48 protein-coding genes and 1 pseudogene (2 of these 49 only partly in view) are annotated in these 57,671 nt (G+C 38.9%); 31 read left to right on the top strand and 18 right to left on the bottom strand.

What is annotated here, in order from left to right:
- The 21 genes from FUA48_RS03175 to FUA48_RS03075 all read left to right on the top strand — a co-directional run.
- On the top strand, positions 1-1,127 hold the 3' portion of the coding sequence (locus FUA48_RS03175) for an ABC transporter permease (protein ID WP_168196934.1). Its footprint begins 157 nt before the window's first position; 1,127 of the gene's 1,284 nt are visible here — the last part of the coding sequence; its start codon lies off the left edge, out of view; its stop codon occupies positions 1,125-1,127.
- The gene (locus FUA48_RS03170) at positions 1,102-1,548 is read left to right on the top strand and encodes an acyl-CoA thioesterase (protein ID WP_147582089.1); all 447 of its coding nucleotides are present in this window, start codon (positions 1,102-1,104) and stop codon (positions 1,546-1,548) included. The genes FUA48_RS03175 and FUA48_RS03170 overlap by 26 nt, the downstream gene beginning before the upstream one ends.
- 2 nt (positions 1,549-1,550) lie before the next feature.
- Entirely contained in the window at positions 1,551-2,699 is a 1,149-nt protein-coding gene (locus FUA48_RS03165) for a beta-ketoacyl-[acyl-carrier-protein] synthase family protein (RefSeq protein ID WP_147582087.1), read from the top strand.
- On the top strand, positions 2,689-3,291 hold the full coding sequence (locus tag FUA48_RS03160) for a 3-oxoacyl-ACP synthase (RefSeq protein WP_147582085.1): 603 nt from the start codon (positions 2,689-2,691) through the stop codon (positions 3,289-3,291). Before FUA48_RS03165 ends, FUA48_RS03160 begins: the two co-directional genes overlap by 11 nt.
- 2 nt (positions 3,292-3,293) lie before the next feature.
- The gene (locus FUA48_RS03155; protein WP_129750412.1) at positions 3,294-3,551 is read left to right on the top strand and encodes a phosphopantetheine-binding protein; all 258 of its coding nucleotides are present in this window, start codon (positions 3,294-3,296) and stop codon (positions 3,549-3,551) included.
- 2 nt (positions 3,552-3,553) lie between these two features.
- Positions 3,554-4,750, top strand: coding sequence for a beta-ketoacyl-[acyl-carrier-protein] synthase family protein (locus FUA48_RS03150; RefSeq protein WP_147582083.1), 1,197 nt, complete (start codon positions 3,554-3,556; stop codon positions 4,748-4,750).
- A complete protein-coding gene (locus FUA48_RS03145) occupies positions 4,750-5,814 on the top strand; it encodes a beta-ketoacyl synthase N-terminal-like domain-containing protein (RefSeq protein WP_147582081.1) in 1,065 nt (354 codons plus the stop codon). Before FUA48_RS03150 ends, FUA48_RS03145 begins: the two co-directional genes overlap by 1 nt.
- Before the next feature lie 26 nt (positions 5,815-5,840).
- The gene (locus FUA48_RS03140) at positions 5,841-6,584 is read left to right on the top strand and encodes a polysaccharide deacetylase family protein (protein ID WP_240732536.1); all 744 of its coding nucleotides are present in this window, start codon (positions 5,841-5,843) and stop codon (positions 6,582-6,584) included.
- Positions 6,574-7,203, top strand: coding sequence for an outer membrane lipoprotein carrier protein LolA (locus FUA48_RS03135; protein ID WP_240732534.1), 630 nt, complete (start codon positions 6,574-6,576; stop codon positions 7,201-7,203). The genes FUA48_RS03140 and FUA48_RS03135 overlap by 11 nt, the downstream gene beginning before the upstream one ends.
- The gene (locus tag FUA48_RS03130; protein WP_147582078.1) at positions 7,169-7,798 is read left to right on the top strand and encodes a hypothetical protein; all 630 of its coding nucleotides are present in this window, start codon (positions 7,169-7,171) and stop codon (positions 7,796-7,798) included. Before FUA48_RS03135 ends, FUA48_RS03130 begins: the two co-directional genes overlap by 35 nt.
- 12 nt (positions 7,799-7,810) lie before the next feature.
- The gene (locus FUA48_RS03125) at positions 7,811-8,425 is read left to right on the top strand and encodes an outer membrane beta-barrel protein (RefSeq protein ID WP_129750407.1); all 615 of its coding nucleotides are present in this window, start codon (positions 7,811-7,813) and stop codon (positions 8,423-8,425) included.
- 8 nt (positions 8,426-8,433) lie between these two features.
- Complete coding sequence (locus FUA48_RS03120; RefSeq protein WP_147582076.1) at positions 8,434-9,033, top strand: outer membrane beta-barrel protein; 600 nt, start codon at positions 8,434-8,436, stop codon at positions 9,031-9,033.
- Positions 9,034-9,049: 16 nt separating this feature from the next.
- Entirely contained in the window at positions 9,050-9,697 is a 648-nt protein-coding gene (locus FUA48_RS03115) for an outer membrane beta-barrel protein (protein WP_168196933.1), read from the top strand.
- Between the two features lie 24 nt (positions 9,698-9,721).
- Positions 9,722-10,339, top strand: coding sequence for a porin family protein (locus FUA48_RS03110; protein WP_147582072.1), 618 nt, complete (start codon positions 9,722-9,724; stop codon positions 10,337-10,339).
- Between the two features lie 5 nt (positions 10,340-10,344).
- Positions 10,345-10,716, top strand: a complete 372-nt coding sequence (locus tag FUA48_RS03105; RefSeq protein ID WP_147582070.1) for a 3-hydroxyacyl-ACP dehydratase — start codon at positions 10,345-10,347, stop codon at positions 10,714-10,716.
- Between the two features lie 52 nt (positions 10,717-10,768).
- Entirely contained in the window at positions 10,769-11,248 is a 480-nt protein-coding gene (locus FUA48_RS03100; RefSeq protein ID WP_147582068.1) for a hypothetical protein, read from the top strand.
- Between the two features lie 96 nt (positions 11,249-11,344).
- Positions 11,345-12,526, top strand: coding sequence for a DUF2062 domain-containing protein (locus tag FUA48_RS03095; protein WP_147584949.1), 1,182 nt, complete (start codon positions 11,345-11,347; stop codon positions 12,524-12,526).
- Entirely contained in the window at positions 12,519-16,184 is a 3,666-nt protein-coding gene (locus FUA48_RS03090) for an MMPL family transporter (RefSeq protein ID WP_147582066.1), read from the top strand. Before FUA48_RS03095 ends, FUA48_RS03090 begins: the two co-directional genes overlap by 8 nt.
- A gap of 4 nt (positions 16,185-16,188) precedes the next feature.
- A complete protein-coding gene (locus FUA48_RS03085; RefSeq protein ID WP_147582064.1) occupies positions 16,189-17,712 on the top strand; it encodes a phytoene desaturase family protein in 1,524 nt (507 codons plus the stop codon).
- 3 nt (positions 17,713-17,715) lie between these two features.
- Positions 17,716-19,383, top strand: a complete 1,668-nt coding sequence (locus tag FUA48_RS03080) for a C45 family autoproteolytic acyltransferase/hydolase (protein WP_147582062.1) — start codon at positions 17,716-17,718, stop codon at positions 19,381-19,383.
- On the top strand, positions 19,383-20,678 hold the full coding sequence (locus tag FUA48_RS03075) for a phenylacetate--CoA ligase family protein (RefSeq protein ID WP_147582060.1): 1,296 nt from the start codon (positions 19,383-19,385) through the stop codon (positions 20,676-20,678). Before FUA48_RS03080 ends, FUA48_RS03075 begins: the two co-directional genes overlap by 1 nt.
- A gap of 136 nt (positions 20,679-20,814) precedes the next feature.
- Here FUA48_RS03075 and FUA48_RS03070 read toward each other — a convergent pair whose 3' ends face one another.
- From FUA48_RS03070 to FUA48_RS03055, 3 genes are all read right to left on the bottom strand, one after another.
- The gene (locus tag FUA48_RS03070; protein WP_168196932.1) at positions 20,815-27,159 is read right to left on the bottom strand and encodes a choice-of-anchor L domain-containing protein; all 6,345 of its coding nucleotides are present in this window, start codon (positions 27,157-27,159) and stop codon (positions 20,815-20,817) included.
- Between the two features lie 409 nt (positions 27,160-27,568).
- Positions 27,569-28,579, bottom strand: coding sequence for a glycosyltransferase family 9 protein (locus tag FUA48_RS03060; RefSeq protein WP_240732532.1), 1,011 nt, complete (start codon positions 28,577-28,579; stop codon positions 27,569-27,571).
- A 220-nt stretch (positions 28,580-28,799) separates the two neighbouring features.
- Positions 28,800-29,297: a DinB family protein gene (locus FUA48_RS03055; protein WP_147582057.1), complete on the bottom strand. Its 498-nt coding sequence runs from the start codon at positions 29,295-29,297 to the stop codon at positions 28,800-28,802.
- Between the two features lie 95 nt (positions 29,298-29,392).
- Between FUA48_RS03055 and FUA48_RS03050 the strand changes: the two genes are divergently transcribed.
- Positions 29,393-29,857 carry an OsmC family protein gene (locus FUA48_RS03050; protein ID WP_147582056.1) on the top strand — a complete coding sequence of 155 codons (465 nt, stop codon included), beginning with the start codon at positions 29,393-29,395 and terminating at the stop codon, positions 29,855-29,857.
- A gap of 83 nt (positions 29,858-29,940) precedes the next feature.
- On the opposite strand, the gene FUA48_RS03045 is transcribed toward FUA48_RS03050, so the two are convergent.
- The 6 genes from FUA48_RS03045 to FUA48_RS03020 all read right to left on the bottom strand — a co-directional run bounded on the left by FUA48_RS03045 (position 29,941) and on the right by FUA48_RS03020 (position 37,863).
- The gene (locus FUA48_RS03045; RefSeq protein WP_147582055.1) at positions 29,941-30,228 is read right to left on the bottom strand and encodes a hypothetical protein; all 288 of its coding nucleotides are present in this window, start codon (positions 30,226-30,228) and stop codon (positions 29,941-29,943) included.
- Between the two features lie 137 nt (positions 30,229-30,365).
- Positions 30,366-31,775 carry a dicarboxylate/amino acid:cation symporter gene (locus FUA48_RS03040; RefSeq protein WP_147582054.1) on the bottom strand — a complete coding sequence of 470 codons (1,410 nt, stop codon included), beginning with the start codon at positions 31,773-31,775 and terminating at the stop codon, positions 30,366-30,368.
- 347 nt (positions 31,776-32,122) lie between these two features.
- Positions 32,123-32,755, bottom strand: a complete 633-nt coding sequence (gene pdeM / locus FUA48_RS03035; protein ID WP_147582053.1) for a ligase-associated DNA damage response endonuclease PdeM — start codon at positions 32,753-32,755, stop codon at positions 32,123-32,125.
- A gap of 16 nt (positions 32,756-32,771) precedes the next feature.
- Positions 32,772-35,231, bottom strand: a complete 2,460-nt coding sequence (locus FUA48_RS03030; protein ID WP_147582052.1) for a ligase-associated DNA damage response DEXH box helicase — start codon at positions 35,229-35,231, stop codon at positions 32,772-32,774.
- Complete coding sequence (locus tag FUA48_RS03025; protein WP_147582051.1) at positions 35,231-36,835, bottom strand: ATP-dependent DNA ligase; 1,605 nt, start codon at positions 36,833-36,835, stop codon at positions 35,231-35,233. The genes FUA48_RS03030 and FUA48_RS03025 overlap by 1 nt, the downstream gene beginning before the upstream one ends.
- The gene (locus tag FUA48_RS03020; protein WP_147582050.1) at positions 36,832-37,863 is read right to left on the bottom strand and encodes a ligase-associated DNA damage response exonuclease; all 1,032 of its coding nucleotides are present in this window, start codon (positions 37,861-37,863) and stop codon (positions 36,832-36,834) included. The genes FUA48_RS03025 and FUA48_RS03020 overlap by 4 nt, the downstream gene beginning before the upstream one ends.
- Positions 37,864-38,032: 169 nt before the next feature.
- Here FUA48_RS03020 and FUA48_RS03015 point away from each other — a divergent pair, with 169 nt between their 5' ends.
- Positions 38,033-39,505 (top strand): tetratricopeptide repeat protein, encoded by a 1,473-nt coding sequence (locus FUA48_RS03015; RefSeq protein ID WP_168196931.1) that lies wholly within the window; start codon positions 38,033-38,035, stop codon positions 39,503-39,505.
- Between the two features lie 2 nt (positions 39,506-39,507).
- On the opposite strand, the gene FUA48_RS03010 is transcribed toward FUA48_RS03015, so the two are convergent.
- Positions 39,508-39,726: a hypothetical protein gene (locus FUA48_RS03010; RefSeq protein WP_147582048.1), complete on the bottom strand. Its 219-nt coding sequence runs from the start codon at positions 39,724-39,726 to the stop codon at positions 39,508-39,510.
- 177 nt (positions 39,727-39,903) lie between these two features.
- Between FUA48_RS03010 and FUA48_RS03005 the strand changes: the two genes are divergently transcribed.
- The 6 genes and pseudogenes from FUA48_RS03005 to FUA48_RS02980 all read left to right on the top strand — a co-directional run bounded on the left by FUA48_RS03005 (position 39,904) and on the right by FUA48_RS02980 (position 44,997).
- Positions 39,904-40,320 carry a hypothetical protein gene (locus tag FUA48_RS03005; protein ID WP_147582047.1) on the top strand — a complete coding sequence of 139 codons (417 nt, stop codon included), beginning with the start codon at positions 39,904-39,906 and terminating at the stop codon, positions 40,318-40,320.
- A 189-nt stretch (positions 40,321-40,509) separates the two neighbouring features.
- The gene (locus FUA48_RS03000) at positions 40,510-41,289 is read left to right on the top strand and encodes an HNH endonuclease (protein ID WP_147582046.1); all 780 of its coding nucleotides are present in this window, start codon (positions 40,510-40,512) and stop codon (positions 41,287-41,289) included.
- A complete protein-coding gene (locus tag FUA48_RS02995) occupies positions 41,286-41,582 on the top strand; it encodes a hypothetical protein (protein ID WP_147582045.1) in 297 nt (98 codons plus the stop codon). The genes FUA48_RS03000 and FUA48_RS02995 overlap by 4 nt, the downstream gene beginning before the upstream one ends.
- A gap of 185 nt (positions 41,583-41,767) precedes the next feature.
- Positions 41,768-43,117: an ammonium transporter gene (locus FUA48_RS02990; RefSeq protein WP_147582044.1), complete on the top strand. Its 1,350-nt coding sequence runs from the start codon at positions 41,768-41,770 to the stop codon at positions 43,115-43,117.
- Between the two features lie 44 nt (positions 43,118-43,161).
- A pseudogene (locus tag FUA48_RS02985) lies at positions 43,162-44,127 on the top strand (2-hydroxyacid dehydrogenase); the annotation flags it as partial.
- A 480-nt stretch (positions 44,128-44,607) separates the two neighbouring features.
- Positions 44,608-44,997, top strand: a complete 390-nt coding sequence (locus tag FUA48_RS02980) for a DUF805 domain-containing protein (RefSeq protein ID WP_147582043.1) — start codon at positions 44,608-44,610, stop codon at positions 44,995-44,997.
- 34 nt (positions 44,998-45,031) lie between these two features.
- Here FUA48_RS02980 and FUA48_RS02975 read toward each other — a convergent pair whose 3' ends face one another.
- Positions 45,032-46,843 carry a GNAT family N-acyltransferase gene (locus tag FUA48_RS02975; RefSeq protein ID WP_129750377.1) on the bottom strand — a complete coding sequence of 604 codons (1,812 nt, stop codon included), beginning with the start codon at positions 46,841-46,843 and terminating at the stop codon, positions 45,032-45,034.
- A gap of 193 nt (positions 46,844-47,036) precedes the next feature.
- Between FUA48_RS02975 and FUA48_RS02970 the strand changes: the two genes are divergently transcribed.
- Together FUA48_RS02970 and FUA48_RS02965 are read left to right on the top strand one after the other, a co-directional pair.
- Positions 47,037-47,798, top strand: coding sequence for an exodeoxyribonuclease III (locus FUA48_RS02970; RefSeq protein WP_147582042.1), 762 nt, complete (start codon positions 47,037-47,039; stop codon positions 47,796-47,798).
- A gap of 33 nt (positions 47,799-47,831) precedes the next feature.
- A complete protein-coding gene (locus FUA48_RS02965; RefSeq protein WP_147582041.1) occupies positions 47,832-48,791 on the top strand; it encodes an OmpA family protein in 960 nt (319 codons plus the stop codon).
- Positions 48,792-48,943: 152 nt separating this feature from the next.
- On the opposite strand, the gene FUA48_RS02960 is transcribed toward FUA48_RS02965, so the two are convergent.
- The 7 genes from FUA48_RS02960 to panD all read right to left on the bottom strand — a co-directional run.
- Positions 48,944-50,314, bottom strand: coding sequence for a PQQ-dependent sugar dehydrogenase (locus FUA48_RS02960; protein ID WP_147582040.1), 1,371 nt, complete (start codon positions 50,312-50,314; stop codon positions 48,944-48,946).
- 70 nt (positions 50,315-50,384) lie between these two features.
- Positions 50,385-52,022 carry a DUF4139 domain-containing protein gene (locus tag FUA48_RS02955; protein WP_147582039.1) on the bottom strand — a complete coding sequence of 546 codons (1,638 nt, stop codon included), beginning with the start codon at positions 52,020-52,022 and terminating at the stop codon, positions 50,385-50,387.
- A 68-nt stretch (positions 52,023-52,090) separates the two neighbouring features.
- Positions 52,091-54,082 (bottom strand): transglycosylase domain-containing protein, encoded by a 1,992-nt coding sequence (locus FUA48_RS02950; RefSeq protein ID WP_147582038.1) that lies wholly within the window; start codon positions 54,080-54,082, stop codon positions 52,091-52,093.
- Positions 54,083-54,092: 10 nt separating this feature from the next.
- Entirely contained in the window at positions 54,093-55,454 is a 1,362-nt protein-coding gene (gene radA, locus FUA48_RS02945) for a DNA repair protein RadA (RefSeq protein WP_147582037.1), read from the bottom strand.
- Positions 55,455-55,459: 5 nt separating this feature from the next.
- Positions 55,460-56,596: an alpha/beta hydrolase gene (locus tag FUA48_RS02940; protein ID WP_147582036.1), complete on the bottom strand. Its 1,137-nt coding sequence runs from the start codon at positions 56,594-56,596 to the stop codon at positions 55,460-55,462.
- 39 nt (positions 56,597-56,635) lie between these two features.
- Positions 56,636-57,595, bottom strand: a complete 960-nt coding sequence (locus tag FUA48_RS02935) for a lysylphosphatidylglycerol synthase transmembrane domain-containing protein (RefSeq protein WP_147582035.1) — start codon at positions 57,593-57,595, stop codon at positions 56,636-56,638.
- Positions 57,596-57,599: 4 nt separating this feature from the next.
- Positions 57,600-57,671 carry the 3' end of an aspartate 1-decarboxylase gene (gene panD, locus FUA48_RS02930; RefSeq protein ID WP_129750368.1) on the bottom strand. It continues 279 nt past the right edge of the window, so only the last 72 of its 351 coding nucleotides appear in the window; its start codon lies off the right edge, out of view; the stop codon is at positions 57,600-57,602.

Below are 57,671 nucleotides of genomic sequence, written 5' to 3'. Positions count from 1 at the left end.
CGATACTACTTGTAGACAACGATAAGGGAGAGGTGTCTGAACTGGTGAAGGAAAATCTTGGAGAAAGCAATTCGTTTGAGGTTATTACATCTCAGGATGGTAAAGCGATTGATGAGGCATTTGCAAAAGAGAAAGTGTTTGACGGCGACTATCAGTTAGCCATCATAATACCCGAGAAGCTGAGTGAAGGGCTTAAGGAAAAAGTAGAAGAGAACGTAACCAGTATAATGCAGGGCGTCATGGAAGAGGATACGGTTTCCGTAGAGCCTTCTGCAAAAAAGGAAGCCCCAAAAGAGGTAAGGTTGTATTTTGACCCGGCTTCGCAAACCGCATTTAAAACAGCAGTGAAAAGCACTATAGACAAAATGATTTCGCAAATAGAAACCAAAACAATCTATAATGCTTTTACAGAGCAGCTGGGTGAAGAAAGTGTTGCAGCTTTTAATCAGGAGAGCTATATAAGCTTTAAGGAGATCGTACCTATGTTTGATAACAAGGAAATGGTGCCAAACTCTACACAGCATAATGTACCTGCCTGGACGCTGTTTGCCATATTTTTTATTGTAGTGCCATTATCCATAAATATAGTTAAGGAAAAAAGCCAGGGAACCAATGTAAGGTTAAGAACAAACCCTGTAAGTTATGCAACCGTGATAGGAGGTAAAACTATTACTTACCTTATTATCTGCATGCTTCAGTTTTACCTAATGTTGGGAGTTGGGATGTATGTATTCCCAAAAATAGGGCTATCACCTTTAGAGTTGGACGGTACTTTTGCACTAATGAGTGTTGTTGCACTATTTAGTGGCCTTGCAGCTGTAGGCTTTGGGATATTACTGGGTACTGTGGCAAAAACTCAGGAACAATCGGCGCCGTTTGGAGCTACTTCTGTGGTTATACTTGCAGCTATAGGCGGAGTATGGGTACCTGTTTTTGCAATGCCGAAAATAATGCAGCATATCGCTAAAATATCTCCTATGAACTGGGGTCTTGAAGCGTTTTATGATGTGCTTTTAAGAAAATATACGATAATAGGAATTTTGCCCTATTTAGGGCTATTACTGCTGTTTTTCCTGATAATGACGGCAGTATCAATTTTTTATGATGAAAAGAAAAGAGCAGTATAAAGAAGCAGAGGCACTAACGGTTACTCAGGAAGTAAGGGTTCGTTTTAATGAAACAGATCCGCTGGGAATTGTATGGCACGGCTACTACATAACTTATTTTGAAGACGGGCGTGAGGCTTTTGGCAGGCAGCATGGTGTTAGCTATCTGGATATCCATAGCCACGGTTATACAACACCTATTGTCAAGTCAAGCTGTGAGCACAAGCTGCCATTAAAGTATGGCGATGTTTTCAGGATAGAGACTACTATTGTAGATACTCCTGCTGCCAAAATGATTTTCAGGTATAAGATATTTGATGCAGATAATAACATTGCCTGTACAGGAGAAACCATACAGGTGTTTTTAAATAGTGAAGGGATAATGCAGCTTAACTATCCTCCTTTTTTTGAGGAATGGAGAAGTAAAGTAGGACTGATATAATAATGGATTTAAGAAATGTTTATATAAGCCATACTAACTGCGTCACTCCGTTAGGATTTGATGTGGAAAGTAATGTGCATGCCCTTGAAAAAGGCATATCGGGTATAAGCAGGCAGGATAATCCGGCATTAATGGACGCGCCTTTCTATTCCGGAGTTATTGATGATGAAAAACTCAATGCTGCCTTTGCTGCAATAAGCAACGGAAACAGTTATACACGACTTGAGAAAATGATGCTGCTGGCATTGTATCCTGTTGTGCAAAAAGCAGGAATAGCGCTTACTGGTAAAACAGCATTTGTATTATCTACCACAAAGGGTAATATAACTGCTTTACAACATAATGAAGCTGTTCCTCAAGAAGCATATCTTCAGGGATTGGCACAAAACATAGCCGGTTTCTTTGGTTTTTCTTCCCAGCCTATAGTGGTGTCAAATGCCTGTGTGTCGGGTATACTGGCGATATCTGTGGCAAAGAGGATTATTCAGGCAGGGGCTTATGACCATGCTTTTATAGTAAGTGGCGATGAGGTCTCAAAGTTTGTTCTTGCCGGTTTCAATTCTTTTCAGGCAATGAGCGATGAGCCCTGCAGGCCTTATTCGGCAAACCGAAAAGGCGTTACTCTTGGCGAAGCTGCTGCTGCTGCATTGGTAACTGTGGACAGTAAGAATGCTAACGCAAAGATTATAGGAGACGGATCGATAAACGATGCCAACCATATATCGGGTCCTTCAAGAACGGGCGAAGGATTGGTAAGAAGTATAGAGAGTGCATTAAAGGAAGCTAAGATATCGGCAGATGCTATACAGTACATATCGGCACACGGTACAGCAACCTCCTTTAACGATGAGATGGAAGCAATAGCCTTTAACAGGACAGGACTTAATGAGATTCCTGTAAACAGTTTTAAAGGGTATTACGGGCATACCCTTGGTGCATCGGGACTTTTAGAAACGGTAATGGGATTAGAAACTATGAAGCATAACAGGGTCTATACCTCATTAGGGTATGATGAACCGGGTGTTTCGCAGCCTATAAATGTAATACGTGAAAATAAAGATACACAGGTAGATTATTTCCTTAAAACGGCTTCCGGATTTGGGGGCTGTAATACGGCTGTTGTATTTCAAAAAATAAAGAATGGCAGGTAAGCAGTATATATCGGGTTATTGCAGTATTGAAAACAATACGGTAAAGCTAAACGGGCAGGATTTTTTTAATGTCCCTGATGCTGCTTTTGCAGAATTTGCCAAACAGTTATACAGGCATCTGGAAACCGATTATCCTAAGTTTTTTAAGATGGATAATTTGAGCAAGCTGTCTTTTCTTGCAGCAGAATTATTGCTTAAGGATGGCGATAATGAAAATACGGCACTCTTGTTTGCCAATGCCTCATCCAGCCTTGATACTGATGTGAAGTTTAACGATTCCATCAGCGATAAGGATAATTATTTTCCCAGTCCGGCGGTATTTGTATATACGCTGCCTAATATATGCCTGGGAGAGATTAGTATAAAGCACAAGTTATATACAGAAAATAGTTTCTTTATATTTGACGCTTTCAATCCGGAATTTTTTGCTAATTATGCAGCAGTCTTGTTAAATACCGATAAAGCTGCAAAAGTATTATGTGGCTGGGTTGAATTTTTAAACGACGAATACAAGGCGTTTATGTATCTGGTTTCCGATAACGGAACTATTGAGCATACGCCCCAAAACATACAAACACTATATTTAAGTTAAACATGGAAGCATTAAAACAGGAACTGAAAGAGAAAATTATTACCATTTTAAATCTTGAGGATATACAGCCTGCAGATATTAACGATAATGATGCACTTTTTGGTGACGGATTAGGTCTTGACTCTATTGATGCATTAGAGCTTATCGTGATGTTAGATAAGGATTATGGTATTAAGCTTTCTGATCCTAAAGAGGGAAGGGCTATATTCCAGTCTATTGAGACTATGGCTGCATACATTACAGAAAACCGTACTAAGTAATTATGAGTGGTAGAGTTGCCATAACGGGTATGGGTATTATTTCTTCAATAGGAACTTCTGTTGAAGAGAGCTTTAATGCGCTTATACATAACAAACCGGGCATAACTGCCATAGAAAACATACAAACCATTCATGCAAATGCCATTAAGGTTGGTGAAATTAAAAAGACCAATGCTGAGCTGGAGCAGGAACTGGGCCTGGATGCGGATAATAACTACTCACGTACTGCAATGCTTGGTGCTTTGGCAGCAAAACAGGCGGTACAGAATGCAGGTATAAACGATATTAACGAGTACAACACTGGTATTATATCTGCAACAAGTGTAGGCGGAATGGATATGACCGAAAAGTTCTTCTACGATTATTTCGATAAGGAAGAAAGCAGGAAGTATATCGATTCTCATGATGCAGGCGACTCAACTCATAAAATAGCCCAACAGCTAGGTCTTAAAGGTGTGGTTACTACCATAAGCACGGCATGCTCTTCGGCAGCAAATGCCATTATGCTTGGTGCAAGGCTTATTAAGGCCGGAAAGCTGGACAGGGTTATTGTAGGTGGTACTGATGCACTTTCAAAATTTACCATAAACGGTTTTAAGACACTTATGATATTATCGGATACCTATAATACTCCTTTCGATAATAACAGGAAGGGACTTAACCTGGGTGAGGCTGCTGCTTTTCTGGTTTTAGAATCGGATGAGGTGGTGAAAAAGCAAAACAAAAAAGTACTAGCCTATCTTTCGGGCTATGGCAATGCCAATGATGCTTACCATCAAACCGCTTCTTCAGAAAACGGGGAAGGTGCTTACCTTGCAATGGAAAAGGCATTTAAGGTGTCGGGACTTAAACCACAGGATATAGATTATATTAATGCACATGGTACGGCAACCCCTAATAACGATCTTTCGGAAGGAAGGGCGCTTATAAGGACTTTTGGCACAAATGTACCCCACTTTAGCTCTACCAAACCTTTTACAGGGCATACACTGGCAGCCGCTGCCGCAATTGAGGCAGTATTCAGCGTGCTGGCATTACAGCATAATAAGGTGTTTCCTAACCTTAACTATAAAACCAAAATGGAAGAGTTTGATCTTGTTCCGCAAACGGTTTTAATGGAAAAAGAAATCAATCATGTGTTGTCAAACTCTTTTGGGTTTGGCGGTAACTGTTCAACCCTTTTGTTCTCAAAAAGCTAATGAAAAAGTGTTATATAAACGGTGTTGGTTGTGTTTCTGCACAAAAGACTTTTGGAGATGGTTTTCTTGATGAGATTATTGTTAATAAAGACAATAATATTCTTGAGATAAGCCAGCCTGATTATAAAGAATTTATTGCCCCTGCTGCCGGAAGAAGAATGGCTAAGGGGGTTAAGAACGGAATAGTGGCATCGGCAATGGCTTTAAAAGAAGCCGGTTTAGAACAACCTGATGCTATTATTACCGGGACTGGTATGGGCTGTGTAGTGGATTCTGAGAAATTCCTTAAAGCCATACTGGATAACAATGAGGAGTTCCTTACGCCAACTTCCTTTATTCAGTCTACCCATAATACCGTGGGAGGGCAAATTGCCCTTGGCCTGCAATGTAAGGCTTACAATTTTACCTATGTTAACGGAGCGGTTTCGTTTGAATCGGCGCTGATTGATGCACAGCTTCAAATTGAAGAGGGAGAAGCCAATGCAGTACTTACCGGAGGTGTCGAAGAGGCAGGTGAAGCAACAATGCATTTTCTGGAGATAAAAGGAAATATAAAAAGCAAAGGGCAGCCTGATTATGATGTACTGACTTCTACTTCAAAAGGATCGGTGTTTTCAGAAGGTGCTGTGTTTTTTGTACTTTCAGGAGACAAACAGCAAACTACCTATGCCGAACTAAAGGATGTGGCAATCTATAACATTCTTGAAAAAGAGGAGGTGGAAGGAAAACTGAAAGATTTCCTTAAACACAACAATCTCGATATAAGTGATATTGATGCTGTTGTACTGGGCTACAACGGCGATGTGGAGTTTGACGCTTACTATAACGAACTGGCAAAAAATAAATTAAGTAATATCCCGCAATTGTATTATAAACATTTAAGTGGGGAGTATAATACTGCATCTGCCTTTGGTTTATGGCTTGCTTCTCAGGTTGTAAAAAAACAGCATGTTCCATCAGAAGTACTTATTAATTCCATCGGAAAGAAAGAATATAGAAATATAGTGCTGTACAACCAGTACCAGGGTAAAGACCATAGTTTTACATTAGTATCAAAATGCTGAGCCACAAAGTAAATACTGCTTTTTTTTTGTTAGTAGTACTACTGTTAATTATCCTGTCCTTTTTTGTTGCTATAGCCTGGTGGATGTTTCTCTTACCGGTCTTGCTTTGGGTTATAATAACAGGCGTGGGTTCTGCCTTTATATTTACCGGTTACCATATTAAAACCTATTGTAAAAATACAGCTGTAAAGGATAGAAAAATAGCTATTACTTTTGATGACGGCCCAACGCCCGAAACTACTAAAGTACTTGATCTTTTAAAAAAGCATAATGCTAAGGCTACGTTTTTTTGTATTGGCTCGCAAATAGAAAAACACCCTGATATTTTTAAAGCAATATTGGATGATGGCCATACAGTTGGCAACCATACGTATAGCCATTCGCCAAAAGTGGGTTTTTTCCCCGCTCAAAAATTTAGGGAAGAACTTGAGATTACTAACGGTTTAATTGAAAAATATTCAGGAAAAAAATCTCTTTTTTTCAGGCCACCGTTTGGAGTAACTAATCCTAATATTGCCAAAGCTGTAAAAGCAACCGGTCACTATGTAATAGGCTGGAATATACGCTCTCTTGATACGGTAATTAAGGGTGAAAACCGCCTGCTTAACCGTATTAAAAAAAGGCTTACACCGGGGAGTATAATACTGCTGCATGACACATCCCAAAAAACCGTAAATGTTTTGGAACAATTATTGGTACTTTTGGAGCAAAACAAATATGAAGCCGTTACGGTAAACCAATTGCTAAATATTCCTGCTTATGAAGAATAGTATTATCTATATGTTTTTTTTGCTGACTGTATTTACAATAAATGCACAGGAGCAAAAAATGACTGCTGCCGAGATTACGGCCTTTAAAAACGGTGTTATAAATGTGTCTAAAAATACAAAGACCCTTACTGCCGATTTTACTCAGTTTAAGCATATGGATTTCCTGTCTAACGATATTGAGACTTCCGGGAAAATGAACTTTAAGTTTCCGGATATGCTGTTATGGCAATATACCAAGCCTTACAGTTACAGTGTAGCGTTTAAAAAAAACAAAGTATCTGTTAACGATGCCGGAAAAAAGAGCGAAATGGATTTGAGCAGCAGTAAAATGTTTGCCAAGCTTAACGGTCTTATTGTAGGTACAGTAAACGGTAATATGTTTGATGAAAATGAGTTTGCCATCAGTTACTTTAAAACAGCAGAATACAATATCAGCAAGCTTGTTCCTAAAGATGCTACGCTAAAAAAGTACATAAAGCAGGTTGAGCTTTATTTTGATAAAAGGGGAAGTATGGTGTCTCAGGTTAAAATGATAGAGCCATCGGGAGATTATACTATAATTGTATTTAAAAATAAAGTTGCCAATGCGTCAATTCCGGATTCAGTATTTTCTAATTAGTTTTCTGGCCATTGTTTTACTGCCTTCGTGTGCGGTTAAAACAGTAAGTGGTTTTAAGGAAATTAAAAAAGAAGGGGTGTATGAGGTTTCATACTTTTCAGACAAGGCAACAGACTATGTCTATAAAGCCCATATATCTATATACGGAAAAGATTTTGGAGGTATTTTTATAGCTAAGAAGATTAACGATTCTATTTACCGTACCGCTTTTACTACTGAGTTTGGCAATAAGCTTTTTGATTTTGAGATTTCAGACAATAGTTTTAAGGTGAATTATATACTGGAGGAAATGGACAAAAAAATTATTGTAAACACCCTTAAGCGCGATTTTATGTTGCTGCTAAAGCAGGAACATGCTTATAAAAACAAGTATGAGAGTTCCGGTTTTGAAGTTTATAAATCGGAAGATAAGAAAAGATATAATTATCTATTTTTGGATGCCGAAAGTAACAGGCTTGTAAAACTGGTTAATGCCACAAAAGGGAAAGAAAAAATAGAAATAACCTATGTGCCCGAAAGTAGTATTTTAGCCCGGAATATAGTAATAGACCATAAGAATATTAAATTAAAGATAGAATTAAACTTTATCCAATAAAACCAATCAATTATGAAAAAGAAATTACTATTTGCATTTTTTATGCTGGGCCTTTTTGCGGCATCTGCCCAGGTAACATTTAAGCCAGGATTTAGGGCGGGAGCTAATTTTTCCAGGCTTACCAATACAGATCTTGATACAAAAACCGATTTTTATGTAGGTGCTATAGGTGCGCTTAAACTTACCAGATTTTATACCCTGCAGCCTGAAATAGGTTATTCACGCCAGGGAGCTAAAGGTGATTTGTACTTTTACGATTCATATTATGGAGAAAGCTACACAGAGAATGTAGATATAAAACTGGAGTATGTAACATTAACCCTTATAAACAAGTTTACGTTTAATGATGCTATTAACTTTCAGGTAGGGCCAACATTTGATATAGGCACAAATGTGGATAACAGATATCAAAATGATGTAGATCTTGGCATTACTGCGGGTATTGGCTATACACTTCCCTTTGGTCTAAGTATAGAGGGACGTGTTAAGAAAGGTATTGCTGATGTACTCGACACCTATTATTATAGTGATGGTTCAAATTATTATTATGAAGATCACTCTAATACAAACCTTGTGTTCCAGGTAGGTATTTCTTATACTTTTGATGTAAAAGGAGCAAGTAATTAGGCACACTTATGAAAAAAGTATTTGTATTGATGCTGTTGTGTTTGTTCACATCAGTATTAAGTGCTCAGATTAGTGCTAAGCCCGGACTTAGGGTAGGAGCGAACTTTTCTAATTTTTCCCATACGGATTTTGATTACAGGACCGATTTTTATGTGGGCGGATTTGTAGCTTTGCAGCTTACTGATTTTTATGCCATACAACCCGAGATAAATTATTCAAGGCAGGGTGCTGTTGCCGATTTAAGGTATTATGATAACGGTACAATTACCAGTTTTGAGAAGGATATAGAAATAGAATATCTTTCAATGGTATTTATTAATCGTTTCAGTTTTTACAATGTAAATATGCACATGGGGCCTACATTTGATATTGAGTTAAACAGTAGTGTACCAACCAATATTGATTTTGATATGGGGGTTACCATGGGTATAGGGTATACGCTCCCTATGGGGCTTACTATTGAGGCCAGATGGAAACGTGGTTTGTTTGATGTGCTGGAAACCGATGATTATAACGGCACAATTAATACTGTAGGAGATAATAATGCCAATAATGTTTTCCAGTTGGGATTGGCTTATAGCTTTAAGGCTAAAGGAGCTTCGAAATAATTTTTTTAATATATATATGATTACCAGATTTTTTGCTAAGCGAGTATTAGCTTTTTTATTTTTTTCGTTCATTGTTTTACAGGCAAATGCACAAATTACGGTGAAACCGGGAGTTAGGGGAGGTGTAAACTTTAGTGTATTAACTGCCGATGTCTTTGATGTTAGGCCCGATGTTTATTTAGGAGGACTTGCCGAAATTAAGTTGGCTAAATTTTATGCACTACAGCCCGAAATTAATTATTCAAGACAGGGAGCAACAGCTAATTTTATGTACGATGCCGGATTTGGCAGGTATGGGGAGTATGATAAGGATTATTCTTTGCAGTACCTTAATATTAACCTGATTAATAAGTTTTATGTTTTCCATGGACTGCATGCATTAGTAGGGCCGTCAATGGATTTTAAGCTTTCCGATAATATGGGTTCCGATTTTGGGGAAGAGGTAAGAAACTATGACATAGGACTTAACTTAGGTATAGGTTATACTTTCCCGATTGGGCTTACAATTGAAAGTCGTTTTAAATTTGGATTCCTAGATGTTTTTGGACATGATGATCCTGATTATTACGACAATTATTATAATAACAGTTATTTTGACGGGCCTGTAGTAAATGGAGTTTTCCAAACAGGCGTTACCTATACTTTTGATACAAAAAGGAAATAATTAATTTTTTAAAACAACCACACCATGAAAAAAACAATTGCATTTTTATTTTTGGCATTACTGGGTTATGGGGCTCAGGCACAAGTTAAGATAGAACCAGGCGTAAGAGCCGGTTTAAATCTTGCTACTTTTACGGATAGTAATATGGATACTAAAGCCGATTTTTATGTAGGAGGCTTTGTAGGCATTAAGTTGGCCAGTTTTTACACCTTACAGCCTGAGATAACTTACACCAGACAGGGGGCAAAAGCTAACAATTATGACTTCGTGTATCCCCAATATCCTGGTTATCAGTTTCCGGAAGAAGATCTTTCCGTAAGTTACCTTTCTTTTGCAGTGATGAATAAATTTAGAATTGTAGAAGGTTTTCATGGTATAGTGGGACCGTCGATAGACTTTAGGTTAAGTGATAATTTTGATAAATTGGGTTATAGCGATGACCTGATGGATTTTGATTTTGCGCTTAACGGAGGGCTTGGGTATACCCTGCCGATAGGATTAACATTTGAAGCACGTTACAAGCTTGGACTTGTTGATATTTTTGGTGATATTTATCACGATGATTATTATTATGAGGATGACAATTTTGACCTTGTGTTAAACAGTGTTATCCAACTGGGTGTTACTTATACGTTTAAATAAGATATATGTTGCTTAAAGATTTTTACCAGGTAAGGTCGTTTGAAAAAACGGAGGGTCAACTGTATGTGGCCCACATTGTTATTAACAAAGATCACGATGTTTTTAAAGGGCATTTTCCGGGCAATCCGGTTACTCCCGGAGTTTGCATGATGCAAATTATCAAGGAACTTACCCAACAGGCAGTTAATGTGCCTATAACAATGAAAAGTGCCTCAAACATTAAATTTATGGCACTTATTAACCCTGAGGTAAATTCTGAGCTAAAACTTGAACTTGAAATAACCGAGGCAGAAGATGCCTCGGTTAAAGTAAAGAATACCACTTATTTTGATGATACAACCGCGTTAAAATTAAGCTGTATTTACAGTAAAAATTAGGATTATAAACTGGTTTTTGCCAATTTTAAGATGAACCTAAATCATAGTATTTATGAAATTACTGGCTTTTTTTCTTTCTTTTTTTGTGCTGGCAACGCAGGATCTTTCTTCCATAAGGCAAAATTATATTAGTGCCGCAACCTCTGAACAGGGGGCTGAGGAGCTGTATAAATCTTTAGAAGGAGTAAGTGATGCCGGAGATAATACCATGGTTGGTTATAAGGCAGCTTCGCTAACCTTAAAGGCGAAGTATGAAAAGGGGCTTTTGAATAAAAAGAGTTTATTTACGCAAGGCGCTAAACTTCTTGAGTCTGTTATAAATAGGGATGCCGATAATTATGAGGTAAGGCTTCTTCGTATGAGCATACAGGAAAATGCACCTAAAATTACCGGCTACAATAAGGATATTGAAGAGGATAAAAAGTTTTTAATTAAACACTACGATAGTCAAAAGCAGGACCTTAAGGAGTTTACTAAAGGTTTTGTGGCAAGATCGGCTCTTTTTACAAAAGAAGAAAAGGCTGTTTTTTAATGATAGGGTTTTCTGTACCTGTACAGGAAACTTCTTTTTTGTTTGAGAAAGTTAAAAAAAGTATCTTTGCTCACATTAAAAAATGGCGACCTTGTAATGCACACATTTTCAAAACCTTATAACGAAATAGCTGCTGTAAATTATTGCGTTATTATACCTACATACAACAACAGTAAGACCTTAAAAAGGGTTATTGACGGTGTGCTGCAATATACAAACAACATAATTGTTGTTAACGATGGTTCTACAGATTCTACCGTTGCCATTTTAAGAGAATACTCAGAACTTAATACTATTCATCTCCCTAAAAATAAAGGTAAGGGTAATGCTCTGGCTATTGGTTTTGCCGCTGCAAAACAGGCCGGTTATGATTATGCCATCACCATAGATTCAGACGGACAGCATTTTCCCGATGATATACCTGTGTTTTTATCGGAGCTTGAAAAGAACGGAGAGGCATTGCTCATCGGTAGCCGTAATATGGCTCAGGAAGGAGTGCCTAAAAAGAGCAGTTTCGGTAATAAATTCTCTAATTTCTGGTTTTGGTTTGAAACCGGAAAAAAACTTGAGGATACCCAATCGGGCTACAGGTTATATCCTTTACACAAAATACCTTCAAAGTACTATACCAGCAAGTTTGAATTTGAAATAGAAATTATAGTACGCACTTCATGGAAAGGTGTACCCGTAAAAAATGTACCCGTAAAAGTGCTTTATGATATGAGCGAAAGGGTATCGCACTTTCGCCCGTTTAAAGACTTTACCAGAATCAGTATACTCAACACGGTATTAGTTGTCATAAGCCTTCTGTATATCAAACCAAGGGATTTTTTCATGAGCTTTAAAAAAAAGGGGCTTAAGAAATTCTTTCTTGAAAATGTATTAGAAAGCAACGACAGCAATACTAAAAAAGCATTATCCATAGCTTTGGGAGTATTTATAGGTATTGCACCGCTATGGGGTTTTCAAACGGTACTTGTACTTTTTCTGGCTTATGTTTTAAGGCTCAACAAGCTTATAGCTTTTGCATTTTCCAATGTCAGTATTCCGCCTTTTATACCTTTAATAATTTATTTATCATTGCAGATGGGTGCATTAGCCCTTGGAGGTCCGGTTAGCGATTATACCAATTTTAGCCTGGAAAATATTCAAAACAGCATGACGCAATATCTTGTGGGAAGTATTTTATTGGCTGCAATTGCAGCCTGCCTGTTTGGCCTGGCGGGTTATTTTATCCTTTTGTCAATAGGCAGAAATAAAGTACATAAGAATGCATAAGTTTTTTACCACCATACACTTTTTTGTAAACCGTAATAAGTTTTTGGCTATTGGTATAGCCCTGGCATTTTTAGCGGTATTTGGATATTTTGCCTCAAAAATTAAGTTTGAGGAAGATATTACCCGTCTTATCCCTAAAAGCGAACGTACCGACGAGACTGCAAAAGTACTGAGCCAACTTAATTTTACCGATAAGATTACGGTTATTATTAATGCAAAAGAGGGAGTTGCCCCACAGCAGCTTACAGAGGTTGCCAATGTGTTTTTAGACAGTCTTAAAAGCTGTGATAAGTATATTAAGGCAGTACAGGGCAAAGTGGATGACGAGAATATACAGGAAGCGTTTGATTTTGTACACTCTAATTTACCCCTGTTTCTCGATGATAAGGATTATAAACGAATAGAACAAAAACTAAAGGCGGATAGCATAGCAGCTACCGTTTCGGCCAATTACAGATCTATTATATCACCATCGGGGCTGGTTACAAAAGACTTTATACTTCAGGATCCTTTCGGGATGTCCTTTATAGGGCTTGAAAAATTGAAACAGCTGGGACTGGATGACGAATTTCAGCTTGTAGACGGCTATGTAATTACTAAAGACAGTCAAAAACTATTGCTGTTTATAAGCCCTGAACTACCGGGTAACGAAACCGAAAAAAATACCGCTTTTGTAGATAAGCTGGATGCCATTAAAGCATCGCTTAATACCAATTTTGAGAAAACTGCAACAATAGAATATTTTGGCGCTACCAATATTGCGGTGGCTAATGCCAAACAGATAAAGAGTGATATAAGAACCACAACGTTTATTGCCATATCGCTGCTTATGCTTTTGCTTATGGTATATTACAGGCGTTTCCTTATTCCGTTTATTATTTTGGTTCCTACCATTTTCGGGGTAGTATTTGCAGTGGCGCTGCTATATTTCCTTAGGGGAACAATCTCTGCCATTTCTTTAAGTATAGGTGCTATCCTGCTTGGGGTAACTATAGATTATGCCCTGCATATATTAACACACCACAGGCATAACAGTGATATAAACGTACTGTATAAAGATATAACCAAACCGCTTATAATGAGCAGTACCACTACGGCAGTAGCATTTATGTGCCTGCTTTTTGTAAACTCAGGGGCTTTACAGGATCTGGGTATTTTTGCAGCGGTAAGCGTGGTGGTAACTTCATTTTTCTCATTACTTATAATTCCGCATCTGTATAAGCCCAAACAGGGCAAAAATATAGAGCACAATACGTTGCTGGATAAACTGGCAGGGTTTTCATTCGATAATAATAAGGTGCTTATAGCAATAAGTGCTGTTGTTATAATAGCGAGCCTGTTTACCTTTAATAGGGTTACTTATGATGGTGATTTATCGCAGTTAAACTATGTGCCTGCCGAAATACAACAGGCAGAAAAGCACCTTGAAAGCGCAACAAACCTTACGTCAAAATCATTGTATGTAGCCGTTTATGGTAATTCTCCCGAAGAACTGCTGCAAAACAACAATGTTCTTTACAACAGGCTGTTAGCCGATAAAAACAACAATAAGCTTTTAAGCTACAGTTCGGTTGGCGGAGTGGTGCTTTCGGAAAAGGAGCAAAAAGAAAAGATTGCAAAATGGAATGCTTTCTGGACACCGCAACGCAGGCAGTTTGTAGAAGCGGGATTAATTGACGAAGGGTCAAAACTGGGTTTTAAACCCAATGCTTACGATAAGTTTTACAGCTTATTAAATAGCGATTTCAAAACTGTAAGCCTGCAAGAATACCTTGAGGTAAAGACACTATACCTTAACGAGTTTATAGCCGAAAAGAACGGGTTCTATACACTTTTTAATGTGGTTAAGGTGGCAGATGAGCAAAGGGACGCGGTTGTAAAAGAACTTTCTAAAATGCCTAAGGTTGTAATTATTGACAGGCAACAAATGAATGAAACCTTTTTAGGAGGGTTAAAAGACGATTTTAATTCGCTTATCAACTATTCCTTTATAGCAATATTGATCATATTGTTTATGTTCTTCAGGAGGATAGAGCTGGTACTTATAAGCAGTATACCTATAGCTGTTACGGGTATTGTTACGGCAGGTATAATGGGTATGTTTGATATTAAGTTCAATATATTCAGTACCATAGTATGTACGCTTGTTTTTGGGCATGGAGTGGATTTCAGTATTTTCATGACCAGTGCCCTGCAAAAGGAGTACAGTACCGGAAAGAATGAAATGGCAACCTATAGGGCATCTATCCTGTTGGCGGCATTAACTACGGTTTTGGGTATAGGTGCATTGATATTTGCTTCACATCCTGCCTTAAAATCTATTTCGTCAGTTTCTCTTATCGGGGTTTTTGCGGCGCTTATCATTACATTTATATTTTACCCTATAATATTCAGGTTCTTCTTTACTCACAGGGTAAACAAAGGAAAAGCACCTTTAGGTTTAAGAAGGACCCTGCATTCTGTAGCATCATTTATTTATTACGGACTGGGAGGTTTCCTTCTGTCGCTGTTCAGCCTTATTTTTGTTAATGTGCTGCCGGCAAGAAGAGCATGGAAAATGAAGGCATTTAGGTATATGATGTCTAAGTTTATGAAATCGGTACTGTATACAAATCCGTTCATAAAGAAAACCGTACTTAATCCGCATAACGAGACTTTTGATAAGCCTGCGGTTATTATTGCAAACCATACGTCTTTCCTTGATATACTGGCTGTAGGAATGCTTAGCCCAAAACTTATTTATCTGGTGAGTGACTGGGTATATAACTCTCCTGTTTTTGGTATTGGTGTTAAGCTGGCAGGATTCTATCCTGTTTCGCAAGGGCTTGAAGGAGGTGTGGAGCATCTTCGCAAAAAAGTGGAAGAAGGCTATTCACTGGTAGTGTTTCCTGAAGGTACCCGATCTAGGGATAACCACATACAGCGTTTTCATAAAGGGGCATTTTATCTTGCAGAAGAGTTTGGTCTGGATATAGTACCTATTCTGATACACGGTAATTCGGAAGTATTGCCTAAAGGAGATTTTATTATCAATAACGGTAGTATTACCCTTAAGATTCTTGAAAGGATAAAGGCAGCCGATACAACATTTGGATCAAATTATACAGAGCGTACCAAGAAAATAGGTACCTACTATAAAGAACAGTTTGCACAAATGCGAACAGAAATTGAAGTGCCTTATTATTTTAATGATAAGCTGATGCAAAGCTTTGCCTATAAGGAGTTTGATATTGTAAAAGCTGTTAAGCAGCATTTTTCGGAAGTAGCGGGTATATATCATGACATCAATCCTTTTATAGGAACTAAAAGTACCGTGCTGCATATAGCCAGTGATTTTGGTGAAACCAGTGTGCTTTTAGCCTTACAGCAACCACAAAGAAAGATATACAGTTTTATAGCTGATGAGGAGAAAAGGGAGGTTGCTAAAACAAACTATATCAATAAAACAAGAAGCATTAAATATTTAGAGTCGTTAGAAGAGGCAAAAAATATAAATTATACTGTTATATTGGTTGATGGTAATGCAGATAATGTTCCCGATATTTTATTTGAAAAAGCAGAATATATAATTTTGACAGCAGTACAAACAGCTGTAAGCTATAATGACTTTGAGGCAATGACAGAGGGAGAAGATTTTATAATTTTAAGAAGGATATAAGCAGGTGAAAAAAAAATATGATGTTGTAATTATAGGCAGCGGACTGGGAGGTTTGGTTTCTTCCATTATTTTAGCTAAAGAAGGCTATAGTGTTTGTGTGCTTGAAAAGAACAACCAGTTTGGAGGTAATCTGCAAACATTTGTACGCGATAAAACTATTTTTGATACGGGTATCCATTATATAGGTGGGCTTGACAAAGGGCAAAACCTGTATAACTATTTTAAGTATATAGGTATAATAGACGACCTTAAGCTTAAAAAAATGGATGAGGATGCCTATGATATCATATCTTTTGATGATGATGAGCAGGAGTATCCGCATGCACAGGGATACGATAATTTTGTAAAGCAGTTGGTGAAGTTTTTTCCTGATGAAGAGGAAAACCTTAAGGCTTACTGTGAGAAACTTGTTGATACCTGCGATTCTTTTCCGTTATACAATCTGCAAAACAGGCAGGAAGGCTATGATAGTGCCATACTTTCTGTAAACGCAAAACAATATATTGATGAGCTAACCCAAAATGAAAAGCTTAGGGCTGTATTGGCAGGATCTAACTTTCTATATGCTGGGATTGAAGATAAGTCACCGTTTTATGTACATGCGCTTTCTGTAAACTCATACATGCAAAGCTCGTGGCGCTGTATAAACGGAGGCAGCCAAATTACCAAGCAGCTTATTAAGCAGCTTAAGAAATATGGTGGCGAGACCTATAAATACAAAGAAGTTGTAGGATTCGGGTTTGAGGGGGACGAATTAGTTTCCGCTAAGATAAAGACCGGAGAAGAAGTTTTTGGGGATATGTTTATCTCTAATATAGAGCTTAAAACGACCCTTAAGATGATAGGGGAAGACAGGTTTAGAAAATCGTATTACAGCAGGATTCAAAACCTTGAAAATGTAGGTTCGGCATTTAGTTTGTATATTGTATTTAAGCCGGAAACGTTTAAATACATGAACCATAACTACTATCATTTTAAGGATAGCAAAAGGGTTTGGAAAACAATGGAGTGTACAGAGGAGTCTTGGCCGGAAGGTTATATGGCATCCATGAATGTTTCCGGAAAGCAGGGTGAGTGGGCAGACAGCATGACACTTATAACCTTTATGGATTTTAATGAGGTAAAGCAATGGGAACACACCCACAATACGACTGCTGAAGAGTTTGACAGGGGAGAAGCCTATAAAGAGTTTAAGGAAAGAAAAACAGAACAGTTTTTAAAGGAAGTGGAGAAAAAATTCCCTGGAATAAGAGATTGTATCAAGTCGGTGCATACCTCTACCCCGCTTTCTTATCGTGACTATATCGGGGGACAAAACGGTAACCTGTACGGTTATGTAAAGGATTCAAACAATCCTATGAAGACGTTTATCTCTGCCAAAACAAAACTTAAGAATTTATACCTTACAGGACAGAGTATTAATATGCACGGGGTATTAGGCGTTACTATTGGTGCTGTAGTTACCTGTTCAGAAATATTAGGCAAAGAGTACCTGGTTAATAAAATAAACAACGAACTTAATCTATAATACATGAGGAACGTTTTATATATATTGTTGTTATCATTTGCAGCTTTGCAAATGACTTCCTGCGGTACATATAATTCGGTTCATCAAAGACCTGAAACGGAAATCTACGATAATACCGTTCCGCAGGTTATAAAATATAACGACAGCTTATTTACCTGTGGCAATAATTTTCTTTTAAAGAACGAACAGGGCCTTTGGGAAATGTATGTGGAAGGTGATGCCCTGCAAAGGGGGCTGATAAGCGGAGCTTTATCTCATGACTTGATACTGTATCAGGAAGATGTGTTTATGGGAAGGATCAAAGAGATTGTCCCTTCAAAATTTAAGCAGTCTATACTTAGACAATTTTTAAAATGGTATAACCGCAAGCTTTACCTTCACGTTTCTAATGAATACCAAACAGAGATATATGGAGTATCACGATATGCATCGGAGGAATACGATTATGTTGCTCCTCCTTATCTAAGAAGCCTGTACCTGCATGCGGCACACGATATAGGGCACGCCTTAAACGACCTTTCCATGGTAGGCTGTACTTCTTTTGCAGCCTGGGACAATAAAACTTCAGACGGGTCTTTACTCATAGCAAGAAACCTTGATTTTTATGCCGGAGACGATTTTGCCAAAAACAAGATAGTATCTTTTGTAAAACCTAATAAAGGATACCCTTTTATGTCGGTTACCTGGGGAGGAATGATTGGGGTATTGTCCGGGATGAATACAAAAGGGCTTACCGTTACTATAAATTCAGGTAAATCGGATATCCCTTTTATGGCAAAAACACCTATATCTTTATTGGCAAGGGAGATATTACAATATTCACAAAACATAGAAGAAGCCATTGCCATAGCAAAGAACAGGGAGGTTTTTGTTTCGGAAACTATTATGGTGGGCAGTGCACAGGATCATAAAGCCGTACTTATAGAGGTATCACCTTTAAAGTTTGGTGTATATGAGGTTGAAAACACATCAGAACTTATCTGTTCTAATCATTTCCAGAGTGATACCTACATGGATGATGACAATAACAATTACACGATAAAAAACAGCCATTCGCAGTATCGATACGACAGGATAAAAGAGCTGCTGGATGATACAGATAAAGTAACTCCGGCGAAAGCGGCTGCCATTATGCGTAACCGCGAAGGGCTTAACGACCTGATGCTGGGTTACGGTAACGAAAAAGCCATTAATCAATTGCTGGCGCACCATTCGGTAGTATTCAAGCCGGAGCAAAGGTTGGCCTGGGTATCATCCGGACCGTATCAGTTGGGTGCTTATGTTGCCTACGACCTTGATGAAATTTTTGGTAAGGAACATTTAGACCGCCAAACGTCTATGGGTATCGATTCACTACTGATTCCTAAGGATAATTTTGTGAACAGTACGGCCTATAAAAACTACGAAAAGTTCAGGGTAAATGACAGGGTGATGGACAAGGCTATAAAAACAGACGGAGTGTTGTCTCCGGATTTTATCAGAACATATCAGCAGGAAAACCCGGATTACTGGGTAGTGTATTATAAAGTAGGTTTGTATTATTATAACAAAGGCTACCTTGCAGCAGCCCGTGCAGAATTTGAAAAGGCACTTACAAAGGAAATTACCACACTGCCGGAGAAAATACAGATTGAAAAATACGTTGAAAAGCTAAACAGGAAACTAAAGTAATGAATATCCCTTCTATAGAAAAGGCATCGTTGGCCGAGATAAAAGCACATCAGGAAGAGAAGCTGCGTGAAGCACTACGCTATGCCGCAGATAATTCTCCTTTCTACAAAAGGCTTTTTGAAAAAGAAGGAATAGACATTACAACTATAAATACACTTGAAGACCTGCAAAAGCTGCCTTTAACCACTAAAGAGCAATTGCAGGAATACAACGATGATTTTTTATGTGTACCAAAATCGCACATAATCGACTATACCACTACTTCGGGAACATCAGGAAAGCCGGTAACTTTCGGACTTACCGATAAAGACCTTGACAGGCTTGCCTATAACGAAGCCATATCATTTATCTGTTCGGGAATTAAGGAAGGGGATGTTGTTCAGCTTATGACGACCATTGACAGGCGTTTTATGGCGGGACTTGCCTATTTTTTAGGACTTAGAAAAATAAAGGCAGGCGTTATACGTGTTGGTGCAGGAGTGCCTGAATTACAATGGGATTCCATCTTAAAATACAAGCCTACATACCTCATAACCGTACCGTCTTTTTTACTGAAACTTATAGAATATGCCGAATTACACGGTATAGATTATAATGCAAGTGGTATTAAAGGGGCTATATGTATAGGGGAACCTTTGCGTAATCAGGATTTTTCCATGAATACGCTTTCCGGAAAGATTACCGATAAATGGAACATCAAATTGTTCTCTACCTATGCTTCTACCGAAATGAGCACTGCATTTGCAGAATGTGAGTTTTCGTGCGGAGGGCACCATCATCCTGAACTGATTATTCCGGAGGTATTGGATGAGAATGATAATCCTGTAACAAACGGAGGAAGTGGGGAGTTAACTGTAACTACGCTTGGTATTGAGGGTATGCCGCTTATACGCTTTAAAACAGGCGATATTGTACAATTACACCACGAACCTTGTGAGTGTGGGAGAAACACGCTTAGGGTAGGCCCGGTAATAGGCAGGAAACAGCAAATGATAAAATATAAGGGCACAACTTTATATCCGCCGGCCATGATTGATTTGTTGCGCTCGTTTACCCAGATAGAAAATCATATCATAGAAATTTCGACTAACGACCTTGGTACCGATGAAATTGTTATTAAGGCAGTGGCAGATAGCCCTTCGGAGGAGTTGTTAACTCAAATAAAAGACCATTTCAGGGCTAAGCTAAGGGTTACGCCTAAAATTGTTTTTATTACCGCAGAAGAGCTTAATAAGGTTATGTTTAACCCTATGAGCAGAAAGCCTGTAAATTTTATAGACAAGAGAGCTAATTAGGTTAGATTTACTTTAATAAAGAAAATAAAAAAGCCGTACAATTTGTACGGCTTTTTAACTACTAACTAAAAACTAATCTATTTTACTCATTATGGAGGAGTAAGCAGACTACTTTATTTTTACTATCTCCTACGGTTTAATTTTCCCTGTTGATATAAACCCAGCCGGTTTTGCTTTCGCCATTTTCAAACTGGATAGAATAGAAATAGGTTCCTGTAGGGAGGTCGTTATTGTTTGAATCCTGACCATGCCATTCATTATTGTATGTGCCGTGGTTAAACACCTCTTTACCGTAACGGTTAAAGATGCTTATTCTGGCAACGCCAAATCCTGAAAGGTCAAACTCATCATTCATACCGTCGCCATTTGGAGAAATACCACGAGGTATCTGGCAGGCAATACTTTCTACAGTCTCTGTTAAGACAGTAGAGCAAGCTTCATTATCAAGAGGGATTACGGTTACCATATAGTCGCCGGTCTCTTCTGCAACAGCCCTAAGGTCTGTACTTATAATAGCACCGCTGGCATCTGTCCATTCAATAAGAACATTGTCTTCAGTATAATTATCATCAAGAGAAACCTCAAGGGTATAAACTCCGCCTTCACAGCCACTGGTAATACTAATAACCGGGGTAGCAAACACAGTTACCATAAAACTGCTTTCGTCAGAACATTCTGTTCCCGGAGTTTGGGTAAAGATGTAGATTGTCTGATCTGTTGTTATCTCAGTACCGGCAGCAAGCATATCGCCTGTTGCGTTTGTGCCTGTATAATAAGTATTGTTGTCGCTAAGTACAGGTAGTATATAGCTGTCGCATGAAGTAACATCTTCCATTACATCAGCAATTGGCAGAGGGGTAACCGTTACAAATACCGACTGTGTAGCTTCACAACCTGAGTTGTTAACCGTAACCTCATAAACACCTTCTCCTGTTATTGTGATGCTGCTTCCGGTGTCAGGTAATGCATTATCATTGTAAGTCCATGCATAAGTAACATCAGGTGATTCAGGATTGTAGTTGTTAGCCACAAGACTGATAGTTGCATCGGTAGTACCTTCGCAGATGTTTTGATTACCTCCCATATCAAAGTCAGGAGTAAGATCCTGAATGATAAGATTAAAGTTAAGGATGGCTACACAGCCTGTTGGTGTGTATTCTACCCTTACATAAATAGGCTGTAACTCTGCAACTGTATTCTCATATTCTGGCCCTATAGGGTTTAAATTACCCTGAGCATCTGTTTCAGATTCGTGATAAGAAATCACAAAGTCGGCAGCATTATAACCTTCTGCCACACCGGCAATGATAAGATCGGTATTAGAAGTAAAATCAAATGTTGCAAACCCACTGGCATTACATTCTGTAAGGTCTACAGGAGCACCTACAGTTTCTGCCACAGGAGTGTAGAATTCAACAAGTTTGCTTCCTTCTAAAGAACATGAAGAACTTTCGTAAGTAGCCCTTACAAAATATCTTCCCGGCTGTGTAGCCTCAAGTGTAGCTTCGGTTTCGTTTGGTATTACAACAGGAAGTGTGGTATCGTCTCCTTCTTCAGGGGTACTGTCGTATAACCACTCAAACTCAAATTGTGACGGATCATCAAAATCAACGCTTAGTGTTACTGCCTGCATATCACAAACAGCATTACCGCCTGCAACTGTTAAGTCTTCACCTAAATCGACTCCGCCTACATCAAAGCTACCTCCACCAAGGAATACGGCAGAGTTAAGTAGTGCGTCGTTATAATCAGCAATTACAAACTTAATATGGTATTGCTGTCCCGGTACAACCTGTCCAATAGCAGTAAACGGTACTGTTTGCCCGCTAAAGCCTATAGCGGCTGCATAAGGGTTATTAGGGTTATACTGATCGAAATATTGTTCATTTTGGCTATCACAGGTTGCATTATAGGCATCGTCCCTAATGGTAACTACCGAAACAGGTATTGTTGTGCTCGGTATTACCGCAAGGTTCTGGCTGTTACCTTCAGAATCTGTTAGTATAAATGCAAATGCATCTGAGAAACGACACTGGAATGGACCATATTCATCTGAAGCAAAAAGGAAATCAAAAGTAAACTCATTTGTATAAGCTAAAAAGTCGAATTCCAGTATGGTTGCGTTATAGGTAGGCTGTGTATTGCCACCCTCAGCAATAATAGCTTCAAGGTCGGCATCTCCCAGCCATGCTGTAGTTTGTACGCCTGCAATTCCCGGAGGTGTTGTTGCCTGTTGTATACTTGTAGTTGCTAAAATAACACCATCCTGGAAAGGGAAAACAGACCCTGTTGGGGCATTAAAATAACCTATACCGTTTGGCTGATTAAAATCGGTTCCAGTTATAGTGCTCACATTTGTAATAACTGCACAAGGAGAACTGAACAGTACATTTTGCACCAATTCTTCGGCAGTAAATGTGGTTTCATCTACATTAATCGATACATTTCTTGTGCCGATACAAATATCAAAAGAATCCGTTTGGTTAGGTACAGCAGTTTTTGAATATACCCTTACTTTATAGGTATTCCCTATTACAAAATCGTCACTTGTACTACTGTTAGGGTCGCTACAGTACATTTCTGTCAAATTACCGCAGTCATCTCCTTCATAAATCACATGGTATAAATCTGATGATGAAGTGCTGGTATTAGAAATGTTTATATAATGAGAAGTACTCGTAGCAACAAACTCAAACCAAACGTCGTCATCGGCAGTACCCCCACATGTAGTTGCTTGTGGAGACCCTGTAGCAGAGTAAATCGTTCCTGAACCAAATTCAATACACTCAATTCCTGTATTTGCGGTAAGTAATGTTGCATTAGCACATTCGTCATTTGCCGGAATACCCGGAGGAGTACTTACACAGATTTCAAAATCAGAAGTTTGATTTACAGTAGATGTAAATGAATATACCCTTATCTTATATGTTGATCCAATAGTTAGGTTATCTACAAAAGTGGTGTTGGATGTACCGCAGGTTATTTGTGTTAAGCTTCCGCATACTGTACCTTCATAAATCGCATAGTATAATGAAGTTGTTCCATTAGTAATGTTCAGAAGGTCGATTTTGTGTTTAGTGCTTATGGCGGTAAACTCAAACCATACATCATCATCATCGGTACCTGTACAAGAGTTGGCTTCCGGTGAAGCAGTAGCCGAATAGATTGTACCGTCTACAGTCTGATTACAAAACTGATCTGTATTTACAGGGATAACGGTTGCATTAGCACATTCGTCATTTGCAGGTGCCGGAGGAGGTGTGGTTATACACACGTCAAATGTTGCCAACTGGAATGGTACAGCCACGCTTGAATAAACCCTGAGTTTATAGGTTAGCCCTATTGTAAGGCCTTCCAGGAAAGTTGAGTAGGCAGAGCTGGTATTACACTGAACTTGTGTAAGCGTACCACAGGTGTTACCTGAATAAATATTGTAATACAAAAACGGCGCGCCCGAATGGTTAAGTAGCTGTACCCTGTGCTTTGTGCTGGTAGCCACAAATTCAAACCATACGTCATCATCTGCAGTACCTGTACAAGTGTTAGGTTCGGGAGAAGCTGTAGACCAGTTTATAGTTCCCGGTACAGTTAAATCACAGTTTTCGCCTGCATTTACAGGTACAACAGTTGCATTAGCACAATCATCGTTTGCAGGTGGCCCCGGAGGTGTACCCACACAAAGATTGAATGTTACTGTTTGCATTGCTGTAGCTGTCCATGTGTATACTCTTATTTTGTAGGTTTGTCCTATGGTTAGTCCGGAGGCAACACTGTTATTGAATGAACTACAATATAACTGGGTTAAATTGCCGCAATCATCCCCTGAATATACAACATGGTCTAAATCGGTGGTGCTTCCCACAATGTCATTAAAATCAATAGTGTGCATTGTGCTTGTAGCCACAAATTCAAACCATACATCATCATCGTCAACACCATTACAGGTGTTACTCTCTAATGAAGGAGTTGCCCAGCTGATTGTACCCGGTGTAACCGAAGCACATGATAAATCAGGATTTACAGTTACTACTGTTGCATTTGCACACTCATCATTAACAGGCGGTGGTGGAGGTGTGCTAACACATACATTAAACGTAGTGTTTTGCGGTGTGTCTGCCGAAGTATAAACTCTAATAAAGTATGTATTACCTATGGTAAGGTTACCTGCAAAACTATCGCTTCCGTTAGAGCAATATAACAGGGTCATATCGCCACACGATGTTCCACTGTAAACGGTGTGGTATAGAAGCGTTGCACTTCCTGCAATATCAGTAAGTCTTATCCTGTGTGCTACACTTGTAGCCACAAACTGGTACCATACATCATCGTCTTCAGTACCATTACATGTTGTGCCACTTTGAGGAGAAGGTGTTGCCCACTCTACAGTACCGGGAACAGAGTTTGTACAATTTAAATCAGCGTTTACAGGTACTGTTATAGCATTTGCACAATCGTCATTAGCCGGAGGGGCTGGTGGAGTACCTATACAAACATCAAAAGTTGTGGTTTGTAACGCGGTACTGGTAGCAGTAAACACCCTGATGAAATAAGTATTTCCAACTGTTAATCCTGATATATAACTGTTATTAGGGCTACTGCATAAAATATTTGTAAGCGAGCCGCAAGCTCCTGAATATATAGTATGATTAAGGTCGTTAGTACTGCCTTCAACGTTATTAAGGTTAATGGTGTGCGTTGGGTTTGTAGCAATGAAAGAGAACCATACATCATCGTCTTCTGTACCCGAACAAATGGTAGCATTTTCAGGAGAAGGTGTTGCCCATGCTACTGTTCCAGATGTGAAAAGCGTACAGTTTAAATCCGGGTTTACGGGAACTGAAAGAGCATTTGCACATTCGTCATTAACCGGAGGTCCCGGCGGTGTAGCTATACAAATGTCAAAAACAGATGTTTGTGCGGTAGTTGCAGAGGAGTATACCCTTACGTAGTAAGTGTTTCCTACTGTCAATGTACTTGTTATGCTGGTAGTAGCTGTGCTGCAATACATTTGAGTTAGAGCACCACAGTTACCGCTGTAAACGGTATGGTACAAAAGAGTTGTACTTCCGGTTATGTTGCTTAAGTTGATAGTATGTGTTGGATTTGTAGCTACAAACTGATACCATACGTCATCATCATCACTTCCAAAACAGGTATTGCCCTGAGGCGATGCCGTAGCAGAATATACTGTTCCTGTTGCAAAGTTATCACAATCAAGGTCAGGGTTTGCAATTAGGGTTGTTGCTCCTGCACATTCATCATTTGCTGGTGGTGGAGGTGGTGTGCCAATACAAACATCAAAAGTTGTGTTTTGGCTTGTAGCTACAGCACTGTAAACTCTTAAAGTATAAGTTTCGCCTATTGTAAGCCCGGTAACGGTAGTATTGTTATTAAGGTTACAGCTAACCTGTGTAAGCGAGCCGCAAGTTCCACTATACAATATATTGTTTAAATCGGTCGAACCGTTTGCAGGGTTGTTAAGATTGATAAGGTGAGTCGTATCTGTAGCCACAAATGTAAACCATACATCATCGTCTTCGGTACCTGCACAAACATCGCTGCCATCATTAGAAGGTGTTGCTCCCGCAACAGTACCAAATGTGCTTGTTGTACAAATATTTGTTGTATTAACAGTAAGTGCTATCGCATTAGCACAATCATCATTTGCAGGCTGTGTATAAAAGTTAAACGGACCTGCCCATTCGCTTGTATTACCTTCACTACATACAGATCTTACATAAAATTTGTATGCAGTAGTTGGTATTAACGGAGAAACAGTTGTTGAAGTGCCGTTAACAATATCTCCTGAACCATCCGGAGCCTCTGAAACGGGCATAACCTCAATTTCATATTGAAGTGCTGCACCTGCCCAGCTTAAGCTCGCAGAAGTAGGCGTTGTACTAACCGCATTAAGGTTGGTAGGAGCTAAACACTGCTCAACAATGCTTACGTCGTCTACTAACCAGCGATCCTGAAAATCACCTTCCATAAGGAAAGCGATATGATAGTTTTGCCCTGTTGTTCCCGGTAGGTTTAAAATAACCTCGTTATACTCTGTTTGAGTGGGGTTAATAAGAGGTTCGGTATACGTTGAAACTATGGTGTAAGAAGCAAGGTCTGAAAGATCAGCACCCGCCGGAGCCATAAGTATTTTGTAAATCGTTCCCTGATTACCCGGTAGTGTAAGGCTTGACCAAAAACGCAGCTGCCCGTTAACAGGCATTTCAAAAGAAGGTGTTACAAGCCAGTCTTTTGCAGGATCTCCCGCATCCGGCACGTTTTCACGATCAATAAAGGCTGCATGATCTCCGGTGTGAGGAGGATAAGTGTCGTTTGCAGCAATTACTGTCTGCTTCCATTGTTGCAAGTTTCCTATGCCATTATTGTATTTAGTCCAGCCTGTCGGAGGGAAGGTTGCACCTTCAAATCCTTCAGCCGGAGTAATTCCCTGTGCGTAACCGCACACAATAAATAATGACATGAAAAAAAGTAAAATAGTTTTTTTCATGATGAGTGGTAGTGAATAATTTTGCAACAAAATTACTCTACCTATAATTATTTTTTAAATAATCATCAAAAAAACACAATTTTGATAAGGGATGTTACAATAGAAACTTTTTTTTAATTTGTTGATATTGTTGTTTTTAACTTTTTTAATTATGTTTATTGGTTTTTTTCTGTAAAAAACGTAGTAAGATATTTTTTTTGCTCTTTTTTATTAATTTATCTGTATTATTTTCACACTTCAAATAAAAAGTATTTATAGCATCATTTATTGAGGTGAAATTTTGATTGTGAAGTTAAAACGATGAAATTTCTGAGTAAATGTATTTTTATTTCTAGATACTGGATAAATTCAAAATAAAAAGCCGCTCAATCGAGCGGCTTTTTTATACTTTTAAAGCTTTATTTATACTTTCAATCCAGTCGTTCATATCTGTTTTGTTGGTTTCTATAGATTCGCTTCCCTTGTTGTAAGGTCCATATGTTGCAGGAACTGTACAAGAGAACAACCCAATAGTAGGAACCAGTGATGCCGCTGCAAGGTGCATCATACCGCTATCGGCACCAATAAACACTTCACAGGCTGCCATAACACTACCTATCTCACGAATTTCCTTACTGTAATAAGTAGGAGCCTTAAAGTCTATTTGCGAAACATTTTCAACAGGCAGTATTTCTATAATATTGTAGTCGTTAGCATATTCTGCCTGCAATCTTTCGTAAAACGGATTCCACCATTCCGGCTTGTAGCATTTATCTCCGGTAGCAAAAGTAAATATGGCTATTGTTTTTTTGTCGTTCTTAACGATATCTTTTACAATCTGTTTGCCCTGAACAAGTTCTTCGGCAGTAAGCTTTAGGTTTAGCGGAGGTACTGGTTTGTCTTTTCTTTCATAACCCAGTTTGCTTAAAAAATACCTGAAGTTATATACAGGGTATTTTGCAATGTGGTTGCTATCCGGATACAGCTCTTTTATCTTATCTGATACATCTCCGAAATGCTTGAATTTAGCTGTGGCAAATTTGGTAGACAACCTTCCTGAAGAAGATGAGTTAACCACGTTTATTACCATATCATAGCGTTTCTTTTTAAGAGATAACCAGGCAAGCGAGTACTTAATAAGCTCTTTAAAAGGTTTGCCCGGCAACTTAATAACGCGGTCTACATTATCATAATTTTCAAAAAGGATAGGAGCAAGTCCACCCCTTACAAAAACGTCAATCTTACAATTTGGGAAAGCCTCGTTTACTTCCTGTAAAAGCGGAGTGATCAGTAAAAGATTGCCAAGCCTTTTGTTTGGCCTAATAATAAGTATTCTTTTTATCTCGGGTCTTTCTTTTAGTTTAAAGTCTTTTTCAAGATTAGTAGCACCAATACTACGTGTTAATCCGCGCATTATTGTACGTCTTACTTCATTTACTTTCTTTAGGCCCCCCATGCTGTTTTAGATTATTGTTTGTTGAGCGCATAAATAATTAAAAAAAATGAAAAATCCTTATTTATTTTTTAAAACCCTTAATTTTTAAGGAACATTTAATCCTTAAAATGAAAAGGGACACTAGAATAGCGTCCCTTTTTCTTTGGTGATTGATTTGATGATGATTGTACTCCGTGTATTAAAAACGATCCCAGAAAAACGGAGGGGTAATGCCTAAAGCCCTAAGGTATACATACCCCTGGCCCCTGTGGTGTACCTCGTTGTCTATCCAGTAAAGCATGGAAGAGCAAATGGTATTTTCATACATTTCGAAAGACTTTATATGTTGGCTAAAGTCCAGGTTTAGCAATTTTTCCCTTTCCTGCTCAATGTAAGCTGTGGTTTCGTCCCAAAATTCCAAAAGTTCCTGTTTGGTGCTTATGTTTTTTTCTCCGGTAAAGTAGGGCAGTTTTTCAATGTGTCTCCATTGTCCGGTAGTAAGGCCTTCCACACCATAGAAAGCAATGCTTACTACTTCCATTGCCAGTTCGGCAAAAGTCCTCATGCCTCCAACAGAGAATTCAAAAAGGTCTTTTTCAGGGAAAGCTTCTATGATTTTACGTGTAAGTGCACGGTGTCCTTTCCAGTGTTCTAAGAACTGCTGTGATGTAATTACAGAATTGGTTGTCGTTGTCATAACTGATGATTTTTATATTATGAAGCAAAGTTATTTTGACGTTGTGACAACCCTATGTCAGTAGTGAAATAAAAAAAATAAATTAATTTTAGGATATGAAAGCACATCACTACAATACCCGACTGGAATGGACAGGGAATACAGGAAACGGAACTAAAAATTATGCGTCCTATACCCGTGATTATGATATCTCTGCAAAAGGGAAATCTGTTATTAAAGGTTCGTCAGATCCTGCATTTAGGGGAGATAGTTCAAGGTATAACCCTGAAGAGATGCTTTTGGCTTCGCTATCTTCCTGCCACATGCTTTGGTACCTGCATTTGTGTTCTGAAGCCGGAGTTATAGTTGTGAGTTATACAGATGAGGCCTATGGGGAAATGGAAGAAACTGCAAATGGCTCAGGCAGGTTTACAAAAGTGATATTAAGGCCCAGTGTAGTTGTTGAAGATGAGAGTATGAAGGAAAAGGCAGATGAGCTTCATAAAAAAGCCAATGAAATGTGTTTTATAGCAAACTCTTGCAATTTTCCGGTATATCATGAGTCACAAAGCAGGGTATAATAAAACAGCAGCCTTTACCTTAATAAAAGCTGCTGAATAGATAAGCAAACGCGATTGGGTCAGATAATCATTATAGCGTCTGTTTAAATCACGAAGATGTTTAAAAGTGCTAATGTTAGGTTAAGCGCAACTGTTGCTATTAAGAAATTGAATACTACTTTTGGTTTCATTTGTGCCAGTACGGCACCGTTAAATCCTGAACAGAAAATTGTTATTAAAAACAATTGTACCATTTGTGCTATAGAGGTTCCGTTTTGTAATACAAACATGGCTGCGATACCACCCAAACAACTTTGTCCTAAAATTGCGATAGTGTTAAAGCCCATAAATCCTTTTGTGTAGCTGTTTAAATATTTATCATAAGTACTCATACCGGTAATGTTTTAAATTTATAGTACAAATTTAAGTTGCTGGTATTGCCTATTTTATGATAAAAATCATATTCCGTAAATTATTATTACAGTATAATTAATGGTAATAAAAAAGCCGCTTATTAAGCGGCTTATAATTATTTATTTTCTTCCGGATGTGTTTCATACAGTTCGGTCTCAAATACTTTTTGAGCCTCAAGTGACGGATCAAACTCGCCTTCCCATTTGGCAATAACTGCCGAAGCCAGACAGTTACCTACCACATTAATGGATGTACGTGCCATATCCATAAGCTCGTCGATACCTAATATTATAAATATAGGCCATACAGGCAGGTTAAACGATGCCGCCGTACCCATAAGTATTACAAGGGAGGCTCTTGGTATACCGGCAACTCCTTTACTGGTTACCATAAGGGTAAACACCATTATTAACTGTTGGCCAAGGCTAAGGTCTATACCAGCAGCCTGTGCCACAAATATACTGGCTAATGATAAGTATAACGTAGTTCCGTCAAGGTTAAAGCTGTAACCCATAGGCATAACAAACGAGACGATTTTTCTTGGCACGCCTATACTTTCCATAGCTTCCATAGCGCGGGGTAAAGCAGCTTCTGAGCTGGTTGTAGCAAACGCAATAGAAACCGGTTCGCCTATAGCCTTAATAAAAGTGCGTATAGGTAGTTTTATGATAAGTGCTATTGGTAAGAATACGACCAATACAAAAACCAAAAGGGCACCATATAAGGTTAGCAATAGTTTTAGTAACGGAACCAGAACACTAAGTCCCATATGCCCTACAGTATATGCCATGGCAGCACCTACACCAATAGGAGCAAAGTACATTACTATATTGGTAAACTTAAACATTACCTCACTAAGGCTCTGGGTAAAGTCTACCATTACTTTACGTTTCTTTTCCGGAACCATAATAAGGGCTATACCAAAAATAACGCTGAAAACCACTATTTGCAGTACTTCTCCTTCTGCCATTGATTTGGCAATGTTTTCAGGAAAAATATGAAGGATTATCTGTTGCCATGTTTGAGGTTCTGCTGCTTTTAGGGTTTCGTGCATAGCCGCAGGCTGATCTATACCTTCTCCGGCTTTAGTAAGGTTTATGGCTACAAGGCCTATAAATAATGCCAATGTAGTAACTATTTCAAAATACAGGAGTGATTTCCAGCCCATACGGCCTACCTGTTTAATGTTACTGTGCCCGGCAATACCATATACAAGAGTGGCAAAAATTAATGGGCCAACTATGGTTTTAATAAGTTTAAGGAATATTTTGCTCAGTACCTGAAGGTTTTGACCTACTTCAGGCCATTGATGCCCTATTGAAGCACCTATAACAAGACAAACCAGTATCCATGTTGTTAGGGAACGCTTTTTTATGGCAAAGAATGTTAGTCCTAAAACCGACAACCACTTAAATATTTCTAATACGATTTCGGGAATTGCAGATGTCACATAATTTACCGCTAGTAAAATAGCAGTTAAAGAGACAGCAGTAAACACGAAATAGTTAATAAACCTTGACTTCATATAGTAGTTTTAGCTGATTTTCCTTTAAAAGAAGGAAATTACAGAATGATTATTAATGCGCGGTAAAAATAAATGAAAAATAACTTTTTTGCCTAATAAACGCGGTTCTTTTCAAAGAAACACACAATTTTAGGCGTTTACAACCTTGTCAACGTAATTGTCAACACAAAAAGAGTCCTCATTAAGAACTTATTATTACATTTGCATAGCTAAAAAAAATCAAAAAAGTATTGCACTTACGTGCCTTTTTTTAAAACAAACTAGCTAAACACGCACTTTCATAGTGGTAGTGATTACAGTGCGATGTTTCTTTTGAACCTTACGGCCTTGCCGTAAGGTTTTTCATTTTATAGTTTTATCACTTCTTCTTTAGTCGTAATATAAATAATATCTCCTTCCAGAGGTTCTATTATATAGGTTCCTGTAAACTCTCCAAAGGCAGGTAAAATCATTTGGTTTTTATTCCTGAAAAAACACGGTAGTCTTAAAAATTGCCTTCCCAAACCCTGTAATCGAACTGCCGGATGTACATGCCCCGAAAGATTGAAAAATCCTTCCCTGTTTTCCGGATGATGCGTTAATAAAAAACCATCTAATATCCATTCACTATGAATAGCAATGTTGAGTTCTTCATATTTATGTGGGGATATTATATCATGATTTCCGGCGATAAGTATTAGGGGGATCCCGGTATTATTGACCCATTGTTCAAACAGTATCCATTCTTTATTAAGACTACTGTGAAAAAGGTCTCCCAAAAAGCAGATGCTTTCCGGTTCAAAATGTTTTACAACGGCATCAAGTTTTTTAAAGTTCTGTAGTATTGCATTATTAGGTATTGCCGAACCATGTTTCCGGAAATGGGAAACTTTACCTAAATGCACATCCGATAAGAGTAACATTTTTTTGTCAGTCCAGTATAATGCCCCTGTATTGTGGAGTATAAATGTTTTGTTGGTTATTTCAATTTCTAAAGTCATGTGTTTGTATCAAAATCTATTTCATATACGATGCTGTCATCCTTTTAATCCTGTCGGCAAGAGTTTCGCTGGAAAGCCTTTCCCTTAGCCTGTCGGTTATAATAGGAAAACTGAAAGGTGTAGGCTTTTCACACTGTTTCCATACTGTTGTTTGTTGCTGTATCCTTTCTAAAGCTAAGAGAAGACGGCCTTCTTCTAATTGATGTTCAAATGTTTCTCTATAAGCCTGAAGTAATAAGAGGTTATCAGGTTCATGGTCTTTAAATACTTCAAAAATTAGCTGAGAGCTGCTTTGCAGATGTTTTGTTTTTACCACTTTTCCGGGGTAACCGGTAAAAACCAATCCGCTTATTACAGCAATGTCCCTGAATTTTCGCCTTGCCATTTCGGTAGCGTTAAGACTCTGCTGCAAATCATAATGCAAATGCTGTGGGGTAAAAAGATCATTATCCAACACCTGCTGCATATCAATTTCTTTATCAGAAAGCAGTTCAAAACCGTAATCATTATAAGCAAGCGAAAAAGTAATGGGAGAGAGCAGGCTTATACGATAGGCCAGCAAACTTGCCAAGGCTTCATGTACATAACGGCCTTCAAAAGGATAAAAAATAGCATGATAACCCTCACGTGTTTTAAAGGTCTCGATTAAGAATTCGCTGTCGTTAGGTACTATGGATTCCTTTCGCTGCCGTTTAAAAACGGGGGCTAGTGCTTTTAATTCGGCTGACATTTTTTTGGTGTTGGCAGCATAAAGCTCTTCACGAAGAAGTTCGCTCATTTGCGCCGAAAGTGTCATACGACCTCCCATCCAACTGGCGTGCTGTGCTTTTGCAGACGGATTGGCACGCCGTACCAATACCTCCATATTTTTTGTGCGGTACAACTCCAGTTTTCTTCCTGCAAAGATGAATACATCTCCCGGTTTGAGTTTAGAGATAAACCATTCTTCTATATTGCCTATATAACCGCCACCCATGTATTTTACATTCATAACGGCATCGCCCACTATAGTACCTATTTGCATGCGGTGTCTCAGCGCAATTGCCCTGCTGTTTACCTTAAACTTACCGTCGTCTTCAATTTCTACTTTTTTATACTCATCATAGGCTTGCAGGCTCTGGCTTCCCCTTGTTATAAAATTGAGTATCCATTGCCATTCATCTTCTGTCATTGCCTGATAGCAAAAGGTACTTTTAACTTCGTTGTAAATCTGCTTTGGATAAAACCCGTCGGATACAGCCAACGTTACCAGATATTGTACCAGTACATCCCAACTGTTAAGATAGGGGATACGGTCTTCTACCACAGTTTCTTTTACGGCTCGCCGCAGGGGTGATGCTTCTACCAATTCCAATGCATGAGTGGCAAGAAAATAAATATTGCTTTCTTCTCCAGGTCTATGGCCGCTACGGCCGGCACGTTGCAGGAATCGTGCAACACCTTTAGGCCCACCAATCTGTATAACAGTTTCTACCGGAGCAAAATCGACACCCAAGTCAAGGCTTGAGGTACAAACAACCGCCTTGAGCTGTTCATCTCTTATGGCCTGTTCTACCCATTGCCTTGTTTCCCGGGAGATGCTACCGTGATGCATTGCCATTTCTCCGGCAAATTCAGGATATTTTTCCAATAGTGCCTGATACCATATTTCGCACTGTGCACGCACATTGGTAAATACAAGTGTGGTACGGCTCTTTTTTATGATTTGTGCCACCTCGTCTATAAGGTGTAGCCCCATATGCCCGCGCCACGGATAGGAATCCATTTTATCAGGGATTATGGAATGCACATTAATCTTTTTATTGATATAGGCTCTTATCATCACTGATTTTTCCAGTTGCTGAGATTCTGGCCCTAACAAAACTTGCATCGCCTGATGCAGGTTGCCTATAGTGGCCGAGATGCCCCAAATACGCATGGCGGGGGCAATGGTTTTAAGTCGGGAAAGTGCCAGTTCCGTCTGTACACCTCGTTTTGAGCCCAATAGTTCGTGCCACTCATCTATTACTATAGCCAAGCAACTCTTAAAAAGATTTTCATATCCTTTTGAGGCCAGCATGAGCTGCATGCTTTCGGGAGTTGTAATAAGTAAATCGGGCATCTTGTTTTTTTGTTTGGCCCTTTCTGCCGATGAGGTATCCCCGGTTCGTATGCCCACGGTAAGTTTAAGGTCAAGATCGTTTATTACCCTTTCTGCCGCCTGTTTTATTTCTGTAGACAGTGCGCGTAGTGGGGTGATCCATATTGCTTTTAATCCTAGTTTGTGTTTGGTTTTATAATCAGGGTTCTTTTGTATGTAATCTAAAACAATGGGAATCCACAGGGCATAGGTCTTTCCGCTGCCGGTAGGGGCATTAAGCAGTCCGTTCTTTCCCTGTAGAAATGCTGTCCAGGTTTGGGCTTGAAACGGAAACGGCTTCCAGCCCTTCTGTTCAAACCACTGGTTAGCCAAATCAAAAAGCTGCTCCCTGTTCATTACTTAGGTATCATGTTTTTTAAATCGTCTATAGTATTGGCTTCCTCAATGGTTTTGTCATGCCTCCATCGCAGTATTCTCGGAAAACGTGTAGCCACACCGCTTTTATGCCGCCCTGAAAAAGCAATACCCTCAAAGCCTATTTCAAAAACCAGTTTTGGTGTAACACTTCGCACGGGCCCAAACCGTTCCAACGTATTCTTTTTAATATAATCATCCACCATACGGAATTCGGCATCGGTTAATCCGGAATAGGCTTTTGCAAAGGTTACCAGTTCTTTTTCACCTTCCTCATTCTCCTGCCAAAGGGCAAAAGTATAATCGGTAAAAAGGTTAGAGCGCCTTCCGTGCCCCCTCATGGCATAGGTAAGTACGGCATCTATAGCGAAAGGATCGAGTTTCCACTTCCACCAATCGCCTTTTTTTCGTCCTACCAGATAAGGAGAATAGTTACGTTTAAACATAAGCCCTTCGCTGCGCAGTTCACGTGCTTTTTCTTTTTCATGGATGGCGGCATCCCACATTTGTAGTTGTATTCTTTCTGATAAGTGTAATGGAAGACCATAACTTTTTACCTTTTCAAAAAGTTGCTCCAGTAATTTTCTTCTCTCAATATAAGGCAGTTCGCGAATGTCTTCACCGTTCCACTCTAAAATATCGTAAGCCTTAATTATAACTGGTGTCTTTTTCAATAATGCTGCCGAAACATTCTTTCGCCCTATTCTGGTTTGCAAATCATAAAATGAACCTATTTTTTCATCTATAAAGGGGAGTATTTCACCATCCAGTACTGTTCCGTCAGGAATAACACCCAAAAACATATTGAATTCAGGGTATTTATCCGTTACCAGTTCTTCACCCCGGCTCCATATATAAAGCTGCCCGCCGCGAATGATGGTTTGTGAGCGTATGCCATCCCACTTGTGTTCGGCACTCCATTCTAAAGGGTTGCCCAGCTCATGCGGTTCATTTTCTATGGCATAAGCCAGATAGAAAGGATAGGGCTTAGAAGCCATGTCCTGTGCCTTCTCTTCCAGTACAAGTTTTTTAAAGCTTATTTTTCCCGGATTCCAGTCGCCCATAAGTTTATGGGCAAGTATATCCTCATCAAGGCATGTTACCTTAGCAAGTGCCCTTGTCATTAGTTTTTGACTTACGCCAATGCGAAAACTTCCTGTAATGAGCTTGGTAAAAACAAACCTTTCATAATAGTTAAGCGCCAGCCAATTGCTGTGCAGGTATTGTTTTTTCTCCTCTTCAGTCTTTTTCTTTAGGGCGATAATTTCCTCAATAAATTCGGTGAGGCTTTTATCCGACTGGTTTTTTGAAGTGGGAATCACCAAGGCTATAGTCTCAGCCAAATCGCCCACAATGTGATAAGATTCCTCAAACAACCATAATGGTATATTAGCCAGTTCGGCAGCCCAAAGGCGAAGTAATGTAGTATTAACCGGACGAGGAGGCCTGCGGTGGGAAAGTATGGCTATCGTCCAAACCTTATCGGTATCTTTAGCATGACGAAAGTATTCGGTTAGGGCATCTACCTTAACCGATGTTTTGTTAGAACTGTCTAAAGCTTTTATAAGTTCGGCAAAGTTCTTCATGATTCCCCTCCTTCCGCGTCATTCGGTTTTGTTTCCGTTTCATCGGTCTCTCCTTCATATTGGGTGTGTTCTGTGCGGGCATCATAACCCTGTTCCCTCAGGTAAGTCGAGAAAATATCACTGTAACCGTGAGTAGATATAATTTTTTCTGCTCCTGTAGCCTTAATACTTTCCAACAGGCCTTCCCAGTCGCAATGATCGCTAAGTACAAAACCCTTATCTATTGCTCTTCGCCTGCGTGCCCCTCGAAAGGCCATCCATCCACTTGCCGACCCGGTAACGAAAGGTGTCATTTTTCGTATCCATACACTACCATGTGCACTGGGTGGAGCAATAACAATATTGCCAGCTATCTCTTCTTTTTTTGTGTCTCGGGTTATCACTGTAGTTTCGGGTAAATCGGTTATGTTTCGAATAATTTCCGTCATGTTCTCCACAGCGCCGTGAGTATATATCTTTCCGATATCTGTATCCAGGTGTTTAAGCAATCGTTGTGCCTTGCCTAATGTATACCCAAAAAGCACCGATGTTTTTCCTTCTGCCTTATTTTGTGCCCACCATGTGTTTATCTCATCCATTACTTCCTGTTGTGGCAACCATTTAAAGGCAGGTAACCCAAAAGTACACTCGGTAATAAAAGTGTGGCATTTTACAACTTCATAAGGAGTTGAAAGTCCGTCGTCCTCGGTTTTGTAATCTCCCGTAAAAACCCATACTTCCCCTTTGTATTCTACCCTAACCTGAGCGCTGCCCACAATATGCCCTGCAGGGTGTAGGGAGAACTTCACTCCGTTTATGGTAAAAGTCTCATTCCAGTCTTTTCCGGTAACGGTAATGTCGCCCAAACGGTGTTTAATTATAGGAACATTAAGATGGTGTGTAATATAGTTTTTATGTCCCCATCGGGCATGGTCGCTGTGTCCGTGTGTAATAATGGCATTATTTACCGGACGCCACGGGTCAAGGTATACGTTAGCCTGCGAACAGTAAATACCTTTATCGTTAAAAGCCAGAAGGGGTTGCTTCATAATAATTTTTCGGAATTTAAAGCTTAAATTTAACTCAGGAATGCCTAAAACAAAAGGCATTTCGAACAAGTTTAACTTTTGTTGAATGGTCTCATTAACAAATTGTTGACTCAATATTTGATTAATCAGGTATATGCCTTACATTTGGAGCAGCTATAAAAAGACACATATGAGATTTTACGTTAGGATCATTTTGTTCCTGATGCTTTTCTTCATTTCCTGTAAAACAGACACCAACGAAAATATTGATTTGCCCGACACTACCACACCCGGCATTTCGTTAACCGATCTTGGAAACGAACAATGGCGAATGGGTAATTATCAGGAGGCGCTTAAATACTTTACCGAAGCCTACAAACAGGTAAAGCAAAACGGAGACGAAGAGCAGATGGCAACCCTGCTTAATAACCTGGGGCTTGTACACTGGCGGCTGGAAGATAACGATGCGGCTATGGAGTGCTATAATGAAGCGGCACAACTGGCCGAGAAGCTTAAATTGCCCCGCCTTTTAGGTTTAACTTACACAAACAGGGCACTTATACTTAAGGAGAAACGCAAGTTTGACCAAGCATTTGAGTTTAATAATAAGGCCATAGCGATTTCTATCGAATTAAAGGAACCGCGTGACCTCGCTATTGCCTATAACAATCAGGGGCAGATATACCGTTATAACGACCAGCTGGACCCTGCACTTAAGTATTACAAACTTTCGCTGGATGAATGCCTTCAAAACGAATACCGCGAAGGTATGGCGACGGCCTATCAAAACCTTAGTACGGTTTATGCCTTAAAGGGCGATAAAGAACAAGCCTTTTATAATGCCCGCAAAGGTCTTGCGATTAGCCTTAAGTTAAACAGTAAGGTACGCACCAGTGAAGCCTATTATGAACTTTCCCGTAATCATGAACGCTTTAACAGGCCTGATTCGGCATTGTATTACCTAAAGAAGCATTACGAATGGGAGAGTGAAATACTGGAGTCTAATCAAAAAGAGATTCTTTCGCGCTATCAGGCAGGTATGGGGGTAAAAGTAAAGAACCTGCGAATAGAAAACCTGCAGCATGAAAGAGCCATTGCCGCAAACCGACTTTGGTTTATAGGTATAGGCATTTTTATAGTATTATTATTTGTAGCATTTTTTATATACCGCTATCTGTACAAGCTTAAATTTAAAAGGCAGCAGTTAGAGAAAGACCTTTATAATACCCAAAAAATTATAGAGGTAAAGGAAGTAGAACTTAAAACATATATTCTGGATTTGTCAAAAAAGAACTCAATAATTAACCGACTTCAGGATGAAAACAGTAAGGAGGTTATACGGGAAGAGGCTACCGAAGAAGAGGTAGCACGTCTTTTAGAGCAAAAAATACTTACCGATGAGGACTGGGAGAAATTTAAGGTGCGCTTTAACTCTATTTATCCCGATTTCTTTTCACGTATTAAGGACAGCAAAATTAACCTGACTGAAGCCGAAATACGCATCATGGTGCTGATGCGCCTGGAGCTTAACGGAAAGGACATGGCAAACATACTGGGCATATCGCCGCAGAGTGTAAGGGTGTGCAAAATGCGCCTTAAGAAAAAGCTGCCTAAAGAATGCTACGAGTCGGTAGAGGAATTTTTACAGTATTTGATAAACTGATTTTATTCGCCCAACTCAGGGTGTTCCAGTAAATAATCCTTAAGCATATTGTCCAGCGTTTCGTAGTATTTGAACAGTGTGCCTGCATCTACTTCCGGATGTTCCATTGCGGGAATAGTGTCCTGTACTTCATCCAGATAATCGGATAATTCCGGGTATTTTTCCTGAATAAGTACCGTTATCTTGAATATTTTTTCGGTTATTTCCTTTTTTGTTTCCATAAATTGAGGGATTAAACAATAAAATTACTAAAAAATAATTGCTTGTTTTTCAGGTAGTTGATTTAATTTTTAGTTAAAAAACTATGCAAGCATCCTATTTCGGCACGATACTTGGCTACGTCTTTATAAAACCGCGCTGTTTTTTAGAAATGAGAAATAGCCCTAAACTTAAAGATTATGAAGACACTTAGAATTTTACTCGTTGGGATGTTATTATTGACAGGTGCTTTTGCAAAAGCACAGGTATCTGTAAGTGTAAGAATGAATATAGGTACCCCGCCGCCACCTCCTGCACCTGTAGTTTGGGTTCCGGCTACACATGTGGAAGCAAGGTACTACTACCTTCCTGAAATTAATGTGTACTACGACATGACCTCAAGAGATTATATTTATATAAACAATGGTGCCTGGGTGCGTACGGCTTATGTTCCTGTGGCTTACAGAAACTACGATTTTCACCGTTGCAACAAAGTAGTGGTTAATAACTATTACGGAAGAACGCCTTACACCTACTATAAACCTTATAAAGCTAAAAAGGTTAAACATGCAAAACACTACCATAACCAGCCGCGTAAAAGAGTGGCTCGATACTAATTGATACTTTATTAAAAACAAGAAACCGGCGATGAGCCGGTTTTTTTTATTAAAGAGGTCAATAATAGGCTGCTTATGTTTAAAATGTCAATTATATTTACATAATATGTTTTGCTCTAAAAAATATAATCTCTTTACGATTGGATAAATATTGTAGCTTTGAATTATTACTAAAGATTCATTAATACTATGGATAAAAAGCAAAGACTTTGGACTAGAGAAGAACTAATTCTTGCATTTAACTTATACCTAAAAATTGAATTTGGAAAAACTCATAAAACCAACTCTCAAGTTATAGAATTAGCCAATTTAATTAATAGGACTCCAAGTGCAGTAGGAATGAGATTAGGTAATTTTGCGAGTCTTGACCCGTATCATCAAAATCGTGGAGTTGGTGGTTTACAAAACACAGGAAAGCAAGTACAAGAAATTTGGGAAGAATTTGTAGACAATAAAGAGGAATTAATATATGAAAGTGAGCAAATTTTGGCTAAAAAGCAACATTCGACAATAGAAGAAAAATATAATTCCTTGCTTTTTGATATTAAAGATTTGAAAGGGGAGACAAAAATTAGAGCTGTCAAAACAAGGGTAAATCAATCTGTTTTTAGGGAGATGATAATGGCAAATTATACTTCGAAATGTGCAATAACAAACATTGATATTCCAGATTTGTTATTTGCTAGCCATATATTACCTTGGTCCAAGAATGAAGAAGAAAGATTGAATCCTGAGAATGGTATTTGTTTATCTGCATTATACGACAGAGCATTCGATAAAGGTTATATATCTTTTGATAAAAATCATAAAGTTTTGATTTCTTCCAGTTTAAAAAAGAAGGAGGGGTTTAGTTATTATCAAAATAATTTTGCTTCCATAGAAAATAAAAAGTTGAATACTCCTCTAAAATATTTCCCTAAAAAGGAATTCTTAGAATATCATAGAGATATGATTTTTGACAAAAAATGATACGCTTCAATTATTTATATCGAGACTTTAGTAATTATAAAAACTATGGAAGTGTAGTTTTAGGAAATCCTAATTGTATAAGTATAAGTGAAATTGATAGATTAATAAGAGAAAAGCTTATTGAAGGAGAGTTTTTTAATGCTGCTAAAATAGGATTACCAACATTGTTTTTTGAAATTTCAAATTGCGATGATCATGAACTCCATGAATTTTTGAATATTGAAATAGTTCATGAAACAGAATGTTTATGGACTATCGAGGAATTAATTTTACGACTCTCTAAGGATAATTAAATACAATTCTGCTCATCTAAGGAATAACTTTTTGTAAATATTTTTTTTCAATAGGAAAAAAGATTTGAATAATTAATTTTTTTGGGTGTACAATCTTGTTTTTTTGTTGATGCCCTAAAATTAACTCCTGATAACTCGAGCAAGATTAATTTTTGTAATTTAACCCCTGTAAAATTTAGGGGTATATGGAAAAAAAATTAGAAAAACGCTGGATTGTTGCCTTTTTAATAACCGCTGCGGTTGCCATAACCGGACTATTTTGGGAGCATGCCTCACCTACCGAAACTTCTTCACAATTTAACAGTACCAGTACTATAGTACCTGCCGATGTGGCCTGGTTGCTTACGGCTTCGTGCCTGGTATTGCTTATGACTCCCGGGCTGGCATTTTTCTACGGGGGGATGGTAGGTAAAAAGAATGTTATCTCTACCATGCTTAAAAGTTTTATATGCCTTGGGGTAATAAGCCTTTTATGGGTAGCTGTAGGTTTCAGCCTTTCTTTTGGCGAATCTATCGGAATAACTATAGACGGAGTGAAATATGGTATAATAGGTAACCCAACCGATTTTGCCTTTTTCGATTTAGTGGACGAACATCCGCATGCCCAAATGGCTTCAACAATACCATTTATATTATTTGCGCTCTTCCAGATGAAATTTGCAGTCATCACGCCCGCCATAATAACAGGTTCACTGGCAGAGCGCATTCGTTTTATATCATTCCTGTTGTTTATCTGTTTGTTCTGCTTGTGTATCTACACTCCGCTTTGCCACATGGTGTGGCACCCTAACGGACTGCTTGGTGCTTACTTTGGCGTTAAGGATTTTGCCGGAGGTACCGTAGTACATATGAGTGCCGGTTTTGCTGCAATTGCAGGGGTACTGGTATTGGGCAAACGTAAAAACGTGGAATACATTCCTACTAATATACCTTTTGTACTGTTGGGTACCGGTATGCTTTGGTTCGGGTGGTTTGGTTTTAATGCCGGGTCGGCACTGGCTGCAAACCATACAGCGGCTATGGCATTTGCCACAACTACTATTGCATCGGCTTCGGCGATGCTTACCTGGGCTTTTTTCGACAGACTTAACGGCAGAAAGGTTTCTGCTTTAGGATGCTGCATTGGTGCGGTTGTGGGTCTTGTTGCCATTACGCCTGCTGCCGGGTTTGTATCTATCCCAAAAAGTATATTCTTTGGCTTTGCTGCTTCAATAGTTTCTAATGTAATGGTACACTGGAAACAGCTTAAAAAAATAGACGATACCCTGGATGTATTTGCCTGCCACGGTGTGGGCGGCATTATGGGTATGATACTTACGGCTATTTTTGCCGAAGGTGAAAACGCGAGTCTGCTGCATGGTGGCTGGGGAGTATTTGCCCATCACATGATAGCTTTAGTGCTTGTGGCAGTTTTCTCTTTCTTTGGTGCTATGGTGTTGTACAAGTTTACCAACCTGTTTATACCGCTTCGTGTTTCGGAGGAATCAGAACAGCTTGGGCTTGACCTTTCACAGCATAACGAAACGCTTTCGTAATTATGTGGTAAACTTTGGTAACTTTGTGTCACTAATACAATGACATGACTATACAAACGAACCCAAAGAACGTTAAGATACTTCATATAGACAGCAACAACCCTATTTTGTGGGAGCAGCTGGAACAGGCGGGATTTGAAAACCATGCCGATTACAAATCGACCAAAGAAGAAGTGGAAGCAAAAATCCATGAGTATAATGGTATTGTAATCCGTAGTCGTTTTGATATAGATAAAACTTTTCTGAACAAAGCGACAAAGCTTCAGTTCATTGCCCGTGTAGGAGCCGGACTGGAAAGTATTGACTGTGATTATGCCGAATCTAAAGGTATTCATCTTATTGCTGCACCCGAAGGGAACCGCAATGCCGTCGGGGAGCAGGCTTTGGGGATGCTATTGTCTTTGTTTAATAACCTTAACCGTGCCGACAGGGAAATACGTTCGGGCAAATGGATAAGGGAGGGTAACCGTGGTCATGAGCTTGACGGAAAAACCGTAGGTATTATAGGTTATGGTAATATGGGTAAATCGTTTGCCAAAAAGCTTCGTGGTTTTGATGTTGAGGTACTGTGTTATGATATAAAACCAATGGTAGGTGATGCGAATGCCAAACAGGTTTCGCTCGAAGAACTCCAACAGAAAGCAGATGTACTTAGCTTACACACTCCCTGGACTCCCGAAACAAATAAAATGGTTAATACCGACTTTATAAATGCATTTGCCAAACCGTTTTGGCTGATCAATACGGCCCGCGGAAAAAGTGTAGTTACTCACGATTTAGCTGAGGCGCTAAAAAGTGGTAAAATACTGGGCGCAGCGCTGGATGTGTTGGAGTATGAAAAGTCTTCTTTTGAGCATTTGTTTACCGATGACGCAATTCCCGAAGCATTTCAGTACCTGTTGGATGCTGATAATGTGTTACTGTCGCCTCATATTGCAGGATGGACTTTTGAAAGCCATGAGAAACTGGCGCAGGTAATAGTGGATAAGATTAAGGCAGTGTATTTTGGTAGTGCCGACACCAATGAAGAGGAGAAGCGCGTTACCGGAATAGGCGGGGTTTTCTTTAAGAGTGAAAATCCGGATGCGCTTAAAGACTGGTATAAAAAACACTTGGGACTGGCTACCGATAATTACGGATGGACATTTTGGTGGAAAGACAAAGAAGGAAATGATGCCTGTACGCAATGGTCACCTTTTGCTGCCGACACCAAATACTTTGAGCCTTCGCAAAAACAGTTTATGCAAAACTTCAGGGTTCACGATTTAGACAGCCTTATAATTAAGCTGAAAGAAGAAGGTGTAACACTTGTTGGTGAGCCTGAAGCTTATGATTATGGCAAGTTTGCCTGGATACTGGACGTGGAAGGTAATAAGATAGAATTATGGGAACCCGTAGATAAGGCGTTTTTATAACAAAATATTTTTTTGTTGTAGAAATATCATAATAATTGCTAAATTCGGCACTTAAACCAATAACAACAAATTATTATGATTCAATGGTATTTAAAAGTAGTTAGGGATAACTATGCAAATTTTGAAGGAAGAGCCAGGAGAAGTGAGTACTGGTATTACACATTAATGAATATTCTTATTATATTTACTCTGGCTATTCTAACGATGGTTTCCTCCATTTTCACGTTTGTTTATGCAATATATGCTCTTGGAGTTATTATCCCGGGGCTTGCTGTAGCAGTAAGAAGGCTTCATGATATAAACAAGAGTGGATGGTTTATTTTAGTAGGTTTAATTCCTGTAATTGGAAGTATATGGTTGCTAGTATTATTTGCTACTGAAGGCGACCGTGGAGATAACCAATATGGTGCAGATCCAAAAAATCCTTATAACGAAATGAACGAAATAGGAGAACAACAAGCATAATTAAAAAAAGCCTTCTGAAAAGAAGGCTTTTTTATTAATGTTCGTCTTTTTCGGCAAGCTTGCGCTCCAGTTCTGCCTGAAACTCTTCCATTACCGGTTTTACAGTACTTTCAGGAAGATCGGCAATCCTTATGTACATCAGTCCGTCAATCGCGTTATTAAACAAAGGATCTACATTAAAGGCAACAACCTTTGCGTTTTGCTTAATATATTTTTTAATAAGCACAGGTAAACGCAGGTTCCCCGGTTCTACTTCTTCAATAATCTTGTCAAACTTATTAAGGTCAGATTCCGTTTCATTAAATACAAAGTCTTTATCTGCATCCTTAAGTTTTACCTTATATTCCTTTTTAGGGTGTATGTATTGAGCAATGTATGGATCATAATAATGAGACTTCATAAACTCAATCATCAGTGACTTAGAAAATTCAGAGAACTGGTTACTTATGCTTACACCTCCTATAAGATATTTATGTTCAGGATAGCGCAGTGTAGTGTGTACAATACCTTTCCATAAAAGGAATAGTGGCATTGGTTTTTGCTGATAGCTTTTTATAATAAATGCCCTTCCCATTTCAATGGATTTAGACATCATATCATACAGTTCCGGTTCAAAACGGAAAAGATCATGCAGATAGAAACCGTCTATACCATATTTGGTGTAAATTTCTGTTCCAAGTCCCATTCGGTAAGCGCCGGCAATGCATTTTGCCTCTTCGTCCCAAAGGAACATATGATGATAATATTTGTCGTATTTATCTAAGTCCAGCGACTCGTTAGTCCCTTCGCCTACTTCCCTAAAGGTAATTTCCCTTAGTCGGCCTATTTCGTGGAGTACATTAGGAATCTTATCTGCCGATACAAAGAATACTTCATAATTTTTACTTTGCAGCAGCCTGTAATCGCCTTTACGAAGTTGTTTTATTTCAGAGAGTATCTGGTTAAGGTTAGATGGCGCAGCAATTTCCTTAGGGCTTCTCGGTATCTTTAGGTTAAGGTTAGAAGTATCTATAAGCTTCGTTCCTTTTTCGAAAGGATTGGCAAGCATATAAGTTTTTCTTCTAAGGAACTCTGAGTAGGCTTCTACAGTCTCATACTCGTTTTGTTCGGCAACCGAAATAGGTTTGCCTATCCTTACCTTAATAACGCGGTCTTTTTGTGTAAGCAATTCGCTTGGCAGTTTGGCGGTACGCAGGGTATCGCTCATTTTAGAAAGCCAATAGAACAATGTGCTGTTTTTTGCGTGAAAATAAATGGGTACTACCGGAACCTTCGCCTTCTTTATAAGCTTTATAGCTCCTTCTTCCCATGGCCTGTCTACTAAAAGCCTCCCGTCTTTATAGGTAGAAACCTCACCGGCAGGGAAAATTCCTAACGGTTTATTTTCACTTAAATGCCTTAAAGCATCCTTTATTCCCGCTACGCTCGACTTCGCATCCTTATGTGTTTCAAACGGATTTACCGGCATTACATAAGGTTTTAGCGGTTCTATACGGTGCAGTAAAAAATTTGCAATAATTTTAAAGTTAGGGTCTTTTTCAACCATAAGTTTTAAAAGCAGTATGCCGTCTATACCTCCCAGCGGGTGGTTAGATACGGTTATATAAGGACCTTCTTTAGGAATACGTTTTAAATCTTCTTCAGGGATTTCAAATTTGATCTGAAATTCATCCAATACAGAGTTCAGGAATTCAATATCGCTAAGATGCTTGTTCCTGTCGTATATTTTGTTTAAGGTAGATATTTTTAAAACTTTCATCAGCAACCAGCCAGAAAAAGTTCCTAAAAAACCATATTTATCAGTCTTAATTGCTTTCGCAACTTCTTTAGGGGTAACTAAGCTCATCTACATTATAGTGTTTCGGCAAGAAACAAAGATAACAATTCTTAACAAACGGGGGGTGCGATTAACATTTTTAGGTTCTTTAACTATGACTTTTTTTATATTTTACTGATAATAAGTTGTTTATAATGTGAGAGATGCCTTATTATTATATTAGTCCTTTTTTGGTTACTTTTGAGGCAATAAAAAAAGGAAAATGAGGATTATATCATATAATGTAAACGGTATACGAGCGGCATTTACTAAAGGATTTATGGAATGGCTAACACAGGCCAACCCCGATATTATTTGCCTACAGGAGATAAAAGCAACACACGATCAGGTAGACGTACAGCAAATTGAGGCTGCCGGATACCCTTACCATTACTGGTTTTCAGCGCAAAAAAAAGGATATAGCGGTGTAGCCATATTCTCTAAACATAAACCAAACAATGTGGTATATGGTACAGGAATTGATTATATGGACTTTGAAGGCCGAAACATAAGGCTGGATTTTGATACCTTTTCTGTAATGAGCCTTTACCTTCCGTCCGGTACTAATATCGACAGGCTGGAGCATAAATTTCAGTACATGCGCGATTTTCATAATTACATAGACAATCTGAAAAAAGAGATACCAAACCTTATTATTTGCGGGGACTATAATATTTGTCACGAAGCGATAGATATTCACGATCCTATCCGCAATGCAAAGGTTTCCGGATTCCTTCCGGAAGAAAGGGCTTGGCTGGATGCCTTTATTAAAAACGGATTTATAGATACTTTCCGTCATTTTAATAAAGACCCGCACCATTACAGCTGGTGGAGTTACAGGGCAAATGCCCGTAACAATAATAAGGGGTGGCGTATTGACTATGCTCTGGCTACCGAAGCGATGAAGGACAGACTTACAAGGGCAGTTATATTGCCGGAAGCGAAACACAGCGACCATTGCCCTGTTTTGGTTGAATTTGAATAACCTGATTAATTACTAAACATAGATTACACAAACATGGTAAAAAAAATTTCCGTTGGATTTTTAGCATTAGCTTTAATGACATCCTGCGTTTCCAAGAAGGTTTATACCGATCTTGAAACCAAATATGCCGACCTTAAAAAGGAAAACCGCGCACTGGCCGATGAGAACAGTACGCTTGAACAGGAAAAGAATCAGTTGGATTTGCAGTCTAAAGACCTGCAGTCGCAACTGGATAAGCTTAAACAGGAAAGAGATAAGCTTTCTGCAGATTACACTGCCACTAAAAACAACCTTGATAACCTTAAGGCTTCTTACAGTGCGCTTGAAAAAAACAGTAGTGAAGCGCTGGACAGCAACATGAAGAAAAACAGGGAGCTGCTTGCACAACTTGAAGCTAAGGAAAAAGCACTTGCTGCAGAACAGGAGAGGCTTAACAAGCTTAAGGAAGAGTTACAGGACAGGTCTCAGCGTGTAGATGAGCTTGAAGGTATGATTGCTGCACAGCAGGAAGGCCTGCAAAGGCTTAAGGAAACACTTTCAAGAGCGCTTAACGGGTTTGAAGGTAAAGGTTTAACCATAGAGCACAAAAACGGTAAGGTTTATGTTTCTATGGAAAACAAGCTTTTATTTAATTCCGGTAGCTGGACAGTAGGAACAGAAGGTAAAAAAGCTGTAAGCGAGGTAGCTAAGGTATTGGCAGACAATCCTGATATTGCGGTGCTTATAGAAGGACATACCGATAATGTTCCTTACAACGGTTCCGGTCAGATTGAAAGTAACTGGGATCTTTCTACAAAACGTGCTACTGCCATTGTAAACATAATTCGTGAGAATAAAGGTGTAGATCCTAAAAACCTTACGGCAGCCGGTAGAGGTGAATTTGCTCCTATAGCAGATAACGATACGGCTGAAGGAAAATCTAAAAACAGAAGGATAGAGATTATACTTACTCCTAAACTGGATGAGATTTCTAAAATGCTTAACGAGATATAATTAAGCTAATTTATATTTTATAAAAAAAGACTGTTACAGCAACTACTGTCATTTTGAGCGAAACGAAGTGGAGTCGAAAAATCTCAATTAGTCAAGAATAGAGATTTCTCCTATCGTCGAAATGACAAAAACTCTGTAACAGTCTTTTCTGTTTATTTTACAGACAATTTATAATTGTGTTTATAGCCGTTTTCATCGGTAAGGGCTAATACATATAAGCCCGATGATAACCCTGCAATATCAAGGGTATTAACGGTAGTATTCTCCAGTTTTTTGCTGATAAGCTGTTTACCACCCATGTCATAAACATATGCCTGGGCAAATCCTGACGATTGTGTATTACTTTCTATGGTAAGATAGTCCGTAGCCGGATTAGGGTAAATACTAAAAGCAGTACTGCTATAGTCATCAATGCCTAAATTAACATCTATTATTTTATAGATGTTCCCGCTCATACCTGTAATATATAGTTCGCCATCAGCATCTTCACCAAAAGTGGTAAAATTACTGCCATTAACGGTTTCAACCTCTGCCATTACTCCTTCTGTATCTATGGAACTAACTACATTAGAGCAAAAGTCGGTAAAAAAGTACAAGCCCTGCATTCCCGGATACATAGCCCCTCTGTAAACATATCCTCCTGTTACAGAGCAACCACCCGTTTCACTGTGAGTATATTGTGCATAGGGCATAGTGGTTCCGGTAATTCCCCCACATTGGCTCATGTCATATTCGGTATCACCTTCATAACAGCGCCATCCGTAGTTTAGTCCGGGAAGTGTACCATCTACCTTATTGATTTCCTCAATGTTATTCTGCCCCACATCAGCAATCCACAAATCTCCTGTAGCCGAATCAAAAGAAAATTTCCACGGATTCCTCAATCCGTAAGCCCAGATCTCTTCTACATTATCTGTCCCGGCATATGGGTTGTCATCGGGTATTGCATAAGTACCATCATCTAAAACATCAATACGAAGCAGTTTCCCTAAGTAGCTGGTTAAGGTTTGTGCATAGTTATTTGGGTCGCCTCCGCTACCTCCGTCGCCCATGGCGATGTATAGGTAACCGTCAGGTCCAAACTGCAGGCAACCGCCATTGTGGTTGGAGAAAGGCTGAGAAACAGTCAACATAATAATTTCACTATCCGGATCTGCAGTGTTTTCATCGGTATCACTAACATTAAAGCGTGAAATAACTGTTGCCCCACTGGTGTTGGTATAGTTTACATAAAAGTAACCGTTTGTGGCATAGTCAGGATGAAAAACCAATCCCAATAGGCCCCGTTCTCCTCCACTTGAAATAAGCCCGCTTATATTGAGAAAGGTAACAGGATTAGTATTCCCGTCTTCTATAAATTTGATTAATCCGCCCTGTTCTGCGATAAAAATACGGCCATCACCGGCGTTGGTTATTACTACAGGCGAATTAAACCCCGTAGCTACCTGTTCTAACAGTGGTATGGGCTGTGCAAAAACAGCCGTACCAAATAAAAACATCAGATAAGTAAGTAGTGTTTTCATAGCATAATTGTATTGGTTATGCTCTAAAGTTAAGAATAATAACCAATACAATTTACTGATTAACAAAATCTTATAGGTTATAAATCACTTTGTCCTTAGGATACCTTACTTTGTAGCTTATACGAAGTTTCTTACTCTCTCCCGGTTTTAAGCTAAGTTCCCAGGTTAACACACCCGTTTCCTTATTGATTTTTGCATGGTCGCTTTCCAGTAACTCAATTTCGATTTCCTTATCAGTACTAATAGGGTACTGGTCCTTAAGCATTAAGGCTATAGTTTCCTTCTTATTGTTTTTTACGGTAAGGTCGTAAGTAAAAGTCTGCTCTTTGTAAGAGGAAAGGAATTTAGATCCTGATTTATCTACTACCTTTTCTCTTTTTACAGACACTTTTTTGTCACGCCCCATGCTTAATCTAAGGGTATCGCTGGTGCTGTTAGGGTCTATGTAGGTTTTTCCGGCATACATACCCTCAAATATTATATTGGCTTCCCCGCTTAACAGATTGTATTTGGAGTAGTCTTCAATTTCTGCTAAAAGGAAAGTTTCTTTTTCCAGTTTAGGTACAGCGTAATGCCTGTATGAGGCAGGTAGTTTTATTTCCTTAAGGGTTACACTGTGCTTTTTACCGTTGCTTAAAATATCATAGGGCACATCGATATCAAAAGATACTGCGAGTTGATTTTCGTTTATGTCTACATATTTATTTATAGAAGATTCTCTTTTTTCATACATTGAAGCTGTTCCCGGAGTACCATTATCTGATGAAATATTTATACCAGGTACAGCTCCCTGTAAGTTATTTAAAACCTTTGCGTTTGCCCTGTCTTCAATGGCATAGCCTGAATTAAATCTCAGGAACCATGCACTTAGTATAGGGGCTTCATTGTTTTGATTAGGCTGTCCGCTTGATAAGGTGAGCTTAATCTTTTTCCAGTCGAGACCTGTTTTTTGTGTTATCTGTCCTTTGTAGAGCATATTGATAGGCTCAGAGATGTTATCTGCCCTTAAATCATAGAAAGGAACCCAAGAGGCAAGAGAGGAAAGGTAGCTTATGGATAGAGGGACATTACCGGCTGTTTCGTTCATTACCTGAAGCACCAGCTTGCCCGATGAGGTTTTTTCGGCTTTGTTGGTATTCACTTCCAGTTTCGTGTTTAGCCTGGCTATAGCGTCGTTTAATTTACGTTCTTTTTCGGTAAGGGTATTTATGGTGTTTGCGGTTTCGGTTCTTTTGGCTTTGTAGTAATCTACCATTTTCATCAGTTCGGTAACGCTAAGGCCCGAGTCCTGACCATATACCTGATTGTTCTTGTCCAATAGTTCCAGTGTTTTAACTTCCGAAACCCGTGCATTGGTAGTTTTGTCCAGTTCTTTTTTAAGTAATGCAATACTGTCACGCACCTGCTTAACGGCAGGGGAAGTCTCATCCGGTTCATATTCCGATATATAATCCCTTGTAAACTGTACCGAGAGTACAGTAAGGGTAGAGGGTGCGCCTATCTGAACTGTATTTTCGTTAAGGTAGTCGGCCACATTTTTAATTACAATTTCGCTGGTTCCCGCAGGCAGTTTTGCATTGGCCTTATGGGTTAGTTCGACACCGTTAAAGTATACTGTTGCCGACTCGGCTTCAGCATTTATAAATATGGGTTTTTGCGCCTGCGCCTGTAAGCACACAAAAAGTAAAAGGCAAAAAAGAGCTCTCATAACAACTTGTTTTATGTTTATTAGTATAGAGTACTAATAACGTAAAAAGGTTGGGAAGAGCATTTAAATTATTTAAAACCTTTAAACAATTTATTTAAAAAGCTTTCTGTTTCGATAGTGTCTATATCCATAGAGGTACTTTCCTTAAGGTTAAGCCTTTCTCTTGCAGGGCCTGTAACATTTATCTGTCCGCTTTGGCCTGTAGTGTCTGCCGGAGTTATAATTCCCCTGTTAACCATAAGTTTTTTAATGTAATTGTCGTGTGTAACGGCAAACTCTTTAAGATAACCTTCATTGTTAAAGCGCCACATGAATTTTTTAGGGCGGGGTACTATACTGGCAAGGTAGACGGACTCATCAAGGGTTAGCCCTATTGGTTGTTTCTGGAAGTAATATTGCGCTGCTTCGCCTATACCATAAACATTAGGCCCCCATTCTATAATGTTGAGGTATACCTCAAACATTCTTTCCTTACTGGCAATGCGGTTGTTTTCCAAAATGTATACCAACAGTATTTCCTCCAGTTTTCGTGACAGGGTCTTTTCACGGGTAAGGAAAACGTTCTTTACAAGCTGCATGCTTATGGTGCTGGCACCACGGGCAAACTTTTTGGTCTTTATGTTCTTAACAATACTTTGCTTGAATGCCTCGTTAATAAAACCTCTGTGATGAAAAAATGATGGATCTTCGCTGGTTAATACCGCATTTTTTAAATAGGCAGGGATAAGTTCATAAGGAGTGTAGTTAGGATTGTCCGGACCTACCAGGATAGGACGCTGCTGTATGCCATTGTCTACAGCCCTGTATACAAACGATGTATTAAGTTTGGCAAGATCGGCTTCGCCATATTTTTTGATACGGAAATCCTCTTTCTTAATGTTACTGTCAAAAACAATATCATCGGGTTTGTTTTTGTTGTACATAAAGTCGAGGTTATAGCTAAAGCTGCCCTCAGCTTCCATGCCTTCAAAATGCGTAAACAACCCGTTTGGTAATGAGTTTATAAAATCCTGAGCCAGCATTTTAGGTATACCTGCCTTAAACTGGTATACGGTATCTTTTTCAATGCTGTATCGTGCAAAAGGCTTAACCTTTATTTTGTTAAGCTCTAAGGTTGAGGTGCTGTCCAGTTCTATAAAATCAGGACCGAAAAGAAAATGGTAATCAAAACGGGCACTATTTATCACTACATCTTTTGTTGCAATTTTAGGATGGTTTACCATAAAGTTACCAATAGAAGCAAAACCGTCCATTCTGAACTCGTCTCCGCTAAGGTCTATGTTTTCTACATTAACCCTAATGGAATCAAATCCTGATTTTAAACCGAAACGTTCATCAAGGTAAGGTACTATAATCCTGCCTTTGCCCGGATTGTAAAATTTCAGGTCGGCCTGCCTGTCCCTTGGATCGGCAAATCCTTTTACTTCCCAGTTTTGTACAAGGCTGTCAGACTTTACCGCAATATAAGATTCCAGTTGTTCATCGGCCAGTTTAAGCTGTTTCAGGTTCATGTTTACCTTTCGGCCGTTGTCGTCCATTTTAAGGGTAAGGTTCTCCAGTTGCATATCTGTAGGAACCAGGTTAAGTGCCCTTTGCAGCAGCTTGTATGTCCTTCTGGCATAATCAGGGCCTTCAGTCTTTTCCTGTACAGTACTGTTTTTTTTGCGGTGTAAAAAGGCGTCGAAGTTTTTGCCTTTCTCATTTTTTACCAGCTGGATATAGCCGTTTTTCATTTGGAGTGTGCCCAACTGAATATCTCCCGTAAACAGCCTTGAAAGATTGATGCTGGTTTTTACGGTTTCTATATTTAAAAGGGTATCTCCTTTGTGGGGTTTAAGTGTAATGTTATTTATCTCTATGCCTGATAAGCCTTTAAAAGAAGCATTGCCTACAGTAAAAGTACTGTTGTACTCGGTTTCCATTTTGGCTTTTGCACGGGCAATGGCTTTATTAAGCACGGTATTGCGAAAAGCAAAAAAGCCAATAACCAATAAGAGCAGGATTGCTGCGGCAATTTTTAGGAAAAGTAAGGCTGCCTTTTTCGAATTTATTCTGCGCATAGTAATTTATTTACCCAAACAAATGGCCGGCAACATCTTCTATCTTAGAAACCAGCTTAATTTCTATAAGGGTGTTTTTTAGTGAGATCTTATTGTATTTAGATACAAAAATAGTGGAAAATCCTAGTTTTTCGGCCTCTTGTATGCGTTGTTCCACCCGGTTAACGGGACGAATTTCACCTGATAAACCAATTTCTCCCGCAAAGCAAAAGTCTTTTCCTACAGGAATATCTTCGTTAGAAGAAAGTATGGCAGCAACTACGGCTAGGTCTATAGCAGGATCATCTACATTAATGCCTCCTGTTATATTAAGGAAAACGTCTTTGGCTGCCAGCCTGAAACCTGCCCTTTTTTCCAGTACGGCCAGTATCATGTTCAGTCTTTTAGCATTATACCCTGTAGTACTCCTTTGCGGAGTACCGTATACAGCAGAACTGACCAAAGCCTGTATTTCTACCATAAGCGGACGCATACCTTCCATAGTGGTGGCTATGGCGGTGCCGCTAAGCTCTTCTTCTTTATGGGATATTAATATTTCTGACGGGTTTGCCACTTCTCGTAATCCTGTTCCCTGCATTTCATAAATACCCAGTTCGGCTGTTGAACCAAAACGGTTCTTTAACGAACGAAGGATGCGGTATACATGGTTGCGGTCGCCTTCAAACTGCAGCACGGTGTCTACCATGTGCTCCAGTATTTTTGGTCCGGCTATGCTGCCGTCTTTTGTAATGTGCCCTATCAGTATTACAGGAACATTGGTTTCCTTGGCAAACTTTATAAGCTCTGCTGTGGTTTCCCTAATCTGTGAAATGCTTCCTGCCGATGATTCTATAAAATCAGAATGCAGAGTCTGTATGGAGTCTATAATAACAACCTCAGGCTCTATGGTCTCAATCTGTTTAAAGATGTTTTGTGTTTTGGTTTCGGTAAGTATAAAACAGTTATCTAAAGAATGCTCTATCCTTTCGGCACGCATTTTAATCTGTTTCTGACTTTCCTCCCCCGATACATAAAGCGTACGGTAGGGCAGCCTTAATGAGATTTGTAACAGCAATGTACTTTTACCTATACCGGGCTCACCTCCTAAAAGGGTAAGTGAGCCGGGTACAAGTCCACCGCCTAATACCCGGTTTAGCTCTCCGTCGCCTGTGTTAAGGCGAATTTCCTGAGAGGAATCTATTTCTTTTATGCGTAATGGCTTAGTAGCTCTTTTTGTTTCAGGCGAAGAAGGCCTCCAGGACTGTTTTTCTTCCTTTTGTATCAGTTCTTCAACTATGGTGTTCCATTCTTTACATGAATTACACTGTCCCTGCCATTTGGCATACTGGGTGCCACAGTTCTGGCAAAAAAAAGCTGTTTTTACTTTAGCCATATATATTACATCTCGCTTTTTAAAATCTCTGCCTTTTCAAGCATAAAATCTTTAGTTATACCTCCTATTTCCTCAAAGTTATAACTATTGGTATAAATTTTTACGGCTTTTTTTATGTTGCCTGTTTTTTCATAAAAAAGGGCTTCATAATATTCTCCTAAAATGGTTTTAGGGTAGTTTTTCTTAGCTACTTCTGCAAGATCCCTAAACTCCTCAAAAGCACTGTTTTTAAAAATAGCTGCCTCAATAGCTTTAAAGTCGTTAAGGCGAACAGTCATTTTTACACCTAAATCCCTTTCTATCATTTCATATTTGTCCTTCAGGTACTGTACATAACCAGATGGTTTATCGGCCAGTTTTTGGAACTCGGCTGATGTGATAGGCTGATAGGAGGAGAAGATATGGTATAATGCACTTGGTATTGCGTTTGGCACCAATGAGTAGTGTGACTCTCCCATAAACTCATCAAACTGATAGCGGAAAGTAGTATTAGCTACAGCTTTAATATTGTCGTTTAATACTTTTATCTTGTTTTTTAAACGGCCCACATCGCCATCGGCTGTAGCCAGATAGTAAAAAATGGGTTTATCTACAGCGCTGAATCTTGCAGGAATACGGGTTTCCATTTCGGTAGGCAGCTCAGGGCTTAAAATGATATAGGCATTAAACAAAGGATTGTCTTTGTATAAAAAGAAGTTAGCAAAACCTGCTGTTACATCGTGTCCTGCAATAATCTTGAACGGAGATATCCTGTACTTTTTTTCCATCATAGGCACTACTTCCTGCCCTATAAAATCAAAGAATTTTTCGCCTTTCTCAAACGGTAATCCAGCTTCAGGATCCGATTCGCAGTCAATATCTCTTTCCGTTTGGCTAATACCTACAATAAGTACCTCAGGAAGATCGTCCCAATAAGAAGTATAGGATATTACACCTGCAAAAGGATCAAAGAGGTAATCACCGTCAAGCAATACAAGCAGCGGGTATTTTTTATCCTTGTTGCGCTCATACGACGGAGGTAATTTAATCGTAACAAGCCTATTTTCTTTTAGGATTTCAGAGGTAATTTCTTCTGTAGTTGTTTTTTGTGCAGTGACTTTACAAAATGCAAAAACAAGCAACAGTAAGGTAATTTTTTTCATTGCTTTGGTTGGTTTTTAGTTGAAGGCGAAAGATAGGGATTATTTGCTTTTTTGAAGTAAAGCCAATAATAAAAATGAAAGTCCGCTCAATAAAAAAATCAACCCTGTCTGAGATCCCCAAACTATCCAGCCAAAAGCTGTTCCTGCAGTAAAAGGAACACCATAAGCAGTAAGGGTTTTTGCTACCATTACAGGAAACCACATGATACCTCCATTAGTAAAAGTAATTGCAAGGCTACCCACTACAAATGTGGTAATTACAGACCCAAAGCTAAGGCCTGCAGTCTCAGGTAGTGCATATATGGTTATGTAAAACATGAGTACATAAGAGAACCATATATATAAAGATAATAACAGGAAAGGCCATTTGTTAGGCATTTTAAAAACACTAAGTACGCCTTCTACAAGTCCTGATATTTTTATTTTAAGTTTTTTAACCCAGTTAAGCTTTGAGTAGATAAAGAAAAGGACAGATCCTAAAAAAAGTATGCCGGCTACAGAGCCGTAAAGGATAAGTTTTTTAAAAGGTACATCTACGAGGTACTCCTTAACCATGTCAAACTGTAATAACACGGTTAATCCTAACACGATTACCAATAGTATAAGATCTATTATCCTTTCTGCGATAATGGTCCCAAAACCTTTGTCAAAAGGCACATCAGCATATCTTTTTAATACCAGTGCGCGGCTTACTTCACCGCTTCGCGGAATAAACATATTCATTAAATAGGTAATGCTTACAGCGCCAAATTTTACTGAAAAAGGGGCTGTGTAGCCAATGTGTGCCAAAGTATATTTCCAGCGGTAGGCCCTTGCCCAAAAACCGGTAAGTCCAAAAAAAAGCGAAATAAAGACATACAGATAATTAGCCGTTTTAAAACTATTTTTTACCTCTTCAATCTCTTTAGGAGAGAATTGCCTGTATATGTATATAATTAAAAAAACTCCCAACGTGAGTGGGAGTAGTATACTTAATATTCTGCTTATTTTTTTATTCAAAACCTTAGGTTAATGAATTGTCTTTCTCGTTAGGGAAAACAATAGATGGCTTAAAAGATTTTGCTTCCTCAAAATC

The organism is Flavobacterium alkalisoli (assembly GCF_008000935.1).
In the GTDB taxonomy this organism is placed as follows: Bacteria; Bacteroidota; Bacteroidia; order Flavobacteriales; family Flavobacteriaceae; genus Flavobacterium; species Flavobacterium alkalisoli.
Note: the sequence above shows the minus strand (reverse complement) of the source record. Positions and strands in the feature narration are given on the sequence as shown.

Coding starts and splice junctions, on each gene's coding strand:
- FUA48_RS03170 (WP_147582089.1), top strand. CDS start 1,102: ATGATGAAAAGAAAAGAGCAGTATAAAGAAGCAGAGGCACTAACGGTT.
- FUA48_RS03165 (WP_147582087.1), top strand. CDS start 1,551: ATGGATTTAAGAAATGTTTATATAAGCCATACTAACTGCGTCACTCCG.
- FUA48_RS03160 (WP_147582085.1), top strand. CDS start 2,689: ATGGCAGGTAAGCAGTATATATCGGGTTATTGCAGTATTGAAAACAAT.
- FUA48_RS03155 (WP_129750412.1), top strand. CDS start 3,294: ATGGAAGCATTAAAACAGGAACTGAAAGAGAAAATTATTACCATTTTA.
- FUA48_RS03150 (WP_147582083.1), top strand. CDS start 3,554: ATGAGTGGTAGAGTTGCCATAACGGGTATGGGTATTATTTCTTCAATA.
- FUA48_RS03145 (WP_147582081.1), top strand. CDS start 4,750: ATGAAAAAGTGTTATATAAACGGTGTTGGTTGTGTTTCTGCACAAAAG.
- FUA48_RS03135 (WP_240732534.1), top strand. CDS start 6,574: ATGAAGAATAGTATTATCTATATGTTTTTTTTGCTGACTGTATTTACA.
- FUA48_RS03130 (WP_147582078.1), top strand. CDS start 7,169: ATGCGTCAATTCCGGATTCAGTATTTTCTAATTAGTTTTCTGGCCATT.
- FUA48_RS03125 (WP_129750407.1), top strand. CDS start 7,811: ATGAAAAAGAAATTACTATTTGCATTTTTTATGCTGGGCCTTTTTGCG.
- FUA48_RS03120 (WP_147582076.1), top strand. CDS start 8,434: ATGAAAAAAGTATTTGTATTGATGCTGTTGTGTTTGTTCACATCAGTA.
- FUA48_RS03115 (WP_168196933.1), top strand. CDS start 9,050: ATGATTACCAGATTTTTTGCTAAGCGAGTATTAGCTTTTTTATTTTTT.
- FUA48_RS03110 (WP_147582072.1), top strand. CDS start 9,722: ATGAAAAAAACAATTGCATTTTTATTTTTGGCATTACTGGGTTATGGG.
- FUA48_RS03105 (WP_147582070.1), top strand. CDS start 10,345: ATGTTGCTTAAAGATTTTTACCAGGTAAGGTCGTTTGAAAAAACGGAG.
- FUA48_RS03100 (WP_147582068.1), top strand. CDS start 10,769: ATGAAATTACTGGCTTTTTTTCTTTCTTTTTTTGTGCTGGCAACGCAG.
- FUA48_RS03095 (WP_147584949.1), top strand. CDS start 11,345: ATGCACACATTTTCAAAACCTTATAACGAAATAGCTGCTGTAAATTAT.
- FUA48_RS03090 (WP_147582066.1), top strand. CDS start 12,519: ATGCATAAGTTTTTTACCACCATACACTTTTTTGTAAACCGTAATAAG.
- FUA48_RS03080 (WP_147582062.1), top strand. CDS start 17,716: ATGAGGAACGTTTTATATATATTGTTGTTATCATTTGCAGCTTTGCAA.
- FUA48_RS03075 (WP_147582060.1), top strand. CDS start 19,383: ATGAATATCCCTTCTATAGAAAAGGCATCGTTGGCCGAGATAAAAGCA.
- FUA48_RS03070 (WP_168196932.1), bottom strand. CDS start 27,159: ATGTCATTATTTATTGTGTGCGGTTACGCACAGGGAATTACTCCGGCT.
- FUA48_RS03060 (WP_240732532.1), bottom strand. CDS start 28,579: ATGCGCGGATTAACACGTAGTATTGGTGCTACTAATCTTGAAAAAGAC.
- FUA48_RS03055 (WP_147582057.1), bottom strand. CDS start 29,297: ATGACAACGACAACCAATTCTGTAATTACATCACAGCAGTTCTTAGAA.
- FUA48_RS03050 (WP_147582056.1), top strand. CDS start 29,393: ATGAAAGCACATCACTACAATACCCGACTGGAATGGACAGGGAATACA.
- FUA48_RS03045 (WP_147582055.1), bottom strand. CDS start 30,228: ATGAGTACTTATGATAAATATTTAAACAGCTACACAAAAGGATTTATG.
- FUA48_RS03040 (WP_147582054.1), bottom strand. CDS start 31,775: ATGAAGTCAAGGTTTATTAACTATTTCGTGTTTACTGCTGTCTCTTTA.
- pdeM (WP_147582053.1), bottom strand. CDS start 32,755: ATGACTTTAGAAATTGAAATAACCAACAAAACATTTATACTCCACAAT.
- FUA48_RS03030 (WP_147582052.1), bottom strand. CDS start 35,231: ATGAACAGGGAGCAGCTTTTTGATTTGGCTAACCAGTGGTTTGAACAG.
- FUA48_RS03025 (WP_147582051.1), bottom strand. CDS start 36,835: ATGAAGAACTTTGCCGAACTTATAAAAGCTTTAGACAGTTCTAACAAA.
- FUA48_RS03020 (WP_147582050.1), bottom strand. CDS start 37,863: ATGAAGCAACCCCTTCTGGCTTTTAACGATAAAGGTATTTACTGTTCG.
- FUA48_RS03015 (WP_168196931.1), top strand. CDS start 38,033: ATGAGATTTTACGTTAGGATCATTTTGTTCCTGATGCTTTTCTTCATT.
- FUA48_RS03010 (WP_147582048.1), bottom strand. CDS start 39,726: ATGGAAACAAAAAAGGAAATAACCGAAAAAATATTCAAGATAACGGTA.
- FUA48_RS03005 (WP_147582047.1), top strand. CDS start 39,904: ATGAAGACACTTAGAATTTTACTCGTTGGGATGTTATTATTGACAGGT.
- FUA48_RS03000 (WP_147582046.1), top strand. CDS start 40,510: ATGGATAAAAAGCAAAGACTTTGGACTAGAGAAGAACTAATTCTTGCA.
- FUA48_RS02995 (WP_147582045.1), top strand. CDS start 41,286: ATGATACGCTTCAATTATTTATATCGAGACTTTAGTAATTATAAAAAC.
- FUA48_RS02990 (WP_147582044.1), top strand. CDS start 41,768: ATGGAAAAAAAATTAGAAAAACGCTGGATTGTTGCCTTTTTAATAACC.
- FUA48_RS02980 (WP_147582043.1), top strand. CDS start 44,608: ATGATTCAATGGTATTTAAAAGTAGTTAGGGATAACTATGCAAATTTT.
- FUA48_RS02975 (WP_129750377.1), bottom strand. CDS start 46,843: ATGAGCTTAGTTACCCCTAAAGAAGTTGCGAAAGCAATTAAGACTGAT.
- FUA48_RS02970 (WP_147582042.1), top strand. CDS start 47,037: ATGAGGATTATATCATATAATGTAAACGGTATACGAGCGGCATTTACT.
- FUA48_RS02965 (WP_147582041.1), top strand. CDS start 47,832: ATGGTAAAAAAAATTTCCGTTGGATTTTTAGCATTAGCTTTAATGACA.
- FUA48_RS02960 (WP_147582040.1), bottom strand. CDS start 50,314: ATGAAAACACTACTTACTTATCTGATGTTTTTATTTGGTACGGCTGTT.
- FUA48_RS02955 (WP_147582039.1), bottom strand. CDS start 52,022: ATGAGAGCTCTTTTTTGCCTTTTACTTTTTGTGTGCTTACAGGCGCAG.
- FUA48_RS02950 (WP_147582038.1), bottom strand. CDS start 54,082: ATGCGCAGAATAAATTCGAAAAAGGCAGCCTTACTTTTCCTAAAAATT.
- radA (WP_147582037.1), bottom strand. CDS start 55,454: ATGGCTAAAGTAAAAACAGCTTTTTTTTGCCAGAACTGTGGCACCCAG.
- FUA48_RS02940 (WP_147582036.1), bottom strand. CDS start 56,596: ATGAAAAAAATTACCTTACTGTTGCTTGTTTTTGCATTTTGTAAAGTC.